The organism is Salinivibrio sp. ML198 (assembly GCF_001996015.1).
In the GTDB taxonomy this organism is placed as follows: Bacteria; Pseudomonadota; Gammaproteobacteria; order Enterobacterales; family Vibrionaceae; genus Salinivibrio; species Salinivibrio siamensis.
In genome coordinates this window covers 57467-115137 of the sequence record NZ_MUEZ01000008.1, presented here as the reverse complement: position 1 = coordinate 115137, position 57671 = coordinate 57467, and the positions used below count along the sequence as shown (strand labels likewise).

Annotated in this window: 53 protein-coding genes, 1 tRNA gene and 2 pseudogenes (1 of these 56 cut by a window edge); 45 read left to right on the top strand and 11 right to left on the bottom strand. The window is 51.0% G+C overall.

Translation table 11 applies throughout. The annotated features are described in order from the left end of the window. Nucleotides 1-64 precede the first annotated feature (64 nt). Nucleotides 65-1570 carry a ribosome biogenesis GTPase Der gene (der, locus tag BZG25_RS07490; protein ID WP_046074995.1) on the top strand — a complete coding sequence of 502 codons (1506 nt, stop codon included), beginning with the start codon at nt 65-67 and terminating at the stop codon, nt 1568-1570. Nucleotides 1571-1972: 402 nt separating this feature from the next. Here der and xseA read toward each other — a convergent pair whose 3' ends face one another. Continuing rightward, entirely contained in the window at nt 1973-3361 is a 1389-nt protein-coding gene (gene xseA / locus BZG25_RS07485) for an exodeoxyribonuclease VII large subunit (RefSeq protein WP_108744015.1), read from the bottom strand. 214 nt (nt 3362-3575) lie between these two features. Here xseA and guaB point away from each other — a divergent pair, with 214 nt between their 5' ends. From guaB to BZG25_RS07465, 4 genes are all read left to right on the top strand, one after another. Next, the gene (gene guaB / locus BZG25_RS07480) at nt 3576-5039 is read left to right on the top strand and encodes an IMP dehydrogenase (protein ID WP_046074993.1); all 1464 of its coding nucleotides are present in this window, start codon (nt 3576-3578) and stop codon (nt 5037-5039) included. A gap of 75 nt (nt 5040-5114) precedes the next feature. Then, nucleotides 5115-6692, top strand: a complete 1578-nt coding sequence (guaA, locus tag BZG25_RS07475; RefSeq protein WP_046074992.1) for a glutamine-hydrolyzing GMP synthase — start codon at nt 5115-5117, stop codon at nt 6690-6692. A gap of 316 nt (nt 6693-7008) precedes the next feature. Further along, complete coding sequence (locus tag BZG25_RS07470) at nt 7009-8007, top strand: type IV toxin-antitoxin system AbiEi family antitoxin (protein WP_077638776.1); 999 nt, start codon at nt 7009-7011, stop codon at nt 8005-8007. Next, a complete protein-coding gene (locus tag BZG25_RS07465; RefSeq protein WP_077638762.1) occupies nt 7961-8794 on the top strand; it encodes a hypothetical protein in 834 nt (277 codons plus the stop codon). The genes BZG25_RS07470 and BZG25_RS07465 overlap by 47 nt, the downstream gene beginning before the upstream one ends. Nucleotides 8795-8875: 81 nt before the next feature. Here BZG25_RS07465 and BZG25_RS07460 read toward each other — a convergent pair whose 3' ends face one another. After that, nucleotides 8876-9736, bottom strand: coding sequence for a pirin family protein (locus BZG25_RS07460; protein ID WP_077638761.1), 861 nt, complete (start codon nt 9734-9736; stop codon nt 8876-8878). A gap of 349 nt (nt 9737-10085) precedes the next feature. Here BZG25_RS07460 and BZG25_RS07455 point away from each other — a divergent pair, with 349 nt between their 5' ends. After that, nucleotides 10086-11600 carry an AbgT family transporter gene (locus BZG25_RS07455; RefSeq protein ID WP_046075047.1) on the top strand — a complete coding sequence of 505 codons (1515 nt, stop codon included), beginning with the start codon at nt 10086-10088 and terminating at the stop codon, nt 11598-11600. Between the two features lie 98 nt (nt 11601-11698). Beyond that, complete coding sequence (gene tadA / locus BZG25_RS07450) at nt 11699-12241, top strand: tRNA adenosine(34) deaminase TadA (RefSeq protein ID WP_077638760.1); 543 nt, start codon at nt 11699-11701, stop codon at nt 12239-12241. Here tadA and BZG25_RS16050 read toward each other — a convergent pair. Together BZG25_RS16050 and mltF are read right to left on the bottom strand one after the other, a co-directional pair. Continuing rightward, nucleotides 12238-12399: a hypothetical protein gene (locus BZG25_RS16050; protein WP_167369481.1), complete on the bottom strand. Its 162-nt coding sequence runs from the start codon at nt 12397-12399 to the stop codon at nt 12238-12240. The two genes, tadA and BZG25_RS16050, sit on opposite strands and share 4 nt — an antisense overlap. A 7-nt stretch (nt 12400-12406) precedes the next feature. Beyond that, nucleotides 12407-13927 carry a membrane-bound lytic murein transglycosylase MltF gene (gene mltF / locus BZG25_RS07445; protein WP_241828670.1) on the bottom strand — a complete coding sequence of 507 codons (1521 nt, stop codon included), beginning with the start codon at nt 13925-13927 and terminating at the stop codon, nt 12407-12409. A gap of 402 nt (nt 13928-14329) precedes the next feature. Here mltF and purL point away from each other — a divergent pair, with 402 nt between their 5' ends. Continuing rightward, nucleotides 14330-18220, top strand: a complete 3891-nt coding sequence (gene purL, locus BZG25_RS07440; protein ID WP_077638758.1) for a phosphoribosylformylglycinamidine synthase — start codon at nt 14330-14332, stop codon at nt 18218-18220. Nucleotides 18221-18368: 148 nt separating this feature from the next. Further along, nucleotides 18369-18707 carry a nitrogen regulatory protein P-II gene (gene glnB / locus BZG25_RS07435; protein WP_046074987.1) on the top strand — a complete coding sequence of 113 codons (339 nt, stop codon included), beginning with the start codon at nt 18369-18371 and terminating at the stop codon, nt 18705-18707. Between the two features lie 83 nt (nt 18708-18790). Here the strand turns inward: glnB and BZG25_RS07430 are convergent, their stop codons facing one another. Continuing rightward, nucleotides 18791-19408: a YitT family protein gene (locus BZG25_RS07430; protein ID WP_077638757.1), complete on the bottom strand. Its 618-nt coding sequence runs from the start codon at nt 19406-19408 to the stop codon at nt 18791-18793. 522 nt (nt 19409-19930) lie between these two features. Here BZG25_RS07430 and glyA point away from each other — a divergent pair. The 9 genes from glyA to pgpA all read left to right on the top strand — a co-directional run bounded on the left by glyA (nt 19931) and on the right by pgpA (nt 27327). Next, nucleotides 19931-21181: a serine hydroxymethyltransferase gene (gene glyA, locus BZG25_RS07425; RefSeq protein WP_077638756.1), complete on the top strand. Its 1251-nt coding sequence runs from the start codon at nt 19931-19933 to the stop codon at nt 21179-21181. A gap of 182 nt (nt 21182-21363) precedes the next feature. After that, the gene (gene nrdR / locus BZG25_RS07420; protein WP_046074984.1) at nt 21364-21813 is read left to right on the top strand and encodes a transcriptional regulator NrdR; all 450 of its coding nucleotides are present in this window, start codon (nt 21364-21366) and stop codon (nt 21811-21813) included. Further along, nucleotides 21810-22940: a bifunctional diaminohydroxyphosphoribosylaminopyrimidine deaminase/5-amino-6-(5-phosphoribosylamino)uracil reductase RibD gene (gene ribD / locus BZG25_RS07415; protein ID WP_077577993.1), complete on the top strand. Its 1131-nt coding sequence runs from the start codon at nt 21810-21812 to the stop codon at nt 22938-22940. The genes nrdR and ribD overlap by 4 nt, the downstream gene beginning before the upstream one ends. Before the next feature lie 5 nt (nt 22941-22945). Beyond that, nucleotides 22946-23608, top strand: a complete 663-nt coding sequence (locus BZG25_RS07410; RefSeq protein ID WP_077638755.1) for a riboflavin synthase — start codon at nt 22946-22948, stop codon at nt 23606-23608. 10 nt (nt 23609-23618) lie between these two features. Beyond that, entirely contained in the window at nt 23619-24728 is a 1110-nt protein-coding gene (gene ribBA, locus BZG25_RS07405; protein ID WP_046074981.1) for a bifunctional 3,4-dihydroxy-2-butanone-4-phosphate synthase/GTP cyclohydrolase II, read from the top strand. Nucleotides 24729-24851: 123 nt separating this feature from the next. Continuing rightward, nucleotides 24852-25322, top strand: coding sequence for a 6,7-dimethyl-8-ribityllumazine synthase (gene ribE, locus BZG25_RS07400; protein ID WP_046074980.1), 471 nt, complete (start codon nt 24852-24854; stop codon nt 25320-25322). Then, a complete protein-coding gene (gene nusB / locus BZG25_RS07395) occupies nt 25323-25787 on the top strand; it encodes a transcription antitermination factor NusB (RefSeq protein ID WP_046074979.1) in 465 nt (154 codons plus the stop codon). It abuts the gene before it with no gap. A 63-nt stretch (nt 25788-25850) separates the two neighbouring features. Beyond that, nucleotides 25851-26840, top strand: a complete 990-nt coding sequence (gene thiL / locus BZG25_RS07390; RefSeq protein WP_046074978.1) for a thiamine-phosphate kinase — start codon at nt 25851-25853, stop codon at nt 26838-26840. Further along, nucleotides 26827-27327, top strand: a complete 501-nt coding sequence (gene pgpA, locus BZG25_RS07385; RefSeq protein ID WP_046074977.1) for a phosphatidylglycerophosphatase A — start codon at nt 26827-26829, stop codon at nt 27325-27327. Before thiL ends, pgpA begins: the two co-directional genes overlap by 14 nt. Before the next feature lie 15 nt (nt 27328-27342). On the opposite strand, the gene BZG25_RS07380 is transcribed toward pgpA, so the two are convergent. Next, nucleotides 27343-27418: transfer RNA gene (locus tag BZG25_RS07380), tRNA-Arg, on the bottom strand. Between the two features lie 50 nt (nt 27419-27468). Further along, entirely contained in the window at nt 27469-28602 is a 1134-nt protein-coding gene (locus tag BZG25_RS07375; RefSeq protein WP_077577996.1) for a flagella assembly protein FlgT, read from the bottom strand. Nucleotides 28603-28812: 210 nt separating this feature from the next. Between BZG25_RS07375 and BZG25_RS07370 the strand changes: the two genes are divergently transcribed. Together BZG25_RS07370 and BZG25_RS07365 are read left to right on the top strand one after the other, a co-directional pair. Then, nucleotides 28813-29448: a FlgO family outer membrane protein gene (locus BZG25_RS07370; protein ID WP_046074975.1), complete on the top strand. Its 636-nt coding sequence runs from the start codon at nt 28813-28815 to the stop codon at nt 29446-29448. Nucleotides 29449-29472: 24 nt separating this feature from the next. After that, the gene (locus tag BZG25_RS07365) at nt 29473-29907 is read left to right on the top strand and encodes an LPP20 family lipoprotein (protein ID WP_046074974.1); all 435 of its coding nucleotides are present in this window, start codon (nt 29473-29475) and stop codon (nt 29905-29907) included. Nucleotides 29908-30208: 301 nt separating this feature from the next. On the opposite strand, the gene BZG25_RS07360 is transcribed toward BZG25_RS07365, so the two are convergent. The 3 genes from BZG25_RS07360 to flgA all read right to left on the bottom strand — a co-directional run bounded on the left by BZG25_RS07360 (nt 30209) and on the right by flgA (nt 31765). Next, nucleotides 30209-30643 (bottom strand): flagella synthesis protein FlgN, encoded by a 435-nt coding sequence (locus BZG25_RS07360; protein WP_046074973.1) that lies wholly within the window; start codon nt 30641-30643, stop codon nt 30209-30211. 16 nt (nt 30644-30659) lie between these two features. After that, complete coding sequence (flgM, locus tag BZG25_RS07355) at nt 30660-30983, bottom strand: flagellar biosynthesis anti-sigma factor FlgM (protein WP_046074972.1); 324 nt, start codon at nt 30981-30983, stop codon at nt 30660-30662. A gap of 89 nt (nt 30984-31072) precedes the next feature. Next, entirely contained in the window at nt 31073-31765 is a 693-nt protein-coding gene (flgA, locus tag BZG25_RS07350; RefSeq protein WP_077577997.1) for a flagellar basal body P-ring formation chaperone FlgA, read from the bottom strand. A 125-nt stretch (nt 31766-31890) separates the two neighbouring features. Between flgA and BZG25_RS07345 the strand changes: the two genes are divergently transcribed. The 13 genes from BZG25_RS07345 (at nt 31891) to flgL (ending at nt 44636) form a co-directional block, all read left to right on the top strand. Then, nucleotides 31891-32814 carry a chemotaxis protein CheV gene (locus BZG25_RS07345; protein WP_046074970.1) on the top strand — a complete coding sequence of 308 codons (924 nt, stop codon included), beginning with the start codon at nt 31891-31893 and terminating at the stop codon, nt 32812-32814. 26 nt (nt 32815-32840) lie between these two features. After that, nucleotides 32841-33668 carry a protein-glutamate O-methyltransferase gene (locus BZG25_RS07340; protein ID WP_046074969.1) on the top strand — a complete coding sequence of 276 codons (828 nt, stop codon included), beginning with the start codon at nt 32841-32843 and terminating at the stop codon, nt 33666-33668. A gap of 186 nt (nt 33669-33854) precedes the next feature. Continuing rightward, the gene (gene flgB, locus BZG25_RS07335; protein WP_046074968.1) at nt 33855-34250 is read left to right on the top strand and encodes a flagellar basal body rod protein FlgB; all 396 of its coding nucleotides are present in this window, start codon (nt 33855-33857) and stop codon (nt 34248-34250) included. A 3-nt stretch (nt 34251-34253) separates the two neighbouring features. Further along, entirely contained in the window at nt 34254-34667 is a 414-nt protein-coding gene (gene flgC, locus BZG25_RS07330) for a flagellar basal body rod protein FlgC (protein ID WP_046074967.1), read from the top strand. 14 nt (nt 34668-34681) lie between these two features. Next, on the top strand, nt 34682-35425 hold the full coding sequence (gene flgD, locus BZG25_RS07325) for a flagellar hook assembly protein FlgD (protein ID WP_046074966.1): 744 nt from the start codon (nt 34682-34684) through the stop codon (nt 35423-35425). A gap of 24 nt (nt 35426-35449) precedes the next feature. Continuing rightward, entirely contained in the window at nt 35450-36763 is a 1314-nt protein-coding gene (gene flgE, locus BZG25_RS07320) for a flagellar hook protein FlgE (protein ID WP_046074965.1), read from the top strand. Between the two features lie 172 nt (nt 36764-36935). Continuing rightward, nucleotides 36936-37685, top strand: coding sequence for a flagellar basal-body rod protein FlgF (gene flgF / locus BZG25_RS07315; protein WP_077638754.1), 750 nt, complete (start codon nt 36936-36938; stop codon nt 37683-37685). A 22-nt stretch (nt 37686-37707) separates the two neighbouring features. Further along, nucleotides 37708-38496 (top strand): flagellar basal-body rod protein FlgG, encoded by a 789-nt coding sequence (flgG, locus tag BZG25_RS07310; RefSeq protein ID WP_046074963.1) that lies wholly within the window; start codon nt 37708-37710, stop codon nt 38494-38496. Between the two features lie 26 nt (nt 38497-38522). Next, nucleotides 38523-39311 (top strand): flagellar basal body L-ring protein FlgH, encoded by a 789-nt coding sequence (locus tag BZG25_RS07305; protein WP_046075045.1) that lies wholly within the window; start codon nt 38523-38525, stop codon nt 39309-39311. Nucleotides 39312-39369: 58 nt separating this feature from the next. Continuing rightward, nucleotides 39370-40425 (top strand): flagellar basal body P-ring protein FlgI, encoded by a 1056-nt coding sequence (locus BZG25_RS07300; protein WP_369795706.1) that lies wholly within the window; start codon nt 39370-39372, stop codon nt 40423-40425. 8 nt (nt 40426-40433) lie between these two features. Continuing rightward, nucleotides 40434-41384, top strand: coding sequence for a flagellar assembly peptidoglycan hydrolase FlgJ (flgJ, locus tag BZG25_RS07295; RefSeq protein WP_077638753.1), 951 nt, complete (start codon nt 40434-40436; stop codon nt 41382-41384). Between the two features lie 169 nt (nt 41385-41553). Then, nucleotides 41554-43431 carry a flagellar hook-associated protein FlgK gene (gene flgK, locus BZG25_RS07290; RefSeq protein WP_046074960.1) on the top strand — a complete coding sequence of 626 codons (1878 nt, stop codon included), beginning with the start codon at nt 41554-41556 and terminating at the stop codon, nt 43429-43431. Between the two features lie 11 nt (nt 43432-43442). Continuing rightward, nucleotides 43443-44636 carry a flagellar hook-associated protein FlgL gene (gene flgL / locus BZG25_RS07285; protein WP_077638752.1) on the top strand — a complete coding sequence of 398 codons (1194 nt, stop codon included), beginning with the start codon at nt 43443-43445 and terminating at the stop codon, nt 44634-44636. A gap of 106 nt (nt 44637-44742) precedes the next feature. Here flgL and BZG25_RS07280 read toward each other — a convergent pair whose 3' ends face one another. Beyond that, entirely contained in the window at nt 44743-46845 is a 2103-nt protein-coding gene (locus BZG25_RS07280) for a tetratricopeptide repeat protein (protein ID WP_077638751.1), read from the bottom strand. Between the two features lie 445 nt (nt 46846-47290). On the opposite strand from BZG25_RS07280, the gene BZG25_RS07275 reads away from it, so the two are divergent. The 12 genes and pseudogenes from BZG25_RS07275 to fliF all read left to right on the top strand — a co-directional run. Next, a complete protein-coding gene (locus BZG25_RS07275) occupies nt 47291-48433 on the top strand; it encodes a flagellin (RefSeq protein WP_046074957.1) in 1143 nt (380 codons plus the stop codon). Nucleotides 48434-48701: 268 nt separating this feature from the next. After that, nucleotides 48702-49826, top strand: coding sequence for a flagellin (locus tag BZG25_RS07270; protein ID WP_077578001.1), 1125 nt, complete (start codon nt 48702-48704; stop codon nt 49824-49826). 56 nt (nt 49827-49882) lie between these two features. Then, complete coding sequence (locus BZG25_RS07265; protein WP_046074955.1) at nt 49883-50311, top strand: flagellar protein FlaG; 429 nt, start codon at nt 49883-49885, stop codon at nt 50309-50311. A gap of 18 nt (nt 50312-50329) precedes the next feature. Beyond that, nucleotides 50330-51688 (top strand): flagellar filament capping protein FliD, encoded by a 1359-nt coding sequence (gene fliD / locus BZG25_RS07260; protein WP_046074954.1) that lies wholly within the window; start codon nt 50330-50332, stop codon nt 51686-51688. Further along, the gene (locus BZG25_RS07255; RefSeq protein WP_052708064.1) at nt 51688-51993 is read left to right on the top strand and encodes a hypothetical protein; all 306 of its coding nucleotides are present in this window, start codon (nt 51688-51690) and stop codon (nt 51991-51993) included. Before fliD ends, BZG25_RS07255 begins: the two co-directional genes overlap by 1 nt. A gap of 12 nt (nt 51994-52005) precedes the next feature. Beyond that, nucleotides 52006-52410 (top strand): flagellar export chaperone FliS, encoded by a 405-nt coding sequence (gene fliS, locus BZG25_RS07250; RefSeq protein ID WP_046074953.1) that lies wholly within the window; start codon nt 52006-52008, stop codon nt 52408-52410. Between the two features lie 163 nt (nt 52411-52573). Beyond that, the gene (locus BZG25_RS07245) at nt 52574-54058 is read left to right on the top strand and encodes a sigma-54 dependent transcriptional regulator (protein WP_077638750.1); all 1485 of its coding nucleotides are present in this window, start codon (nt 52574-52576) and stop codon (nt 54056-54058) included. A 138-nt stretch (nt 54059-54196) separates the two neighbouring features. After that, nucleotides 54197-55246, top strand: coding sequence for a PAS domain-containing sensor histidine kinase (locus BZG25_RS07240; protein ID WP_046074951.1), 1050 nt, complete (start codon nt 54197-54199; stop codon nt 55244-55246). Next, nucleotides 55243-56400 (top strand): annotated as a pseudogene (locus BZG25_RS07235) (sigma-54-dependent transcriptional regulator); the annotation flags it as partial. The gene BZG25_RS07240 and the pseudogene BZG25_RS07235, both read left to right, overlap by 4 nt. A gap of 78 nt (nt 56401-56478) precedes the next feature. Next, nucleotides 56479-56652, top strand: a pseudogene (locus BZG25_RS16235) (helix-turn-helix domain-containing protein); the annotation flags it as partial. A 110-nt stretch (nt 56653-56762) separates the two neighbouring features. Continuing rightward, nucleotides 56763-57074: a flagellar hook-basal body complex protein FliE gene (fliE, locus tag BZG25_RS07230; protein ID WP_046074949.1), complete on the top strand. Its 312-nt coding sequence runs from the start codon at nt 56763-56765 to the stop codon at nt 57072-57074. Between the two features lie 15 nt (nt 57075-57089). Continuing rightward, a protein-coding gene (gene fliF, locus BZG25_RS07225; protein WP_077578003.1) for a flagellar basal-body MS-ring/collar protein FliF crosses the window boundary here: on the top strand, nt 57090-57671 show its beginning. 1194 nt of this gene lie beyond the right edge of the window; only the first 582 of its 1776 coding nucleotides appear in the window; it begins with the start codon at nt 57090-57092; its stop codon lies off the right edge, out of view.

Genomic DNA, 57671 nt, shown 5'->3' with positions numbered 1-57671 from the left:
CCTGGCTGCAAAGACAGTCGGGAGCCTTGTTTATTAATAAAGCGAATGAAAAGAAGAGGTCTACATGATTCCTGTTATAGCCCTAGTGGGGCGCCCGAATGTGGGGAAATCGACGCTCTTTAACCGTCTTACCCGCACACGCGATGCATTAGTAGCGGATTTTCCGGGACTGACCAGGGATCGAAAATACGGCAAAGCATTGCTGGATGATCACGAGTTTATCGTGATCGACACCGGCGGCATTGACGGCACCGAAGAAGGTGTAGAAACCAAGATGGCGGAGCAGTCGCTAGCGGCGATTGAAGAAGCCGATGTCGTGCTGTTTATGGTGGATGGTCGAGCCGGTCTTACGCCAGCGGACAAAGACATTGCTCAGCATATTCGTACCCGTGAAAAAACCACCTTCTTGGTGGTGAACAAAGTGGATGGTATTGACCCAGACACGGCAACCGCGGACTTTTGGCAGCTGGGCATGGACAACATGTTCCAAATTGCCGCCGCGCATGGTCGAGGTGTTAGCGGCCTGATTAATCGTGCGTTGACGCCTTTGGTTGAGCAAGTGTCCGCGGACGAGGACGACGAGCAAGCAGGCTTGGTCGATTTGACCGATGAAGCGGATACGCTCGACAGTGGCGAAGACGCGGTTAAAACCGAAGAGCAGGCTGAAAGCGAGTATGAATACTTACAGTCGCTGCCGATTAAAATCGGTATTATCGGCCGTCCCAATGTGGGTAAATCAACCCTGACTAACCGTATGCTGGGCGAAGAGCGCGTGGTGGTTTATGACATGCCAGGCACTACCCGCGACTCGATTTACATTCCCATGGAGCGTGATGGTCGCGAATACGTGATGATTGATACCGCCGGGGTTCGACGTCGTAAACGGGTGACCGATAAAGTGGAAAAATTTTCGGTGATCCAAACCCTCAAGGCGATTGAAGATGCCAACGTCGTATTGTTGGTGATCGACGCACGAGAGAACATCTCGGACCAAGACTTAAGCTTACTTGGTTTTGCGCTGAATGCGGGCCGCTCGATTGTTTTGGCGGTCAACAAGTGGGATGGCTTAGATAGCGAAGTGAAAGAGCGCGTGAAGTCTGAGCTTGATCGCCGCTTAGGGTTTGTCGACTTTGCCCGTGTGCATTTTATTTCTGCTTTGCACGGCACCGGGGTAGGCCACTTGTTCGAGTCGATTCAAGAGGCGTATCAGTCAGCGACAAAACGCGTCGGAACCGCGATGCTCACCCGTATTCTGAAAATGGCGCAAGATGACCATCAACCACCGATGATCCGGGGACGTCGGGTGAAGCTCAAATATGCGCACGCAGGCGGTTACAATCCACCGATTGTGGTAGTTCACGGCAGCCTTGTTAAAGAGTTACCTGATTCGTACAAACGTTATTTGATGAATTACTACCGTCGAACCCTGGATATTATGGGCACGCCGATCAAGATCCAGTTCCAAAACAGCGAAAACCCCTATGAGGGGAAAAAAGAAAAGCTGACATTATCTCAATCCCGTCAGCGTAAACGCTTAATGGATATGGTGAAAAATCGTAATAAGAAGTAATACAAAGCCCAGCAGCGATGCTGGGCTTTTTTTTGATCGCGATGTGGTGGGTTCGATCTCTCTTAGGATCGGTTACTGAATAAAGTGATCTGACTCACATTAATGAGCGCGATTATCTGTTGTCTTAGATCCTAGTGTGTCACGCTGCCGCTCAGGTTTTGAGCGGTGATAAAATCGACACCCCTTCCCTCGTCACACTTTTAGATTGTTCTGGATCCAGGCTTTAATAAAATACGGTTCAGATTTTTATCCTTTTAAAAATCCAAATGCAGAATATGTAACTTATGCTTTCGGGAAGTGTATTGATAAATATTCTTTTCAGGGTAGGAAGCTGATCAAGGGGAATAAACCCCAAGATCGCGCGATCGCTTACTGATCGGTCAGATGTGTGTTGTGCAGAGTTTAATCAGAAGATTGATGCGGGTGTCGCTGCCGAACCACGCTGGTGACATCGCCGTTGCTGAGCTGAGTATGTAAGGTATCGCCCTCTTTTAGCTGGTTGATGTTAGTGACGATGTGCCCATCACTATCACGGCTAATTGAATAGCCGCGAGAAAGGGTGGCAAGTGGGCTGACCGCATCTAAGGTGGCGACCAAGGTGGCGAGTCGCTGTTGCGCATGTGACAGGTGTGAGTCCATCGCGTGGGTGAGGCGTTGATGGTATTGCGCCAATTGAGCCTGATGTTGCTGAATACGACGGTCAGGCGTCATGCGCTGCAATCGATTATCTAGCGTGCTCAGTTGGCTGCTGTACCGTGAAAACTGCTTAGTGAGTGCCTGGTGCATCCGTCTTTGCAGCTCATCAATATGCTGACTCTGCTGTTGTAGACGACGGCGAGGGTGCTGATGAGATAAACGGTGTTCGTGCTGCGTCAGTGCCCGTTGCTGGCGATACAGGAGGGTGCCAATCGCGTTTTTGAGCGCTTGCTCGCGCTGCTGATATTGCTGCAAGCGATAACTGAGGTCACGGCTCACTAATTCTGCGGCGGCTGATGGCGTCGGCGCGCGCACGTCGGCAACAAAGTCAGCAATGGTAACATCCACTTCATGGCCCACGGCACTGACGATAGGGATCTGACTGGCGGCGATAGTACGGGCGACGATTTCTTCATTAAAGCACCATAAATCTTCGAGTGAGCCTCCGCCACGGCCAACAATCAGCACATCACATTCGTTGCGACTGTTGGCACGTCCAATGGCTTGGGCAATAGAGACCGCTGCCTCTTGTCCTTGTACCAGCGTTGGATAGATAACCACGGGCAGGCTCGGATCGCGCCGTTTCAACACATTTAGAATATCGTGCAAGGCAGCGCCTGTTTTGGAGGTGATTATGCCAACGCGTTTGGGTTGGTCGGGCAAGGCCTGTTTGGCGCTTTGTGCGAATAAGCCTTCAGCGGCTAACGCTTGTTTGCGTTGCTCAAACGCCTGTTGCAGTCGTCCATCGCCTTCGGGCTGCATGCTTTCTAAGATCAGTTGATAGTCGCCGCGAGGCTCGTACATAGAGACACGCGCACGCACCAACACTTGATCGCCGTTTTTAGGTTTGAACATCACGCGGCGATTGTTACCACGGAACATCGCACATTTAACTTGGCTTTGGTTATCTTTCAACGATAAATACCAGTGACCGGATGTCGCAGCGGTAAAATTAGAGATTTCACCCGTGAGCCAGACGATACCGATGTTTTTCTCCAAGCAAAGACGCACTTCGGCATTTAAGCGAGAGACGGAAAGAATGTTTCGGTTGTTAGCGGTCACGATCACGGATCCTTTCAATAAGCCTGAGGGCATACTACCTGCCGCACCCCAGTATGCCAAATAGACCTTGAGCAATCGGTTGCGAAAAAGTCGCGTTGATATCTGGTGATAAATCAACCGACTAAAAATCCGTTGCCCACCAAACAGCGATTCTTAATAAAAATCGATAGCCAAACGTTTGCGCTGCCCGTATAATGCTGCGGCAATATTTTGTTCCCCTTCACAAATTTTGGTGTGAGATATTGCAATGCTGAGAATCGCGAAAGAAGCGCTAACCTTTGACGATGTACTCCTCGTCCCTGCCCACTCAAATGTTCTTCCTAACCATGCCGATCTGCGTACAAAACTGACACGCTCGATCAGCTTAAACATTCCTGTTCTATCCGCCGCGATGGACACGGTGACCGAAGCCCGTTTGGCGATTGCCTTGGCGCAAGAAGGTGGTCTTGGCTTTATCCATAAGAACATGACTATCGAGCAACAAGCCGAACAAGTACGCTTGGTCAAAATCTATGAAGCAGGCATGGTCACCAATCCAGTGACTGTAACCCCAGAAATGACCATTGCTGACGTGAAGGCACTGACTGAGCGTAACGGCTTTGCCGGTTACCCTGTTGTCAATGCACAAAAAGAGCTGGTGGGGATCATCACAGGCCGTGACGTGCGTTTTGTGTCTGACTTAAGCAAGCGCGTCGAAGACGTGATGACACCAAAATCTCGCCTCGCCACTGTGCAAGAAGGCGCAGAACGTGAGCAGGTACAACAGCTCATGCAACAGCACCGCGTCGAGAAGATTTTGGTGGTCAACCCAAGTCATCATCTCACCGGTATGATCACCGCCAAAGATTTCCAAAAAGCGGAAAGCAAGCCCAATGCCTGTAAAGACGAGCAAGGCCGCTTGCGTGTCGGTGGCGCGGTTGGTGCCGGTGCGGGCAACGAGGAGCGCATTGCCGCCTTGGTTGAAGCGGGCGTGGATGTGCTGCTGATTGACTCATCACATGGCCACTCTGAAGGGGTTCTGCAACGTATTCGTGATGCACGTGCCGCGTATCCGAACCTGCAGATTGTGGGCGGCAATGTCGCCACCGCTGAAGGCGCACGCGCCCTGATTGAAGCCGGTGTGGATGCCGTCAAGGTTGGAATTGGCCCAGGCTCGATTTGTACCACGCGTATCGTTACCGGCGTGGGTGTCCCGCAGATCACTGCGATCAGTGATGCAGCCGCTGTAGCGCAAGAGTACGGCATTCCCGTGATTGCCGATGGCGGTATCCGCTTCTCAGGGGATTTGTGTAAAGCGATTGCCGCGGGCGCGTCGTGCGTGATGGTGGGCTCAATGCTCGCTGGTACCGAAGAGTCTCCGGGTGAAGTCGAACTTTACCAAGGCCGTGCATATAAATCATATCGCGGTATGGGCTCGGTGGGCGCGATGTCAAAAGGCTCGTCTGACCGTTACTTCCAAAGCGACAACGCCGCAGACAAGCTGGTACCTGAAGGGATTGAAGGGCGTGTCGATTACAAAGGCATGATGAAAGAGATCATTCATCAGCAAATGGGTGGCCTGCGCTCCAGCATGGGCCTCACCGGCTCTGCCACCATTGAAGAGATGCGTACCCAAGCGCAGTTTGTTCGCGTCACTGGCGCGGGCATGAAAGAGTCACACGCGCATGATGTCACCATTACTAAAGAAGCGCCGAACTACCGTCTCGGCTAAAGACATCACCACCGCGATGCATTTGAGAGGGGAGCGCGGCTCCCCTTTGTTCCACTTAATTGAGAAAGCCAGATAATGACCCAGAACATTCATGCTCAACGTATTTTGATCCTTGATTTTGGCTCCCAGTACACCCAACTGATTGCGCGCCGTGTCCGTGAAATCGGTGTGTATTGTGAGCTTTGGAGCTGGGATGTGGATGAGCAAGACATTCGTGATTTTGCGCCCAACGGCATCATCCTATCCGGTGGCCCAGAGAGCGTGGCAGAGGAGAACTCGCCGCGTGCACCGCAGTATGTCTTTAATGCCGGCGTACCTGTGTTAGGGGTTTGTTATGGTATGCAGACCATGGCCGAGCAGCTTGGTGGTAAGGTGGCTGGCTCTGAGCACCGTGAGTTTGGCTATGCGCAAGTAAAACGCGTTGGGCAAAGTGCACTGTTTGATGGCATTGAAGATGCCATCGCCGATGACGGGCATGCGCTCCTCGATGTATGGATGAGCCATGGTGATAAAGTGGTCGCCATTCCAGAAGATTTTGTCAAAGTGGCCGAGACGGACACTTGCCCCTTCGCGGCCATGGCCAATGAAGACAAACGTTTTTATGGCGTGCAATTCCATCCAGAAGTCACTCACACGCGCCAAGGCCAACGTATGTTGGAGCAGTTTGTGATGCAAATCTGCCAATGCGAGCGCTTGTGGACACCTGCCACCATTATCGACGATGCGATTGAGCGTATTCGTGAGCAAGTCGGGGATGATGAAGTGATCCTTGGCCTGTCTGGCGGCGTCGACTCTTCTGTGGTCGCCATGCTGGTTCACCGTGCAATTGGCGATAAGCTCACGTGTGTATTCGTCGATAACGGCCTATTGCGTCTTAATGAAGGTGAGCAAGTACTGGAAATGTTCGGTGACCACTTTGGTTTGAACATCGTCCATGTCAACGCCGAAGACCGTTTCCTCGATGCCCTTAAAGGCGAAGCGGATCCGGAAGCCAAGCGTAAAATCATTGGCCGCGTGTTTGTCGAGGTATTCGATGAGCAAGCGAGCAAAATGAAAAATGCCAAGTGGCTGGCACAAGGCACTATCTACCCGGATGTAATTGAGTCAGCAGCCTCGAAAACCGGTAAAGCGCATGTGATCAAATCACACCACAACGTCGGTGGTTTGCCGGAAGAGATGGAAATGGGTCTGGTTGAGCCACTCAAAGAGTTGTTCAAAGACGAAGTGCGAAAAATTGGCCTTGAGCTAGGCTTACCGTACCACATGCTTTATCGCCACCCCTTCCCAGGGCCAGGCCTCGGCGTGCGCGTGCTGGGCGAGATTCAAAAAGAATATTGCGATCTGCTTCGTCGCGCCGATGCGATCTTTATCGAAGAGTTACGCAACGCCGATCTCTACGAGAAAGTCTCGCAAGCCTTTGCGGTATTCCTACCTGTTCGTTCGGTAGGCGTGATGGGCGATGGCCGTAAATACGACTGGATCATTGCCCTGCGTGCCGTCGAGACCATCGACTTTATGACCGCACATTGGGCACACCTGCCATACGATTTCCTTGGCAAAGTGTCGAACCGCATCATCAACGAAGTCGACGGCATCTCCCGCGTCGTTTACGACGTCTCCGGCAAACCGCCAGCGACGATTGAGTGGGAGTAAGGCTAGCCGTAAACAGCTAATAAGCCTTCAGTAAATCAATGAAATGCCAGTCAGTTTTCTGACTGGCATTTTTTGTCGCACAATACCATAACGTTTATTACTCAAGTAACGCTGTTACTCGTATCTAACTCAGCGATAACGTCTTTACGCAGCATTCACTGGGGGCTGAATATGTATCATCGTGGTTTTTATCTATGGCGATATGTTACACAGTCTATGTTAACCGGTGCCTGCTTAATTCAAGCTCGCCGCCTATCTTGCGGAATGCACTGTTCACGGCTATTATTTGTTCATGATTCATGAACGGTATTTGGGTGTGAACGAGAACGCGATACTACTAAAGCTAGCTTTGGATAATCTGCCTGCGCAGATTCAAGGGGAGTATACTTTCGCTCCAGAGCCGGATGGTGAGCCTTACACCGATGCTGAGGTGACTCTGACAGTGCACGGCGAACGCTATTTGTTTAGCACTGAAATAAAGCGTATTCATCGTAAAGATAGCCTATCAGCATTGCTAGGCGCTGCTCGCTCAGACAATCTGTTGGTGTGTAACAGACTGACGACTCATCTCGCCGATTTTTGCACCAAGAACGCGATCAATTTTATTGATGAGGCCGGTAATGCTCGCGTGAGCTTTAACGGGCTAAACCTATGGGTTGAGGGCAAAAATCTTACTGAAAACCACCTTGCAATTCCACAGCCGGCAAAGCCTGGGTTAGGTTTTATGAAGCTGTTGTTTGCTTTGTTGGCTCAAGAAGATGTGTTACATCTGCCGTTTCGAACCATAGCCGAGATGGCGAATATCTCATTAGGTATGGTGAGTAAGGGGTTTAAATATTTAGAAGCCGAGAAGCTTGTCAGTCTTGGTCGTACCCGTCGCATTCTGGATAAAGAGGCCCTTTATCAGCTCTGGATTGAACACTATCGTACCGTGCTTAGACCAAAGCTCGGAGGGCTAAAATTAGTTGCGCCGGATGATTGGCGAGACATTCCTTTAGCATCCAAGGATTGTTGGGGAGGAGAAGTCGCTGCCGATGAACTAACACGCTATTTGCAGCCTTATGAGTTACAGCTCTTTACCTTTGAGCCACTGCAAAAAAAGCTTGCGCTGCTCAAAGCAAAGCCAGACGCTTCTGGCAGGCTCTGGTTGGTGCCTGCATTCTGGGGAAAGGCGCTGGATATTAATATCAATGCCAAGGCATTGCTGGCTGTCGCTGAGCTACTTGCAAGCAGAGATAGCCGAAACAAGGAGGTTGCCGAACTTATCAATGAGCAATATCTACACCTTAAAACACTCCCTGAACCCCGGGTTTGAGCCTGTACTGACACTGATCACCCGCACAACTCAGCAAACTGGCGTACCATTTTTTGTTGCTGGGGCAACGGCAAGAGATCTCGTTTTGTATCATGTGTTTGGCCGTGATCCCGGCCGTCAGACTCGGGATATTGATACTGGCATTCTGATACCGGATTGGGACGCGTTCGCCAGTGTAAAGCAGGCTTTGCTGGATGCCGGATTAACCGCAACCAATAAAGCGCATCGGCTTAAAGATCCTGACAGTGGTTTGCCAATTGATATTATTCCCTTTGGTGCCATCGCCGATGAAGCAGGTGAAATACAATGGCCACCGGAGCATGCTGTCACTATGACGGTAGCTGGATTTCAGGAAGCTTACGATGCCGCTCTATCAATAGAACTAGGGCAGGGCGATATTATCAAAGTTGCGTCACTGGCCGGGCTGACTTTGCTAAAACTGATTGCCTGGCAGGAGCGGGGTAACGAGAGCAGTAAAGACGCATCTGACTTTCTAACTATTCTTCTTGAATATCAGCATGTTCAGGCGGATCGTTTGTGGGAGCCTTATATCCCGGCAGAGCACTTAGAGTATGATACCGAGCGGCAAGGGGCCTTCTTGCTTGGATATGATTTGAAAATGATTTTGTCTGAGCCTGCTACCAATCCGGAGACTATCAGCCGTATTACCACATTGGCAGCTGATATTGATGGACTGGTCAGGGCTCAGTTCAGAAGTCAGAACTTTTGTAGTTATGAGAGGATAGAGCAGCTGCAAAATGACTTTTGGGCAGGGCTAGCGTTGTAAGAACAGTTTCAAAAAACAAAGCCCGCCAAATGTCGGACTTTTTTATTGGTATTCGCGGATGACAGCGTCTTGGCTCAGTCCTTATAACTGTCCGAACTTGCCTGCTTGCAGATCGTTGAACGCTTGCAAAACCTCTTGCTTAGTATTCATCACAAAAGGGCCATGACCGACGATGGGATCGGTGATGGGCTCGCCACTGAGTAGCAAAATTACGCTATCTTGTGAGGCGTGCAATGCGACCTCGCGGCCTTGGCGGCTAAGCAGTGCCATATCGGCGTCGCCAATTGGGTCGGCGCCGTTGATACTGACATTGCCCTCCAATACTACCACCGCGGTGGTCCAGTCTTGGGGGAGCGTAAGCTGCGTTTTTCCGTCAGCGTTTAGCCGTATATCCCAAACCTGCATAGGGCTGAAGGTTTTGGCCGGCCCTTGATGCCCCTCAAACTCACCGGCTATGAGCCGTAATGTGCCCGCCTTATCGGCCAAGGGAACATCGGGAATATCGGCTTTGCGAATGCCTTGATAGTTCGGGTCGGTCATTTTGTCTTTTTTGGAGAGGTTAACCCACAGTTGCACCATTTGCAGCTCGCCGCCAGTGTGGCTGAACGCACTGGAATGAAACTCCTCGTGCATAATGCCGCTACCTGCGGTCATCCACTGTACATCCCCGGGGCCAATCACGCCGCCTTTACCGGTGGAGTCACGATGCGCCACCTCACCTTGATACACAATGGTCACGGTTTCAAAGCCGCGATGGGGATGCTCACCCACGCCTCGCTTCACGCCATCCGCCGGAAAGTGCATTGGGCCAGCATAGTCCAGCAGTAAAAAGGGGCTCATCTCCGCCGCTTGATTGTGATAGGAAAACAGCGAGCGGGCGGGGAAACCATTACCGACCCAGTGCGGTGCAGGGGCTTTTATGACACGCGAAATGGATTTCATGGTGCTCTCCTCGAGTGGGTTTACCTCCATCATATATTTGATGACATAGATTGCTAGGGGTTAAAACACGACTTCCACGCCATATAGGTTTTTTGTTTCTAAATGTTTCAGTGTCCTCAGTAAGCATCCGTTTTTTGTGCTGCTTTTCTAACTACAAATCAATTTAACATTTGGTTAACTGGCTTGCTTATGGCTAACTATGCTGTTTTTTGCTTTACTGGCGATGGATTGTCATTTTAATGTCGCTAAAGCCTGGTGGATCAGGTAAGCAAAGACACAACATCGAAAAATGGAGTAAACAGTGAGCCAACACATAAGCGACTCAACCGATGCTGGCCAGCCGCGCGGCATGGATCGGTTTTTGAACATGATAGAGCGGGCAGGGAACCGAATTCCGGATCCCGCGCTCTTGTTTTTTTGGGGGCTGATCACCGTGTGGGTATTATCAGCCATTCTCTCTCAGGTTTCTTTTGATTCAGTCCACCCTTTGACCGGTGACGCTGTCCAAGTTAAAAACCTGCTCACCGGTAGTGCGCTCGCCCACTTTTTAGCCAATATGGTTGACACCTTTACTGGATTTGCGCCGCTGGGGATTGTTTTGGTGGCGATGCTCGGTGTGGGGGTGGCTGACCAGTCCGGCTTTATTACCACTGGCCTTAAGAAAATGCTGAGTGTGACGCCAAAGCAAGCGCTTACGCCGATGCTGATTCTGGTGGCGATCGTTTCCCATACCGCCGCAGATGCAGGCTATGTGCTGGTGATCCCGCTGGGTGGGATTATCTTCCACGCCGCGGGTCGTCATCCGTTGGCAGGTATTGCTGCCGCCTTTGCCGGGGTATCCGGCGGCTTCTCCGCGAACTTTATTCCGTCAGGGATTGATCCTTTGCTGGCCGGTTTTACTGAATCTGCCGCGCATGTGTTGGACGATAGCTATCAGGTAAACCCGCTTGCGAACCTCTATTTCACTGGTCTGTCATCGATTTTGATTGTGGCGCTGGGCTGGTTTGTGACTGAGAAAATAGTCGAGCCACGTCTAAATCGCACGCCGATTGATGAGGACGCAGAAGACGCACCAGATTTAGGCTCCTTTACGGCAATTGAAGGGAAGGCGTTTAATCGAGCTGGGCTGGCGATGCTGCTAGGAATTGCCGCGCTGGTGGCGGCCTCATGGCCGGAAACGTCACCGCTCCGCTCACCGGCGGGCGAGCTGACCGCCTTTGATGCACCGATTATGCAATCGATCGTGCCACTGATTTTTGTGCTGTTTATTATTCCAGGTATTGTTTATGGCAAAACCGCGGGTACCTTTAAAACTAGCCAAGACGTGATCAAATCCATGTCTGACACCATGGCGACCATGGGCGCTTATATGGTGATGGCGTTTTTCTGCGCGCAATTCTTGGCCGCATTTACCCAATCAAACATTGGTACTTTGTTGGCGCTCAACGGCGCGGAGCTGTTGCAGTCAATGAACCTGCCAGGTGAGATGACGATTGTGGGGATGATTTTGCTGACGGCAATGGTGAACTTATTGATTGGTTCCGCATCGGCGAAATGGGGGCTGATTGGGCCGATTCTCGTGCCGATGTTAATGGTCGTGGGCATTTCCCCTGAATTGTCGCAAGCGGCTTATCGTGTGGGTGATTCTGTGTCGAACATTATCTCGCCATTGATGGTGTTCTTCCCGTTGGTGGTGGTGTACTGCCAGCGTTATGTAAAAACCACGGGGATTGGTACCGTGGCTTCAATGATGATCCCTTATTCTCTGACCATGCTGGTGGGCTGGACCTTATTCTTACTCGCCTACTGGGCGCTAGGATTGCCTCTGGGCATTCAAGCCAGCTACCAATACTTGGTGCAGTAATACGCTGTTGTACGTTGAGTGTCTTAAGCCGGCCTTCGAGCCGGCTTATTTGTATCGTATACTGAGGGCGTATTAGGTTGTTAATCACAGAGGTTGGGATGAAAGATCCACACGCGTCGGATAGCGAGCACGACGTTTATATGCGCCACGCGATCCAGCTAGCAGACAAAGCGGAGCAAGAGGGTGAAGTGCCTGTTGGCGCTGTCGTGGTGTATCAAGGTGAGGTTGTGGGCACGGGGTGGAACCGAACCATTACCCAGCATGATGCGACGGCCCATGCCGAAGTGATGGCATTACGCCAAGCCGGCCAAGTGCTGGGTAATTATCGTTTATTAGACGCGGACCTTTATGTGACATTAGAGCCTTGTCCCATGTGTGCGGCGGCGATGGTGCATGGCCGTGTCAGAAAGGTTTTCTTTGGCGCGCCAGATCCCAAAACCGGGGCCGCTGGCTCGGTAATGAACTTACTCAGCTATGACGGTGTTAATCATCATGTGCAAAGTGAGGGAGGGGTGTTAGAAGCGGAATGCCGTGCGCAACTGCAAGCCTTTTTCCGCCGTCGTCGTGCCGAAAAAAAGGCCGCTAAAAAAGCAGCCTGTCAATCTCAATCTTGCTTACCTGACTCAGGCAAGGTGTCCTAAAACGCGTCATCAAAGGCCGCAAATTCACGAATCGCAAAGGCACGTTGTCGCCAAAGTACCTTCTTGTGCATATTTTGGCGCATACGCTTACGCCGGTTAGCGGATGAAATGTTGTTTTTGCGAAAGCTTTGTTTCACCAGCCGTTTTCTTGGAACCATGCTGTCCTCATTGCGGTTGCGTGCCTGATTGCGGTGTCGAGTTATCCTCTGACTGTGATAACGCCGGGTCAGGCGCTTGCTCGGTTGTTTGCTCGGGGGCATTTTCCGACGGCTCGTCAGGGGCGACGATCGTCTGCAGACCACCGAGATCTTCAACTTGTTGGCTGTCGAGTGACTCTACGTGCGCTTTCTCATAGCCTAGAATACTTTGGTAATAGCGGCGAATATTTTCGACGTAGCTAAGCGCTTCGTAGCCACGCGCGTAACCGTAGCGTGTTTGGGTGTAATACTGGCGCTTGGCTAACAATGGCAGACGCTGTTTTACATCACTCCAAGAGTTAGGATCGGCGCCTTGCGCCTCCGTCAGTCGGCGCGCATCCATCATATGGCCAAAACCAATATTGTAAGACGCGAGAGCAAACCAAATGCGCTCGTGTGGATTAACACTGTCTGGTACACGGTCAAGTACACGTTGCAGGTAGAGCGAACCGCCTTTAATGCTTTGTTCTGGGTCGAGGCGATTGCGCACGCCCACGGATTTGGCCGTCGGCAGGGTAAGCATCATCATGCCGCGCACCCCAGTGGGGGAGATCGCCCGTGGGTTCCAATGTGACTCTTGATACGATAGGGCCGCTAGTAAGCGCCAATCAAAATCGTTCGCGTGCTTTTTGAAAAGCGGCTCCCACTTAGGCAACTTGCTCTCCAATGCCCGTAAAAAGGCGCGGGTATCGACGTAATCGAATTGGTCGACGTGACCAAAATACTTCTCTTCTAAAATAGCTAATTCGCCAGTTTGGTTTATCTCACCAAAGAAGTTGACCATTAAGGCATAGGCGCTGCTGTCGCCTTGTTTTTTCATAAACCAGGCCACGGGTTCGTCCTCACTGAGGGCCATGGCGACGGCAATATCTGGGTGGGTGCGTTGCATCAAGGCAATATCGACGGAGTCGGCAATGGTAAAGTCAATCTCACCGTCTGCGACTTGTTTAAGCAGCTCATCATCGTCGGCGTCCTGCACGACTTTCCAGCTGAGATCAGGGTGGTCTTGTTTTAACGCTTGCAAGGTGAGGTCGTGGCTAGAGTCTTCCACCACCGCCATGATGGCATCTTCACGATTAAAATCATCAACATCCCGCGGGCGCCAATGCCCTTTTTTATAGACCACTTGTTGGCTGACAAAGTAGTAGGCAGGGCCTGGGCGAAACTGAGCTAAACGTTGGTCGGTAATGGTAAGGCCTGCCGCAATCAGATCCACGTCGCCGCGTTCAAGGGCAGGAAAGAGGCCGGAAAGCGTATAAGTGGGCACCATTTCTAGCTTGACCCCGAGCTTGTCAGCAAACCGAGCGGCGAGCTCGTAATCTAGTCCGGTAGGGCCGTCGGGGCCGATGTAGTATGAGAGTTCGTTGTTGAGTGTCCCGACTCTTAAGACACCACGGTCTCGAATTTTTTCTAGAACGGTACGATCGTCGAACGTCCAATCACAGCCTGTGACGGTGAGGCTAAGCACAAGCACCGTTAGGCTAATCATCCATGATCGCAAAGAAAAGTCACGCTGTGTCAAAGGCTGTCGCTCACTGTTGCATGCCAGCATCAAACGGCTAGCGATGATCGATAGACGCGCCATTCTACGTGAATAGACGTCAGACCGATAGAGGGAAAATTTTTTGCGCAAACGGTTGCGTCAGGTGTGTTGTCGGTGACAGTTTTCCCCTATAATGGCGGCCGCTTAGGCAAAAGGCCAGTCTTAAAGCGCGTGTGGCGTGGCGACACCTCCGAGCAACGTGGGAGGACTGCCCTGGGAGTCAGCGTTAACGATAACGGAGAGAGCAACCATTGCGGCAATGCCGGTGGTGATACCCAAGTTATGGTGCCAAGATGCGATAACTTGGGTATACCCCTTTCATTTACCGCTAACGAGAGACGTACGCACATGGATATTTTGCGTGGTTCCCCCGCACTGTCTGAGTTTCGTGTCAACAAATTACTGGCGAGCTGCCAAGCACACCAGTTACCTGTCACGGCACTGTATGCTGAGTTTATTCATTTCGCCGACTTGTATCATCCTTTGGATAGCGCGAGTCGCGAAAAGCTCGAAAAGCTGCTGACTTACGGACCAACCTTATCGCCGCACGCGCCGGAAGGCATATTGTTTCTCGTGACGCCTCGCCCCGGCACCTTGTCGCCGTGGTCCTCCAAGGCAACCGATATTGCCCATAACTGCGGCTTGGATGCGGTCAAACGCTTGGAGCGCGGGACGGCGTACTATATTCAGTTATCTGCACCTTTGACCAATGAGCAACACGCGACCTTAGTCGGATTGTTGCACGATCGGATGATGGAAACGGTGTTCAGTGAGCTTGAGGCCGCCGCGGTGCTGTTTGAGCAAGCGGAACCTGCGCCGATGCATAGCGTAGACATTCTCTCCGGTGGCCGAGCCGCCTTAGTCGAGGCCAACCAAGCCTTAGGGTTGGCACTGGCAGAAGACGAAATTGATTATCTGGTCGAGAACTTCACCCAGCTGGGGCGTAACCCAAACGACATCGAACTGATGATGTTTGCGCAAGCTAACTCAGAGCATTGCCGACACAAAATCTTTAACGCCGACTGGACCATCGATGGTGAGAAGCAGCCTAAATCGCTGTTTAAGATGATCAAAAACACCTATGAGCAAACCCCAGATAACGTGCTGTCGGCGTATAAAGACAACGCAGCCGTGATGACTGGCTCAAACGTTGGACGCTTTTTTCCCACTCCAGAGCGCCACACTTATCAATATCATCATGAGCCGGCTCATATTTTGATGAAGGTGGAAACCCACAACCACCCCACCGCAATTTCACCGTGGCCAGGCGCAGCGACCGGCTCAGGCGGTGAAATTCGTGACGAGGGGGCGACCGGTGTCGGGGGCAAACCCAAAGCAGGATTGGTCGGTTTTTCTGTCTCTAACCTCAAAATTCCCGGCTTTATTCAGCCGTGGGAGCGCGATTATGGCAAGCCTGAGCGCATTGCCACTGCGCTCGATATTATGCTGGAAGGCCCTTTGGGCGGCGCGGCGTTTAACAACGAATTCGGTCGCCCCAACTTGCTGGGCTACTTCCGTACCTATGAGCAATGGGTGACCTCACATGCGGGGGAAGAAGTCCGTGGCTACCACAAACCGATCATGATCGCCGGTGGAATGGGTAACATCCGCGATGGCCATGTGCAAAAAGGCGAGATAGATGTGGGCGCCAAACTGATTGTGTTAGGTGGCCCAGCGATGAACATCGGCCTGGGTGGCGGGGCGGCATCGTCGATGGCATCAGGCCAGTCGGCGGAAGACTTGGACTTTGCCTCGGTACAGCGTGAGAACCCAGAAATGGAACGTCGCTGCCAAGAGGTGATTGATCGTTGCTGGCAGCTTGGCGACGATAACCCGATTGCCTTTATCCACGATGTGGGTGCGGGTGGCCTGTCCAATGCCATGCCAGAGTTGGTCGATGATGGTGGCCGTGGTGGACGCTTTGATTTGCGTGATATTCCTAATGACGAGCCGGGAATGAGTCCGCTTGCCATTTGGTGTAACGAGTCACAAGAGCGCTACGTTTTGGCAGTCAAACCCGAAAATATGGCGCGTTTTGAAGCCTTGTGCGAGCGTGAACGGGCGCCGTACGCGGTGATTGGTGAGGCCTCCGATGCGCGTCATTTGTCGCTTGAAGATAGCCACTTCGACAATACCCCCATCGACATGCCGATGGACATCTTGCTGGGTAAAGCGCCCAAAATGCACCGGGATGTGACGCGTCAGCAAGTGACAGGTGCCGCGCTTAACACCCAAGGCATTGAGCTGGAGGAAGCCTGTGAGCGTGTTTTACGCTTGCCGGCGGTGGCGGAGAAAACCTTCTTGATCACCATCGGTGACCGTTCGGTGACCGGGTTGGTTGCGCGTGACCAAATGGTCGGCCCGTGGCAGGTACCGGTCGCCAACTGTGCGGTGACGGCGGCCAGTTATGACAGTTACCACGGCGAAGCGATGGCGATGGGTGAGCGTACCCCAGCCGCTTTACTCGATTTTGCTGCCTCTGCCCGTATGGCGGTGGGGGAAGCACTCACTAATATCGCCTGTGCTGATATTGGCAGCCTAACCAACATTAAACTGTCTGCGAACTGGATGTCTGCGGCGGGGCACCCAGGCGAGGACGCCGGCTTGTACGAAGCGGTCAAGGCCGTGGGTGAGGAGCTGTGTCCTGAGCTGTCACTGACCATTCCGGTGGGTAAAGACTCAATGTCGATGAAAACCCAGTGGCAGCAAGACGGTGAAAACAAAACCGTGACCGCGCCGATGTCGCTGATCATCACCGCCTTTGGCCGCGTGGAAGATGTGCGTCGTACCGTGACCCCACAATTGCGGACCGATAAAGGTGATAGCCACCTGATCGCGATTGACCTCGGAGAAGGGGCGCAGCGTCTGGGCGCAACCGCGTTGGCTCAGGTTTATCATCAATTGGGCGATAAGCCTGCCGATGTCACCAGCAGCGCTCGCCTAAAAGGCTTTTTCCATGCGATGCAAACCTTGGTGGCAGAGCAAAAGCTACTGGCGTATCACGACCGTGCCGATGGCGGACTGTTCGTCACCTTGGCGGAAATGGCGTTTGCCGGTCACACCGGTATTGACGTGGATATCGCCCGTTTAGGCGACGATGCCTTGCCAGTGCTGTTTAACGAAGAGCTGGGCGCGGTGATCCAAGTAGCGGCGCAAGATCTTGAGCGTGTTTATGCGGTGTTGGCCGAACATCAATTGACCGCATGCAGCCATCTGATTGGCGGCCTAAGTGATAGCGATGAGATTATCTTACGTCACGGTGAGGCGCCTATCTATCAAGCCAGTCGTCAGCACTTACGTCAGATTTGGGCTGAAACCACGTATCAGATGCAAGCGCGTCGCGATAATCCGGACTGTGCTCGCCAAGAATTTGACGCTAAGCAGGCGGTCGATCCCGGTTTACACGCTAGCCTGAGCTTTGATGTGCACGAAGACATCGCTGCGCCATATATCGCCACCGGTCAACAACCGACCATGGCTATTTTGCGTGAGCAAGGCGTGAACTCGCATGTGGAAATGGCAGCTGCCTTCGATCGCGCTGGATTTAACGCCGTGGACGTTCACATGAGCGACATTCTCTCAGGACGCGTCAGTTTGGACGGTTTCCAAGGGCTGGTGGCCTGTGGTGGTTTCTCTTACGGTGACGTGTTGGGCGCCGGTGAAGGTTGGGCGAAATCGATTTTGTTTAACAGCCGCGCGCGCGATCAATTTAGTGACTTCTTTACGCGTGAAGACACTTTAGCACTTGGTGTGTGCAATGGCTGTCAGATGCTATCGAACCTGCATGAATTGATCCCAGGGGCCGCACACTGGCCACGATTTGTTCGTAACGAGTCGGAGCGCTTTGAAGCGCGCTTTAGCATGGTGGAAGTGCAATCAAGCCCCTCCGCCTTCTTTGCTGGGATGGCAGGGTCACGGATGCCCATTGCGGTATCGCATGGTGAGGGACGCGTTGAGGTGCGTGATGCAGAGCATCTGGCGGCCATTGAGGCGTCAGGCACGGTGGCGCTGCGTTACACCGATAATCACGGCCAGCCAACACAAGCGTATCCGGCTAACCCGAATGGCTCACCAAATGGCATTACTGCGCTGACCACTGAGTCGGGCCGTGTAACCATTATGATGCCTCACCCTGAGCGGGTATTCCGTACGGTCGCTAACTCTTGGCACCCCGATGATTGGGGCGAAGACAGTGCATGGATGCGTATGTTCCGCAACGCGCGGGTCACACTGGGATAAGCCCTATACCAATCAAAGCCGCCAATCTATGGCGGCTTTTTGGTGATAAGCGTGAATCGATGGATGATTTTTTATCCTGCTGCGATACAATTTCAGCTAAACAACTGATCCATCAGGACCGGCTGCGGCCAACGAGAAGGATAACGGAATGAAAAAAATTGAAGCCATCATCAAGCCATTTAAACTCGATGACGTACGTGAAGCACTTGCCGACGTGGGGATTACGGGGATGACTGTCTCAGAAGTAAAAGGTTTTGGTCGTCAAAAAGGTCATACTGAGCTTTATCGTGGCGCCGAATATATGGTCGATTTTTTACCCAAAGTGAAGCTTGAAGTGATCGTCAGTAACGATGTGGCTGAGCAATGTGTGGATACCATTATTGATACCGCACAAACCGGTAAAATCGGTGATGGCAAAATCTTTGTCTTTGATGTTGAGCGCGTGGTGCGCATCCGTACTGGTGAAGAAGACGAAGAAGCGATTTAGTATCGCGATTTGGGCCAATACGGTAAGCAACAAAAAGCCAAGCGTGAGGCTTGGCTTTGTTGTTTGTGTGGCGTGGTGATTGACTACGCGCTAGGGTTGGCCGGATGCGCTTGATAACGACCCGGCTTATGATTCATCGCCAAGACTAAGTTGAGCACAATCGCGCCAACTACCGACCACATCAAGAGATTGAGGTCGATGAGGAAGAAAGATAACGCGAGGATGGTGCAGTCGATGCCCATTTGTAGCTTTCCTGCCGAGATCCCAAACTTGTCCTGACAATAGAGCACCAAGACGTTAAAGCCGCCCAAGCTGGCGTTGTGACGGAAGATCATCAACATGCCGACGCCCATTAGCAACCCACCAATGACGGCACAGTACGCAGGTGCCAGCCAGGTAATTTCAAAGAAATAGGCAATATGGTCAGCCATCACCGATACCGCGCCCCCCGCAAGTAAGCTGCGCAGTGCGAAGCGTGGGCTCATGCGAAACCATGCCATCAAATAAAACGGACAATTACACAGAAAGTACAGGGTGCCGAAGGACAAGTCTGTAAATTGGCTGACCAACAGAGCCAGCCCTGTGGTCCCGCCCGTTAAAAGTCCGGCTTGTTGCAAGAAAAACACCCCTTGGGCGACTAAAAACGCGCCAGAGGCAATAGCAATAATGTCTTCTTTAAAGCTGTGTTGATACTGACTCACACGGCTTCTCCCTACTTATTAGCGTGACAACAACAAAAACGTGATAACAACAAAAAGCCCGCCAAAACCCAAAGGGCTGGCGGTAAAAAGTTAATGGGATAATCGGGCGCGGATTTTATCGCCAATTAGGACGAAGAGAAAGGCGGGGAGGTAAATCACTTGAATGTAGAATGTCAGCATTATGATACTCAGCTGTAAAACCTTTACACCGACTATGTTCGTTGACGCCCGACCATTACGATTGCCATGCGCAATAAAAAATTGTGACGCAGGCTACCTGATAGGTTGGATTTTTTGTAGAATGGCAAACGCAGTCATAGCGGTAACGAAAACGTTTGCGTAGTGCTGGTGTGGCGAACGATTTTCCTTGGCTTAATCGCTTTGATTTGTCATCTTAAGGCGACTAAGCCAAGGCGTGATCTAAGCCATCGCCCCTGCGCCGGTTTTTGCTAGGTGAGCTGAAAAAGCCCTAGCGTTTGCTTTATGGGTAATTGCCCGCCAATGTTAAGTCAGGAGAGACAAATGCTAAAGCGTGACATGAAGATTGCGGATTACGATCCCGCCCTGTTCGCCGCCATTGAAGAAGAAACGGCACGTCAGGAAGAACACATTGAGCTGATCGCATCAGAAAACTACACCAGCCCACGCGTCATGGAAGCGCAAGGCTCTCAACTGACCAACAAGTACGCGGAAGGCTATCCCGGCAAGCGCTATTACGGTGGGTGTGAGTATGTCGACAAAGCCGAAGCGCTGGCGATTGAGCGCGCGTGTGAACTGTTTGGTTGTGAGTATGCGAATGTGCAGCCTCACTCAGGTTCACAAGCAAATAGCGCGGTATATATGGCCCTGCTCAACCCTGGAGATACGGTTCTGGGAATGAGCTTGGCGCATGGTGGTCACCTGACTCATGGCTCGCCGGTCAACTTTTCTGGTAAGCATTACCATGTCATCCCTTACGGTATCGATGAAGCGGGTAAAATTGACTATGAGCAAATGGAACAGCTTGCGCTGGAGCACAAGCCCAAAATGCTCATCGGTGGCTTTTCTGCTTATTCACAAGTGGTGGATTGGAAGCGCATGCGTGAAATCGCCGATAAAGTGGGCGCATGGCTGTTGGTCGATATGGCGCACGTCGCGGGTTTAATTGCGGCAGGCGTATATCCAGATCCATTGCCACACGCGCATGTGGTGACGACCACTACCCACAAAACGCTTGCGGGCCCTCGCGGTGGTTTGATCCTGTCGAATGCGGGTGAAGACCTTTATAAAAAGCTCAACTCCGCCGTGTTCCCAGGTGGCCAGGGTGGCCCTTTGATGCATGTGATTGCGGGTAAAGCGGTGGCGTTTAAAGAGGCGATGGAGCCTGAGTTTAAGGCTTACCAAGCGCGTGTGATTGATAATGCTCGCGCGATGGTCAAAGGCTTCCAAGCGCGTGGCTACAAAATAGTATCAGGCTCAACCGATAATCATTTGTTGCTGGTTGATCTTATCGATAAAGACATTACCGGAAAAGAAGCAGACGCAGCACTGGGCGTGGCTAATATCACTGTGAACAAAAACAGTGTGCCGAACGATCCACGCAGCCCGTTTGTCACCTCTGGTATTCGTGTGGGCACCCCAGCCATTACACGTCGTGGCTTTACTGAGCAAGATGCTGAGCAGCTTGCGCATTGGATGTGTGATGTCTTGGATAATATCGATAATGAGCAAGTGATTGCCGAGACCAAAGAAAAAGTCCAAGCGATTTGCCGTCGCCTGCCTGTGTATGCCTAATTAATGACACGGAAATGAATAGGTTATAAGGCGCCTTCGGGCGTCTTTTTTGTTTTTATCGACACGATGTGCCTCACTGGCTTTGTTTAGCACACAAAACCACCATAAAGTCCTCTTCGATAGGCTTTTTCATCGCTACAAATCGGTTACACTAGCAAGACGATATTGAGGAGGCGACACTCATGCACTGTCCATTCTGTGGTGCTACCGACACCAAAGTGATCGATTCTCGTCTTGTGGCTGATGGTCACCAAGTTCGCCGTCGCCGCCAGTGTTTGGCGTGCGCAGAGCGTTATACCACGTTCGAAACGGCGGAATTAGTGATGCCACGGGTGATTAAGACCAACGGTAACCGAGAGCCGTTTGACGAAGAGAAACTGCGTGGCGGCATTCAACGCGCATTAGAAAAGCGTCCAGTGAGCGCGGATGATATTGAAAAAGCGATCAACAGTATAAAGTCACGTTTGCGTGCCACCGGAGAGCGCGAAATTGGCTCTGCCATGGTAGGGAACTTGGTCATGGAAGCGCTCAAGGAGCTCGATAAAGTGGCTTATATTCGCTTTGCCTCTGTGTATCACAGTTTTGAAGACATTCGTGAATTTGGCGAAGAAATCGCACGGTTGCAAAAATGAGTCAAAGCGATCGGGATACAACCATGATGATGCGCGCGTTAGCGCTCGCGGCCCAAGGCTGTTATACCACCACGCCTAATCCTAATGTCGGTTGTGTGATTGCACAGGGCGACGAAGTGGTCGGTGAAGGGTTTCATATTGCCCCCGGCGGCCCGCACGCTGAAGTACATGCATTAAAGGCTGCGGGAGCACGCGCACAAGGGGCGACAGCTTACGTCACCTTAGAGCCTTGCTCTCACTATGGTCGCACGCCGCCGTGTTGCGATGCGTTGATTGCTGCCAACGTTAGCCGCGTTGTGTGCGCGATGCAAGACCCAAACCCGCAAGTAGCTGGACGTGGTATCGCACGGTTACAAGAAGCCGGCATTGAGGTGGTTGTGGGCGTGATGGCCGAGCGCGCCAACGCGCTGAACCCCGGTTTTATCAAACGTATGCAAACTAAAATGCCCTATGTGCAGCTCAAACTGGCAGGGAGCCTCGATGGGCGCACCGCCTTGGCGAATGGACACAGTAAATGGATCACTGGGGAACCCGCGCGCGCTGATGTGCAAGCATTTCGCGCGCAAGCGAGTGCGATTCTATCGACCAGTGCCACGGTGATTGCGGATAACCCGAGCCTCAATATCCGTGACAACCAACTTCCTCGTGCTGTCCTCGACCATTATCCTCAATCGACGCGACGCCAACCGACACGTGTGATCTTGGATAAACACAACCAAACCGTGCCGGAAGCGAGTGTCTATCAACTTGCGGGCAACGTGATCCGTATTGTTGATACGCCGAGTAATAAAGCGTGGCCAGATAACGTGCAAGAATGGGTGATGCCCGATGCATCGCTCACCACTATCCTTCGCGCATTGGCGGAACATGATATTGACAAAGTATGGGTGGAAGCAGGCGCGAGGCTGGCAAGCCAACTGCTGAGTGAATCCTTGGTGGATGAGCTGATTGTCTACCAAGCGCCGGTATTATTAGGGGCCGATAGCCGTCCTTTGGTCGCATTAGGCGGATTAGAGTCGATGGATGACGCGCCACGTTTCCACTTTAACCAGGTAAAGACTGTCGGTGACGATGTCCGCTTACGGGCGAGCCTCTCTGAGCATGCCGTGATTACGCAAGAGTATTAAGAACAATGTTTACTGGAATTATTGAAGCGATAGGGCGCGTACAAACCCTGAGTCGTCGGGGACAAGACGTTACGCTGACGATCGACAGCGGTGCGCTTGATCTCTCGGACGTCAAACTGGGTGACAGCATTGCCACCAACGGGGTGTGCTTGACTGTCGTCGCATTGACCGCAACGGGCTATAGCGCGGATGTCTCCTCTGAGACTTTGGCGCGTTCATCGCTGGGCGCCTTGTCGGTAGGAGATAGCGTTAACCTTGAAAAAGCCATGCTACCTACCACCCGTTTTGGCGGTCATATGGTTTCGGGGCATGTTGATGGCTTGGGAGAAGTAACGTCCGTTAGCCAAACTGGCCGCGCCTGGGAGTACTGGATTGCATTACCGCCTGAACTCGCCAAGTATGTGGCATTGAAAGGCTCTATCACGGTGGATGGGATCAGTTTGACGGTGAACGAGGTGAACGGCAGTGCGTTTAAACTCACCATCGTGCCGCACACGGCTGAGCAAACCACTATTCAGCACTTTGCGCCTGGACGCAAGGTAAACATCGAAGTCGATGTCATTGCCCGTTACCTTGAGCGATTGATGCTCGGTGACAAGGCCGCTGAACCGATACAATCAACGGGTGTCAGTCTAGACACATTGGCCCGTTCCGGCTTTTTGAAATAAGGATCCCAAGATGGCAATTAGTAGCGCTCAAGAAATCATTGACGATATCCGCCAAGGCAAAATGGTGGTGTTGATGGATGACGAAGATCGCGAGAATGAAGGTGATTTGATCATCGCGGCAGAAGCTGTGACCCCAGAAGCGATCAACTTTATGGCCACGCATGGCCGAGGGTTGATTTGTTTGACGCTGACCCAGCAGCGCTGCCAGCAACTTGGGTTGCCTTTGATGGTGTCGGACAATAATGCGCAATTTTCCACCGCGTTTACCGTGTCGATTGAAGCGGCAGAGGGTGTTACCACCGGGATATCGGCGGCTGACCGCGCACGCACCGTGCAAGCCGCGGTTACCCCCGACGCTAAAGCGGCTGACTTGGTGCAGCCGGGCCACGTCTTCCCCTTGATGGCGCAAGAAGGAGGGGTGCTCACCCGTGCTGGCCACACCGAAGCGGGGTGCGATCTGGCCCGTTTAGGTGGCTATAGTCCTGCCTCCGTGATCGTTGAGATCTTAAATGAAGACGGCACCATGGCGCGTCGCCCAGACTTGGAAGTATTCTGTGACAAACACGGCATCAAGCTGGGCACCATTGCCGATTTGATTGAATACCGTAATCTCAACGAGACGACCATTGAACGGGTGGCGTCTTGTAAATTGCCGACGGAATTTGGTGAGTTTGATTTAGTCACCTACCGCGACACCATTGATAACCAAATCCATTATGCGATGTGTAAAGGCGAGGTGACCGCCGATCCCACCCTAGTGCGTGTGCATCTGCAAGACACTTTTACCGATGTGCTCCAATCTGATCGGACGGCTGAGCGCAGCTGGAGTCTGACCCGCGCGATGCAAAGGGTTAGCGATGAAGGCGGGGTGTTGGTGATTCTGGGTAAAGAAGAAACCAGCGATGCCATTATCAACAAAGTGAAAGCGTTTGAAGCGCAAGATAAAGGTGAAAAACCCGCCGGCGCTAAATGGCAGGGGACCTCTCGCCGAGTAGGGATTGGGTCGCAAATATTGGCAGATCTTGGCGTCAAGCAAATGCGCCTGCTGTCGTCGTCGACCAAGCGTTATCATGCCTTGTCAGGCTTTGGCCTGAACGTGGTGGAATACGTCACCGAATAAGATAGATAAACGGGGCGCGCGATTTGCACCATCATCGACTGGCACGGAACATGGTGCCATCGGATAAAAATGTGGTAGAATCGCGCGGTTTCTCATTCCGGAAAGCAAGTCACAGGAAGGCTCATGAACGTAATCGAAGGGGCATTTGCCGCGCCCAACGCGCAGGTTGCTATTGTTATCTCTCGCTTTAATAGCTTTATCAACGAGAGTTTGCTGGATGGTGCGGTTGACGCACTGAAGCGCCAAGGCCAAGTCAACGACGATAATATCACCGTGGTGCGTTGCCCAGGTGCCTACGAGTTGCCTGTGGTGACCCAAAAGCTCGCCAAGAGCGGTCGCTATGACGCGATTGTGGCACTCGGATCGGTGATCCGTGGTGGCACACCGCATTTTGACTATGTCGCCGGAGAATGTAATAAAGGGTTAGCACAAGTTGCACTGGAGTTTGAAACCCCAGTCGCCTTTGGTGTGCTGACGGTAGACACCATTGAGCAAGCGATCGAACGCGCAGGTACCAAGGCTGGTAACAAAGGGGCAGAGGCTGCACTGAGCGCGCTTGAAATGGTGAATGTTCTGTCCCAAATTGAATCCTAAATGGGGGTTAAAGTGAAACCAGCCGCACGACGTAATGCACGTCAGTTTGCATTGCAAGCCATCTATTCATGGCAGCTAGCGCAAGGCAATGTCGCTGATATTGAAGCCGCGTTTCTTGCCGCAGATAAATACGAAGAAGAAGACGAGCATCAGAAAACAGAGCCGCTTCTACGTGAACCAGAAACGGATGTTGCGTATTTTCGTAATCTGTTTAGCGGTGTAGCGCTTAGCCATCAAGAGCTTGATAGTAAGATGCGCCCGTACCTATCCCGTCCTTTGCAGGATTTAGATGATATGGAGCACGCCTTACTACGCCTTGCAATGTATGAGCTGATGAAGTGCGACGATGTCCCCTACAAAGTGGTTATCAATGAGGCCGTGGAACTGGCCAAACGCTTTGGCGCAGAAGACAGCCATAAGTTTGTTAATGGCGTCTTGGATAAAGCGTACCCTCGGCTGCGCTAATCCCTTCCTGACTAGGCCAGCACTGCTGGCCTTTTTATTATTCTTATCCAACACATACGAGTTATGACACGCAACGAATTTGATTTGATTCGCGACTACTTCGCTCGTCAGCCGGTCAAGCGTCGTGATGTCGCTTTAGGTATTGGTGATGACTGTGCGTTGGTCGAGGTCCCTGAAGGCTGTCAGTTAGTGGTGACCACAGATACGCTGGTGGAGGGCACCCACTTTCTTCCGACTGCGAGTGCCTCTGATGTGGCGCATAAAGCGTTAGCCTCTAACTTAAGCGATTTGGCTGCAATGGGCGCAATGCCAGCGTGGTGTTCTCTGGCGCTCACATTACCAGAGCCCGATGATGCTTGGGTGGCAGGGTTTTGCCAAGGCTTTACCGCCCTTGCCGAGCATTTTCAAGTCCAACTCATTGGCGGCGATACCACACGTGGGCCCAAAAGTATCACCATTACCTTACACGGTCATGTTCCTAAAGGGCAGGCGCTGACTCGTGCGGGTGCGAAACCGGGAGACTGGCTTTTCGTGACCGGCACACTGGGTGAGAGCCAAGCCGGGCTCGATTATATTCTCGGCAAGCCAGTGGTTGATAAGGCCCGCGCAACCACATTGATCAATCGTCATTATCGGGCTCAGCCACGAGTGACCGCTGGACAGGCATTGCGAGGTATCGCGTCAGCGGCGATTGATATTTCTGATGGTTTACACGCAGACTTAACCCACATCCTCACCGCTAGTGGTGTCGGTGCAAAAGTTGATGTGACGCAACTGCCGCTTTCTGAGTCTTTGTTAGCGGAGGTCGGCGATACTGAGCAGGCACAAAAACTCGCCCTCACCAGTGGCGAGGAGTACGAGCTTTGTTTTACGGTACCGGAAATGTATCGGGGGATGCTAGATACAACGCTTAAGCACAGCGGAGTCAATGTGCAATGCATCGGGCAAATAACCGGCAACCACCGCCTTGAACTTGTGGCAGACAGTCAGCCTCTCGATTGGGTGCTGTCTGGATGGGATCATTTTAAGGAGCCACGTCGTGACAGATCCTAAGCATCGTTTATCCTTGACCAATCCATATCATTTATTGGCACTTGGCTTTGGCAGTGGCTTGTCACCGATAGTGCCGGGGACCGTCGGTACCTTGTTTGCGGTGCCATTCTACCTGGTGCTGGTGAACGTTGGGGGAACGCTTGCACTGTGGTTGGCGATTATTGTCGGTAGCTTAGCGGGCATTGCTATCTGTGGTCGAGCATCGAAAGACATGCAAGTGCATGATCATGGAGCGATTGTTTGGGATGAGTTTGTTGGTTTTTGGCTGACAATGGCGTTGGTGCCTACCACTGATTGGCAAACCGTTTTAGCAGGCTTTGTGTTATTCCGCCTCTTCGATATGGTTAAGCCATGGCCGATAAGCTGGCTGGATAAACATGTTCACGGTGGCTTAGGGATCATGCTGGATGATATTGTCGCTGGTGTGATGGCGATGGCCAGCCTCTGGCTACTGGCAACCTATACACAGGCCTTGACTTGGTTTTAGCCATACAGAAAGGAATGGCGCTCCCACAGGGACTCGAACCCCGATCGATCGCTTAGGAGGCGACTGCTCTATCCTGTTGAGCTATGAGAGCGTGTCGACATTATACGTAAAAACAGGCGCGATTTAAGCGCCTGTTTTCATTTAATTTACCCCTTTGGTCACTATGTCGCCGATTTGTATGCTGCCGCTGAGGTTATTGGGCTGAACCACGGCTTCCGCGCTGCTTTCATAAACGCGTGCAACGGTCAGTGTGATGCCGCTTTTTCGACGTTGAGTACGTACGATACCTAAATCATCGGTGAACGAGGCAATGTGCCACAGGTTCAGTTGATCGCCTTGTTTAACCCCATTGATACGCCCGACATTTATTTGTGCAATATTGTCTTTGAGGGCGACGATTTCTGGCTTACTGGCGCGACAAGACAGTGATGACTCCAAGTCTAACAATATATTTCGACTCATTCGGCGTGCCATTTGCCCATAAGGAGATTGCCAAAAGCGCGCGGTCTGGGTATCGACTTGGCTATGGCGTTCAAACGGCCATTGGGCAACATCGCGATAGCGGCGTTGAAATATGACTTCACCACTCTCACTGTCCATTGCCTGGACATTGACGGCCAATTGGCGGTTATTTTGTGCCTCACCAAAGCCACTGGCGTCCGTCGTGGCAGACAGATCAGTGATTGCGCCGGTGATCACAAACTGCGCGTCTTTGTCTTCAGCTAACATGGCCACCGTGCGGGGCGCATTAGGAGAGACATCAACATTGGCGATACCACGCCCGACAAAGCTCTGTGCGTGTTGTTTTATCTCACGGTTGAGGAGTACCGAAAAGTCATCGCCAAATTGATAAATGCCCCCTAACGCGGCTTGTTGGGGTGAAACAATCGGAAAACGTGTTAATACCATGCCTTTTCTATACTGGGTTTTGTGGCAAGCGTTTGCCGATGGATAGATATCTAAGCGCAGATTGACAACATAATTGCCGCCTTGAGTGCCTTCTTCTAACACTTGTACCTCGCGTACCGCATTGCCGCTAAACTGATAACCAGGTTTAGCTTGCGAGTAAAAACGCTTGAGTTGCTGCAAGCTGCCTACATCGGCACCGGCAAAGCGCATAGCATCAAAGGTCGCGGCTTCAAGTGCCCGAACACGGGCGGCTTGCTGGCTTTCGAGTATGGGGGAACTGGCCGATACTTCATACCACGCCGCGTGTGTCCAAGGAGCGACACTCAGGCTGACAATGAGCGTTAACCGCGCCAAAAGGGTTTTCATAGTCAAGATCTCACTTAGTGGGTATGGAAATTGCTTTCAATCTATTAGTGCGTAGGGTTAAGCCCTACCAAAAAGATGACGCAAAGACGCTGATGCAAGTTGTGTACCTAAATAGAGCCAGCAATCAAAGGTAAAGGTTTCATCAAATCAACCGATACCCTTAATGACACACTTGTCTCACATCGATGACTGAGCGCGGAGCATGATACGATGAAAAAGTGGATAGTGGCGATAGTAGCGCTATTGGTAACAGGCTGTGCTTACACGCCAATTTATAACGGCAAAGAGCCGTATTCGGGCAGTGAGTTTTTCCTTAAGCAGCGGCCACGTCACACGCTTGATTACTTTCTAAACAGTATGGCCGATGAGCTGTTAGCCACCAATGCGTATTTGACAGCGCGAACGCCCTTGGCGGTCACCTCGTTTGTTGATTTGCAAAAAATGGATGAGACCAACTGGTTAGGTAATACCGTCACCGAGGGACTGATTTATCAAATGCAGCGCCGCGGCTTTACGGTGATTGACTTTAAATCGACGGGCGCGATTCGGGTGACGGAAGATGGTGATTTTACCATTAGCCGAGACTGGAAAGAACTTAACCCTGAACAACAAATCGATTATGTATTGACGGGGACTATGTTGCGTCAAGGCGGCGGGGTATTAGTTAATGCCCGGGTAATCGGTATGGAATCTCGCGTGGTGGTTGCTTCGGCGCAAGGCTTCTTGCCGGCCGATCGTATTGGGCGTGATATTGATAGTTTATACAAGGTTCGCAAACGCGATGGCGTGATTATTCGAGACGATCAAAACCGCGTGAAGCGAGAGACAGTGGTGCTAAAACCTTAGTACAGGAAAGAGTAAGGTAGATAAATGTTTACGAAACACGGATTTGTCATCGCAATCTTGCTGATGCTGTCAGCCTGTCAGCCATTAACTAAGATGAAAGAAGAAAACATCATCTCGGCGGTGGGAATGGCGTCAATTAGTGCACAACAAGGCGCAACCCAAGAAGAAAAAGAAACCCGGGCCATGCGTGCCTCTAAAGTGGATGCGTACAAAGAATTGAGTGAACAAGTATATGGCTTGCGGGTTAGCAGCCGTGCACGCGTTGATGATCAAAGTTTAGGCCGCGACACGACCCAGGGCGCGGTGGATGGTATTATTCGCGGCGCAGAAGTGGTGGCCAGTTATAAAGTGGGTGACAGTTACGTCACTGAACTCGAACTCGATCTCGATACCATGCAGAAAATGAAACGCTATGGCGAATCGCAGCCTGTACCGAATAACAATAATATTATTTTCTAGCCACTAGGGCGTCTTGCTTTGATCAAATGAGAAGAATGACGCCAACATCTTGGCACTTAAGCAGGCAGGGTGTAAAAACGACGTATGCCTTTAGACGGAGAGCGAGCACTATGCTCGCTTTTTTTGTGCTTGAGTCAGGCACCATCGTGGCGCGATAGCGCGTTAGGCCATCTTAGGGAGCAAGCCAGAGTCGACAAAAAACAGGCAGACGATTGTGCGCCGATAAGATAGGCAAGAAAAGCGAGCAAATAGGTGGCCGGTGTGGTGGATTGGAGCGTGGTCGTTGTTCGTAGGAAAGACGTTATGCTTTAACGTTAGTGCCTAGGGTTTTTCTCCCCGACGCATTGCCGTCTTGATTATAGGTCAATTCTGACTTACCACCGCTTTCTTGGAACAGGTTGCGCAGGCGATGAATACTCAGACTCGCGCGCTGAAGCGCGATGCCATTGGTTTCATTTTGCTGTTTGCAGGCTGAGAGGGTGGCTTGAATGGCATTCACGTGTTCACTTAACGTTTCATCATGGTTAAGTAAATCGCGTTCTGGGTGACGGCTAATTTGCGCATCATTACGTTGAATTTCGTTGATAAGCGACTGTTTTTGCTTGGCTATTGCTTCGATATCTTCGGAGGAGCGGCTGGCAATGACACCGGCTTCTTGCTCGAGCACGCTTTGTAGCGCTTGGACTCGCTCGAGTTGCTGTTCAACCAAGGTTGTTAAAGGCGCAGTAGGGGTCATAACCACTCCAATCAGCTTAGCTGTCGTTGAGATCGTTCTCGAAACGCATCATGTTTGCGGCGAGCTTATCAGGATCTACTTTGTAAGAGCCGTTTGATATCGCTTGCTTGATTTGATCAACCTTGGCGCTATCAAAGTAGGGCTCAGATGCCATTTTCTGATTCATTTTATCGATCACTTGGCTTTGTTGGCTGAGTGAAACAGCGTCGTCTTGGGGTTTTACCCCTTGCTGTTCACGGACTGAGCCGCTTTGCGTTTCTTGTGTTTTGGTCTGGTTACTCGTATTACGAGTTGTGGTCAGGGGTTGCTGATTACCACGTAGTTGGTCAATACTCGCCATAACATCGCCTTACTGTCAGTCGCTTTTTGAGTCCGTTGCTCAGCATATCGGCACACCTTGCTGTTACTTTAGCATTGTGACGTAAAAAGTTAGAAATTAACCGTTACTTCGCCGACCGCTGAGATTGTAGCATCGACAATCCGGTTAGATTTATTGTTCTTCACTTTTATTTGCTCACCTAGAGCGCCATCACTTAATGCCGTGCCTTTTGCAACAATGTTCAGTCCGTTTCCTTGCGCAGTGATCAAAACGTCATCATTTCGACACACGGCGCAGACATCGTTACTGCTGATCGGTTCACCTATTCCCACGGTTCGTTTGACTTTAGAGCCAATTAAACGCGCGGGTTGCGTATAGGTATGCCCGCGTTGAAACCGACTATTTACCATTTGAACGGCTAGATCATTCGAAGCAATAGTCATGCCACGATTGAGTGGTCGCTTTGCGACAACCGAGGGGGTCATCAACTCGATTTTAACCGGAATATACACTTGCCAGTTGTCTCGATCACAAGACACCATTACGGTGACCGAGGTATTAATCTGTTGACGGCCTGGCACTTTGGTGTCGAGTGGCACGGGGCAATCGGTTAGGCGCATGCGCGAATCAAGGTTCCCCGCCGCGATGTTGAGTTCGCCATTTTCAGGCAGCGAAATAATACCGGCGACATGCGCCTCCGCGGCTTCTTGCACCGCTTCAATTTGACTTACTGTCGCAGCAGCTATACTTAGGCTAAAGCTTGTAAGCCAAACGACGATAAATAAACGTAATATCTTGGACATAGTTCAATCCATCAGTAGCGGACGTTAAGAAAAAAAATCCCTTCTTTTCTCGAGAGTCATGTGATTACCCACTATGATTACCATGCTACTCTACAAAAAAAACGGGGCAATATGGAGTTTATCTTATGACAGGTGGTGTTCTTGATTCGGTCAACCAGCGTACACAGCTGGTAGGACAAAACCGGTTAGAGCTGTTGACTTTCCGCCTGATGAGAAAACAGCGCTTTGGCATTAATGTTTTTAAAGTCAAAGAAGTGTTGCAGTGCCCACGGCTCACCGCAATGGCAAATTTGCATCCTTTGGTGAAAGGAGTGGCCCACATCCGCGGTCAAACCGTCTCTGTCATCGACATGAGCCTAGCAACTGGCGGGCCAGCTATTCCCGATCCAGAGAACCGCTTTGTGATTATTGCCGAGTTTAACCGTTCCATGCAGGGCTTTTTAGTCGGCTCGGTCGAGCGTATCGTCAATATGAACTGGGAAAAAATTCTTCCTCCCCCGCAAGGGACAGGGCGATCGCACTACCTCACCGCGGTCACCGAAATTGATAACGAGTTGGTGGAAGTGCTCGACGTTGAAAAAATTCTCAATGAAATCGCGCCCGTGAATGAAGATGTGAGTGAGGAAGTACTCTCGAAACGGCAAGAGCGGGAAGAAAGTGCGCCTAGCCAGGTGTTAGTGGCCGATGACTCCAGCGTCGCACGCCGTCAGGTGAAGCGCGCGGTTGAAAGCGTCGGGTATGACGTTATCTTGGTACAAGATGGCAAAGAAGCGTTAGAAAAACTGAAAGAAATGGCCGCCGAGGGAAGCATCTACAGTCAACTTGCCTTGGTGATATCCGATATCGAAATGCCTGAAATGGATGGGTATACCCTCACAACCGAGATTAGAAAAGATTCGAGTCTCAAGGATCTTCATGTAGTATTGCATTCATCATTGAGTGGGGTATTTAACGAGGCCATGGTTCAGCGTGTCGGGGCTAACTCGTTTATTGCGAAGTTCGACCCTGATGAATTGGGCTCTGCCGTACTCGAGGCGGTTAAGTCGTAACCCAACCAGAGCGATTGAGTTAATTAATGACAAATGTAGCAATCAGTGACCAAGAATATCGAGACTTTTGCAAACATCTCGAAGCCAAGTGTGGGATCGTACTGGGAGATAGCAAGCAGTATCTGGTACGTAGCCGCTTGAGCCCGCTGGTGAATAAATTTGGCTTGGGGTCGCTGTCAGAGTTGATAAAGTCAGTCACCACTGGACGTAATCGCGAGCTGGCAGTCGCTGCGATAGATGCGATGACCACCAATGAAACCTTATGGTTTCGCGATACTTATCCGTATGAAGTGTTGGCACATCGTTTGTTACCCGAGCTAGCCAAATCTCGTAAGCCGATAAAAATCTGGTCTTCAGCAAGCTCCTCAGGGCAGGAGCCCTACTCCATTGCCATGACAGTGGCGGAAACCCAGCAACGCAAACCTGGCATGCTTGGAAGCGTGAGTATCACCGCGACTGATATATCGACATCCATGCTGGAGGCGTGTCGCCAGGGGATATATGACAACTTGGCACTGGGACGCGGACTGTCGCCGGAACGTCGACGTACCTTTTTCGAGGACGTGGGAGATGGCAAAATGCGGGTGAAAGAAAATATCAAGCGCATGGTGACGTTCCGCCCGCAAAACTTGATGGAAAGCTATAGTCTGTTAGGCAAATTCGACATCATTTTTTGTCGTAATGTACTGATCTACTTTTCACCTGATATGAAAGCCAAAGTGTTGAATCAGATGGCGGGGGCATTGAATCCTGGCGGTTACTTGATCTTGGGCGCGTCGGAGTCACTCACGGGGTTAACCGACAAGTTTGAAATGATCCGCTGTAACCCCGGCATTATCTATAAGCTTAAATAGCAGGCGGCAAAGCGGCACATGGTTTGCCGCTTTTTACATCTCTCTGCCGCTCTCTCACTTTTTATCGATAGACATTCCTGTCTCTCACCCCGCGTCCCACCTGAGCTGAAGACAAAAACAAGGCCTTGTTGAAAACTTGGCACCCTGTTTGCTTTATTACATGCAGTAAGAACTCGGAGGTTGTCCATGGCGATCACATTTGACAATGCACTTGGTGTGCACCAGCACACAGTTGGCGTTAGAGGCAAGCGGGCAGAAACCCTGTCTAGCAACATTGCGAATGCCAACACGCCAGGTTACAAGGCGCAAGACATCGACTTTCAACGCGCCTTAAAAGCGGCAACATCCGAGGCAAGTATTGGCCTAAGCCGCACCAATGAGCGGCACATTGCTGCCTCTAGCCAGGTGATGGGGGAAAAGAAATACCGTATCCCCACGCAACCAGACACTGGCGATGGCAACACGGTTGATGCGCAATTAGAAAAGAATTTGTTCATGCAGAACGCACTAGAATACCAAGCCTCACTGGACTTTCTTGGCTCTAAGTTCAAGAACATGAAGAAGGCATTGAATGGGAAATAATCGATGAGTTTGTTTAATATTTTTAACGTGTCGGGATCGGCGATGAGTGCCGAGTCAGTACGATTGAACACCACATCAAGCAACCTGGCCAATGCCAACTCGGTGAGCAGTTCTGCGGAAGAAACGTATCGAGCTCGGCATCCGATTTTCTCTGCGGAGCTTAACCGCTTCAAACAGCAAGGGGAAAGTGTGCCGGTCAACATTGACGGTATTGTGGAAAGCCAAAAGCCATTACGGGCGGAATATAACCCTGATCATCCAATGTCGAATGAAGAAGGGTATATCTTCAAACCGAACGTCAATGTCATGGAAGAAATGGCGAACATGATTTCGGCATCGCGGGCCTACCAGACCAACGTGCAGGTTGCCGATGCCAGTAAACAAATGCTGATGCGTACGCTTCAGATGGGGCAGTAATGTAGGAGGCGAAGATGGCCGGAATCGACGGTACAGGTTCGAGTAACGGACTGTCCTACATTGACCAGCTAAAGGCGCAGCAAGAGAAAAAACTGCAAGAGAGCCAAGATAGTACAACAGGCAAACAGGCACTCAAGCAAGAAGACTTTCTTTCTCTGCTCACCAAACAGCTGTCACAACAGGATCCGTTCAAACCTGTCGATAATGACAAGATGATCTCGCAGATGGCGTCTTTTGCGACGGTAGAAGGCATCGGCAAAATGAACAATCAGTTTGATACGTTCAACGAGTCGATTACTTCCAACCAAGCATTGCAAGCGTCATCCTTGGTCGGACGTGATGTCCTTGTGCCTGGATCGACAGGTGTTAAAGGAGAGACTGGCGGTGTGGCTGGTATGGTGAAGTTGCCGCGTGCGCTCGATAACGTCAGTGTCCGAGTTGAAAACGAACAAGGACAGCTATTACGAACGTTCAGTATGGGTGCCAAACCGCCGGGCGATCACCGTGTGGAATGGGATGGGCTCGACGATAACGGCAATCCTATGCCGGAAGGGACCTATAAGCTCAAAGTTAGCGGCTTGGTTGATGGCCAAACTCAAGAGTTTGATGTGTCGACCTATGCCAATGTAAACAGTGTCTTGCTGGGGAATGGCGATGGCAACGTGATGCTAAATCTTGCCGGCTTCTCCTCACCGTTTAAGCTTGCTGAAGTGCTAGAGGTCGGTAATGCCGACGTCGGAAATGTGACGAAAGGCTAACCGATTTATTAGGAGTGAAAAGCAATGGGTTTTAATATTGCGTTAAGTGGCCTTGGTGCGGCCCAGAAAGACATGAACACCACCAGTAACAACATCTCGAATGCCAATACGTATGGCTTTAAGGAGTCACGTGCTGAGTTTGGTGATGTCTACTCAACCTCCATCTTCTCTAATTCGAAGACCACGAACGGGACCGGTGTACAAACGTCGACCGTGGCACAACAGTTCCACGAAGGCTCGAGTATCTACACCAACAACCCGCTTGATTTGCGGATTAGCGGTAATGGTTTTTTCGGCGTGTCAAATGACAAGCTGCAAAACAACGATTACCACTTAACGCGCAACGGTGCCTTCCACCTTGATAAAAATAACGACATTATCAACTCTGAAGGCCAGTATCTGCTCGGTTATAATGTCGACCCTGATACTCAGCAGGTTTCGTCGTATGAGCCGCAGTCGCTCAACGTCCCGGATCAGTTTGGCCAGCCTCGTGCGTCACAAAATGTTGATATTGGCTTGAACTTGCCTGCCGGCGGGGAAGAGAAAGATCCCGCGCAGTTCAATTTTGAAGATCCAGAAACTTACAATAAGCAAACCTCTGCCACAGTCTATGACTCCCTCGGTCAGCCATATAAGTTGTCGACGTACTATGTAAAAGGCAACGATCCGGCGAACCCGAACAGCTGGTCAGTGTACTACACCATGACAGATCCTGAAGGCGAGAAGCCGGTGAATATCCAAGGGGGTAATTCAACCAATGCCGCTGGACAGGTTGGCCACACCATCGACTTTAACTCTGATGGCTCAGTGAACAATATCAATGGTGGTAACCCGATCGTGACCGATGCCCTAGGGCCTGCGGGGGCGGGATTGGAAATGAACGGCGCGAATGGTGATCAGCAGCTTACGCTCAACTTCGATAATCCGACCCAGTATGCGGCACCGTTTGAGATGCGAAAATTCACCGATGATGGCGCAACCACGGGGTATCTCACCAAAGTCGACATTGATCCTAAAGGCACTATCATGGCGACATACAGTAACGGTGAAAATGTCGCGCTAGGACGAGTGGCGATGGTGCGTGTTGCCAACCAGCAAGGCTTGGCACAAGTGGGCAATACGCAATGGGATGTGACGCAAGACTCGGGTGACCCCATTTTTGGTGAAGCCATGCAAGGCGCCTTCGGGCAGGTAAAAAGTGGCACGATCGAACAGTCCAATATCGATATGACCCAAGAGTTGGTTGATTTGATCACCGCGCAGCGAAATTTCCAAGCGAACTCGCGTGCCTTGGAAGTGAGCAACCAGATGCAACAAAATATCCTACAGATCCGCTAGCGATGATACGCCTTGCCGCTTAGTCATAGGGCGGCAAGGCTTTTCCATTCTCCCCCTTTTTTCTTTCTTTTTAACCACACTACCCCCGTTAACGTACTGATACTAAACGATTAAAATTACTGGCACGCTCTTTGCTTTCTTCTCTGTAGAACGATTGTGGAGGCAACCAATTATGGATCGCTCGTTATACTTAGCCATGAGTGGCGCAAAGCAAGATATGCAGGCCATGCAACTGCGCGCCAATAACCTGGCCAATGTCAGCACCACAGGCTTTCGAGCAGATTTAGAGCAATCTCGCTCCATGCAGGCCTATGGTGAAGGACTACCCAGCCGTGTGTTTAACATGACTGAGCGACCTGGATATAGCTTTGAACAAGGCTCGACGATCACCACTGGCCGAAACCTCGATGTGGCGGTGCAAGGTGAAGGCTGGATGTCAGTTCTAGACAGCCAAGGGCAAGAAGGCTATACCCGTGCGGGCCATCTCAAAGTCGATCAAACCGGCTTACTCCAAAACAGTAATGGTAACCTCATTGTCGGAGAGAGTGGGGGCCCGATATTTATTCCCCTCCCTGCAGCCAAAATTGAAGTGGGCAAAGACGGCGGTGTCTCTGTACTCCCCCAAGGTGCGCCAGCTGATGCGATGGAAGTGGTGGATAGAATCAAACTGGTTCGCCCAGATAATCAAGATCTCTTTAAAGACAAAGACGGCGTGTTCAAACCCAAAGAGCCCGGCACTATGTTTCCGGCCGATGCGGGTGTGACGTTGCAAACGGGCGCGTTAGAAGGCAGTAATGTCAACGCTGTGGGTGAGATGACTGGGTTAATCGACTTGCAACGTCATTTTGAAATGCAAGTGAAGTTAATGAAAACCGCGGAAAAAATGGACGAGTCGTCTTCATCGTTATTACGGCTTGGCTAAGGTTTATTAAGAGGAAGTAATTATGCATCCAGCATTATGGGTCAGTAAAACCGGACTTGATGCGCAGCAGACCAATATCTCGACGATTTCGAATAACCTAGCCAACGCATCCACGGTCGGGTTTAAAAAATCACGCGCGGTGTTTGAAGATCTCTTCTACCAGAACATCAACCAACCAGGTGGGCAATCCTCACAGAACACTGAGTTGCCAAGTGGATTGATGCTCGGTGCTGGTTCAAAAGTGGTGGCCACTCAGCGCGTGCACACCAATGGTAATGTGCAAACCACAGACAATGCCCTTGATATGATGATTGAAGGGGATGGCTTTTTCCAAGTATTACTGCCTGATGGCAACATTGGCTATCAGCGTAACGGCCAATTTACCCTGAATGACGAAGGCACGATAGTGACATCAGGTGCGGGCTATACGCTAGAGCCAGAAATTACTGTTCCTGAAGACGCGGTACAAATTACGGTCGGAACGGATGGTGAAGTGTCTGTGCGATTACGTGGTCAACAAGAGAACCAAGTACTCGGGCAAATAACCACGGTTGATTTTATTAACCCAGGTGGGTTGGAGCCTATCGGCCAGAATATTTACCTGCCCACTGGTGCGAGTGGTGATCCTCAAGAGGGGGTGCCTGGACTCGATGGGTTCGGTGAAGTGAAGCAATCGATGCTGGAAACCTCTAACGTGAATGTCACCGAAGAGCTGGTGAATATGATTGAGGCTCAGCGCGTCTACGAAATGAACTCCAAAGTGATCTCGTCGGTCGACCAGATGCTCAGCTACGTCAATCAGCAGCTGTAATAAGGGTTAAGGAGGCAATGATGACGGTGCAACGTATATTAATCCCAGGCCTTTTCCTTGCCACCTTGTTGGGGCTAGGTGGCTGTTCATTGCCGGGGCAACAAGACACAGGCAGTGATCTTGACCAAGCGACCTCGACCACCGACGCGGTCGAAGGGGACACCACACCGGACAGCGAAGGCTTGATTGGCTTATTGCGTCAACGTGAAGACCCCAAAGCGGATGATCCAGCGTGGTCGCCAATCCGGCCGCAACAAGCGCCCGAGCATTACGCCACGGCGACAGGATCCTTATTCAACGTGAATGACCAGCGTGACCTGTACGATGGTTCAAAACCACGTAGTCTGGGTGACATTGTGACCGTGATGCTGGAAGAAAACACCCAAGCGCAAAAAAGTGCCAGTTCTGACTTGGCTAAATCCAATGATCTCAGTATGGATCCCTTATCACTAGGCGGTGAGGAGATCACCATTGGCGAGCGAACACTGTCGTACGAGGTCAGTAACGACAACTCGGTAACCGGCTCCACCTCGGCGGATCAGAGCAACAGCCTGCAAGGCTCTATCTCTGTACAGGTGGTGGATGTACTCGCGAATGGGAATTTGATGGTACGCGGTGAAAAGTGGCTTACTTTGAACTCCGGGGATGAATATATCCGCCTCAGCGGTACAATTCGCCCGGCCGATATTGGCCCTGACAACACCATTGCTTCGACCCGTATTTCCAACGCTAGAATTCAGTATTCAGGGACAGGTGAGCGACAAGATACCCAAGAGCAAGGCTGGTTGGCACGATTCTTTAATGTCACCTTGTAGCCCTACAATGTGTCGGAGAGTTGACGTGAAAAAGTGGTTGTTATCGATAGTCTTGCTGATGGTGGCGATGCCAAGCCTCGCCGCGCGCATCAAAGATGTGGCGGAGGTCGCAGGGGTACGCAGTAACACCCTAACCGGCTATGGCTTGGTGGTGGGGTTACCCGGTACAGGTGAAAGCACGCCCTTTACCGATCAAAGCTTTAAGTCGATGCTGGAAAACTTTGGCATCCAATTGCCGCCAGATATCAATCCTCAATCAGCTAACATTGCCGCCGTTGCCGTCACCGCTGACTTGCCCGCGTTTGCAAAACAAGGTCAAAAACTTGACGTTACCGTGTCGTCGATTGGTTCGGCAGAGAGCTTACGTGGTGGCACCTTGTTACAAACTTTTCTCAAAGGCTTGGATGGTAATGTCTATGCGACCGCACAAGGAAACTTGATTGTAGGCGGTTTTAGCGCCACCGGTGCTGATGGCTCTCAGTTGGTGGGCAACACCCCAACCGTTGGACGGATCACTAATGGCGCGTCCGTTGAGCGGGAAGTTCCTAATCCTTTTGGTCGTGGTGATTACCTGACTTTCAACTTATTCCAATCCGACTTTACTACCGCACAGCGTATGGCGGATGCGGTTAATCGCTTTCTTGGTCCGTCAACCGCATCAGCTATGGATGCAACCTCAGTGAGAGTCAGAGCGCCGCGTGATGTTAGCCAGCGTGTGGCTTTCTTATCAACGGTTGAAAATATTGAGTTTCAGCCGGGTGATGCGGCAGCGAAAATAATCGTTAATTCTCGCACTGGCACGATTGTGGTCGGGCAAAATGTGCGCCTTCGCCCTGCGGCGATCACCCATGGCGGCATGACGGTCTCGATCCAAGAAGACTTCAATGTTGATCAGCCTAATCCATTAGGTGGCGGTGAAGCTGTGGTCACGCCTGATACCGAGATCAATGTTGAGGAAGAGCAAGGGCGGATGTTCCACTTTAAACCTGGCGTGACATTAGACGACTTAGTCCGCGCCGTGAATGGCGTTGGTGCTGCACCCTCCGATCTCATGGCGATTCTGCAAGCGCTGAAACAAGCTGGGGCCATTGATGGCCAATTGATAGTGATATAGGGCAACGCATGAAATCTCCTGTTGATAGTCAATTTGTACACGATATAAGCCAGCTCGACTCACTACGTCGCCAAGCCGTGAAAGGGGAAGAAGGGGATGAGCAAGCGGCGTTGCGTTCAGCCGCCGAGCAGTTCGAGTCCTTATTTACCCAGATGCTGTTCAAGTCAATGCGTGATGCCAATGAGGCGTTTGAGTCTGACTTAATCGACGATCGTACCTCGAAGTTTTATGAGCAGATGGCCGATGAACAAATGGCCAGTGAACTAAGCCGAGAGGGCTCACTGGGCCTCGCGGATATGATTGTTGAACAATTAGGCAAAGCGCAAGGCGACAGCCAGCCAGATATGAATGAAGCGGCTCGCGCGTCGGCGCAATCTTTGCCGTTGGATCAAAACCGTAGTCGAGAGGCAGCAGAAAAAGCGATTGCGGCGCTCGATAGTCAGTCTATCGCGCCGCCAGTCGCTAGCACCCCTGCGCCCCAACGTTCAGAAGGCTTCGATTCGCCTGATACCTTTGTGAACACGCTGGCACCGCATGCTCGTCGCGCGGCTCGCGCGTTAGGTACGGATCCGGCGATTATTCTTGCTCAAGCAGCACTAGAAACCGGTTGGGGGAAAAAGGTTATCGCCAATGCCCGCGATAACAGTCATAACTTGTTTAATATAAAAGCGGATCAACGTTGGGGAGGCGATAAAGTCGCCACACAAACCCTGGAAGTGTATGACGGGATCCCGGTCAAAGAAACGGCAAGCTTTCGGTCGTACCCCTCCTATCAAGAGAGTTTTGACGATTTCGTCTCATTTTTGCGTGACAACCCGCGCTATGAGCAAGCTTTATCGCAATCTGCGCAACCTGAACAGTTTATTCGGGCGCTTCATCAAGCCGGATATGCCACCGATCCGGAATATGCCGATAAAGTCATTCGTGTGCTCGACCAAGTGCGTGGCATGATGGACTAAGGCGGCGGCAGGCAAGAGCTTGCCGTTTTTACTTCATCTTGCTTCAATTGTACTCTTGAACTCCTTAATGTATTGTTTTAATTAGACAATAACTCAAATTCACTCCTTGGCTCAATTTTTGCTTAACCCCTAGTATCTCGTTTTAATTGCCGGGTTATTTGGAGGCACAATGGGCTTGGACCTGCTTTCCCTTGGGTCGCAAGGCGTACTGACTGCGCAGCGACAGCTGAATACAACAGGTCACAATATCTCTAACGTGAATACGGAGGGATATAGTCGTCAGTCGGTTGAGCAAAAAACCAATGATGTCCAGTTTTGGGGCGGCAATAACTACGGCACCGGTGTCCATGCCGCGGCAATACGCCGCAACTATGACAAGTTTGCGGTCAACGAGTTAAATGTCTCGACGTCAAACCTTTCTCATGCTGCTGCCCGCAATGAACAGCTTGGGCGGCTTGACGATATGATGGCGCATTCGGCCAAAAAAATACCCGAGAATATGAACGAATTTTATGGGGCGGTCAAAGGGCTGGCAGATAGCCCCAGCGACATGGGCGCTCGTAAAGTCGTGCTTGAGAAAGCGCGTATGGTCGCTTCTGGTATGAACGATGTTTATGGTGTGTTGCAGCAGCAATCGATTGATACGTCCTCGCAAATTGATGCCACCGTCAAACGAATGAATGACATTGGTCAAGAGTTGGTGGATGTGCATAAAGCCATACTGAAAACGCCCGCCGAAGCCAATGACTTGTTAGACCGGCATGACAAGCTGATCCGAGAGCTCTCTGAATATACCCAAGTGAGCGTAAACGCGCGAGAAGATGGGCTATTCAACGTGATTATCGGCAGTGGCCATATGTTGGTGTCTGGCATGAATAGCAGTGAATTGACCACCTTGCCGGGTAAGCCTGACCATCAAGAGCGTCGTTTGGCGTTGGTGGAAGGGAAGACAGTGAAAGCGATTTCTAATCAAGACATCCGCGGCAAACTCGGGGCATTGTTTGAATATCGTGATGATACCTTAGGACAAGCGCGAGACGAATTAGGTCGGATGGCCATTGGCTTCTCTCAATCTCTCAATGACTTACAGAGTCAGGGTTTTGATCTGAATGGGGAAGTGGGAAAGAATATTTTCACTGACTTTAACAATGACCGTATTGCCAGCGCCCGAGTGATCCAAAACGGCGACTCTACCGCTGACTTAAAAGTCTATATCGATGATCTTCAGCAGCTCAAGCGGGGCGATTATCAACTGAAATTTGATGGCACCCAATATACCCTGACATCACCGGATGGAAAGCAATCGACGGTGACACCGAGTGGCACCCCGCCTAGTTTTAATGTTGACGGAATGCGAGTGCAAGTGGATGCCGGCTTGGCGGCCAATGAACGCGTATTGATTCGTCCCGCTCGCTCAGCGGCAGGGCAAATGCGTGTGACCATGGAAGATCCGGCAGATATCGCGGCGCAAAGTTATGTCAGTGCAAGCTCGGTGAGCCATGGCGACGGTGATGTGCGAATTCTACAAGCCGGTGGACAAAAAGAGTTTCAAGTGCGGATCTCCCCCGATGGTAGCCAATTTGCGGTGACCGACCCTAAGGGGCAAGTCTTGGTCGCGCCACAGGCCTACCCACCGGGTGGGCCGGTTGATGTCAATGGCACCATCATTGAGGTCAACGATAAAGCGGCACCGGATGATGTGCTGGCTATCAGCCTTATCCCGGCTGATGGTGACAATAGTAATCTTATCCGTATGCAGGAGCTGCAAACGGAAAAACTAATGGATAACGGTCGCTCGACGGTGCTCGATGTCTATGAGGGACTAAGTACCGATCTTGGGGTACAAAAAGCCTCTTATGAGCGTCTGCAAGATGTGAGTATGGTTGAACACGATGCCGCAGAAAGTCGTGTGGCGGAAGTGTCTGGGGTGAACCTGGATGAAGAAGCGGCCAATATGATGAAGTTTCAGCGCGCGTACATGGCGGCGTCACGGATTATGACCGCCGCTAACGAAACATTTGACTCTCTGCTCAATGCAACGCGATAAGGTAGGACAGTATGATTAGTCGTATTGCCAGCTTTCACAATTACCAGTCGGTCTCCAACGACATTATGCGTCAGAATGTGAAGGTGCAGGATAACCAAGAGCAGATGGCGACGGGGAAACGTGTTATTACATCCGGTGATGATCCGGTGTCGTCTATCTACATTCAAAACTTTCGCCAGCAAGATGAGCAGATTGACCAATTTATCGACTCGATAACGTTAGCGCGAAATCGACAAACTCGCGAAGAAATCGCGATTGATGAGTCCGAACAGCTCATGGACGGCGCGAAACGCAAAGTGATGGCGATGATCAACGGCTCGTTATCGGTGGAAGACCGCACCGCGCATCGGCAAGATTTGCAAGGGATGTTTGATAACTTTATGGACTTGGTGAACACCAAGGATGAGTCAGGCAATTTCTTGTTTTCTGGTACCCAAACCAGTACGCAGCCTTTTTATCGTGATAGCCAAGGCAACGTGCGTTATGCGGGGGATAGTTACTTTCGTACGGCCCAAGTAGCCCCAGCGGTAGAAGTGCCGACGTCTGATCCAGGCGATAAACTGTTTATGGAAATTGATAACCCTTTTGGTGATTATCAGCCTGAATACGATCTTGAAGACGGGTCTTTACTGCTGATGGCAAAAGCGGAAAACACCAATGATGCGGATACCTCTAACTATTCGATGTCTTTTGACGTTAATGCAAGTGGGGACACCACCTATTCTTTGATGCAAGATGGTACTGAGGTCAGTGCCGGGCTCTATGATCCTCAAAACGGCGTTGAGTGGAACACGCTGAAAATGACTTTCGAGGGTGAGATGAAGCCAGGTGATACCATTAATCTTGAAAGGCAAGACAGTTTTAACGTTTTTGATTCGTTTAAAAATGGTGCCGCGCTGTCTTATGCCGATATTGACGATGCGTCTGCCACAGCAGAACTCCACCAAGTGACCGAACAGTTTGCAGCAGCCTTCAAGCATTTGAACAAGGCTCGTTCAGAAGTGGGAACACGACTGACCACCTTAGATCGGCAAGAAAGTATGCACAAAGACTTCAAGTTGGTACTCAACCGCTCACTGGGCACCATGGAAGACTTGGACTATACCCAGGCGGCCATCGATATGAACGAGGACATGCTCGCGCTGCAAGCGTCCCAACAGGCCTTTGCCAAAACGAAAGATCTCTCGCTGTTTAATTATATCTAACCCAAAGCGTAAGCCTTTGGTGGCCACAAGGTGCCGAGAATAAGAGAAAAACGGGGTCGCATCAGCGGCCCCGTTTTGTATTCGTTTAGACTTGCAGTCTCATCCTTTAGGGGCAGAGGTCACTCACCATACGGTGTGCCATGGCATCGAGCAGGGGTTGCTTATCTCTGAGCATGGGCGGATAACTGAACGCGTACTCATGGTTCCCCGGCATCGCGTCAGGGGTTTGCATATCACTGTGCTGATGGCCGGCAAAAAACACATAACATGGGGTGCCAACGGCGACGGTCAGCCTGTGTACCGCTGTCCCTGCGGTAAACACACCAGACAATTGTTTGATTGTGTGCGCCGTCCCCATAAAGTCATTTTTAAGATCCAGTCCCGGCAAGGAGACGATCTCGACCCCCGTTTGTTTCTTAATTTTACTGAGTTCTTTATCACACTCGCCATATTGCAAATTGACAAATTGGGCATTGGGGCAAAGCTGGCGCATGGTTTTTATCCAGCCAGACAATTCATCCGCGACCAAATAGTGAATATTACGGGTGGCGGCGGCGAGGCCACTTCGCCAACACACGCCAAACACGGGCCCGTGTTGATGTAGCTCGGCTAACGGGGCGATCCAAGGCGCATCGGCGGCGACATCTGGGACAATGTAGGTTTGGTGATACAAATGGCGCCCAAAGTGTTGGTAGCACAGGCCCGCCAACGAGCCACCGGCAATCCAACTATCAATATCGGCTAGGACATGCTCTGGCACAAAAATGTCTTTCCCGTCAGTACGAGAAATGGGCACAATTTCCGTGCTGGGGAAAGCTTGGCGTAGTAGGGGCTCTAAGCGGGGATCACAGCCGACATACACTTTCCGAGCGCGTTCAACCACCATGGCAACATTGTGAAAATAAGCCAGTTCATCTCCAACCCCTTGCTCGGGCATGATAAGCACGGCATCGGTTTTTGGCCGAGATAAATCCCAACGGGGTAAGTTGCCGTGATATTTGAGGCGGCGACCGCATTCAATCCCAGCTTCATTGGCTTGGTAGAATTTCTCCCAGGCCATTTGCGTACGATAGACAAACGCCAGGTTAAATCGCAGTGCCTGATCATCCGGCTGCGCCGATAGCAATGCTTCTAGACGATGCTGTGCTTGCTCAATATCGCCCATATACCAATCAAGCTCGCCCAGTTGTGCTTGTAACGTATTGGCTTGCTTATCCTTGACATGATTGAGCGCCTTGAGGTGGATCTGGTAGCAATCGGTTAATTTATTTTGGGTAAATTGGTGGTGCTGCTTGAGTAGTTCGAAGGTCGCACGGGCATAGGCATAATGTAACTCACCGCGCTCAGGTTCATCACGCAAACATTGTTTGGCCAGTTTACTTGCTTCTAGCCAGTTAGCTTCATTGAGATAAACCACCAGGAGTTGACGCAAAAATGCCGTGTCTTGCGTTTGCTTATAGGTCGTTAAACAGCGCTGGCGCGCGCTGGCATACTCCCCCAGTCCGGCTTCTGCGCGGATGAGTAGCAGTTGCCAAACTGGATGAGCCTGTGCTTTTTCACTGCCACGTAGTAGCAATTGTTGTGCTTTGCCGAACGCTTTCTGATCCAATGCTTGTTGCGCCAATGCCATCAGCGCCGGTGGGTAATCCGGCTCCAGCGTGAGTATGGTTTGGTAAAGCTGCTCAGCTTGGTCACTATGCCCATCAGCGACCAAATCAGCCGCCACTGACAAGGTTTTGTTAATTTCATCGGCCAGCCCTTGGTTTTTTAGCTGGTGGAGCTCGTCACGCAAAGCATGCGTTCGACGACTCTCTCCCTGTAGGCCGAGTTTGGCCGTCAACTGCTCACGCAAATTAAGGATGTCTTGGTTCGTCGGAGCGGCGGCAAACAATGTCTCAACAAGTTCCATGGCCGCGTGATTATGCCCTTGTTGCGTCAATAACTGTGCCTTATCGAACAACAAAGACAGATCGTCAGGGGCATGCTCAAGCGCGTGGTCAAGGTGAGCCATTGCTTGCGTGTGTTGCCCCGCTTCCGCATCCAATACGGCCAGCACTTGCCGCACTTGCACGGTATCGGGTGCGTGGCTCAGTATTTGCTCGAACACTTGCCGCGCGTCGGTTTTCTTCCCTTCTTGGTAAAGACGAATCCCGAGCTGGAAGGCGTCATCCAGCGTCAAATTAGTGTGGCCGTCATTGTCTTGCGTCATCGGTTACATCGTCCTGTTATCCGTGAGAGCCTCGCGTATTACCGCAAGAGGCTGGCGAGCATCGATAAGCCAATAATTTAGCAAAAAATATGCCTCGCGTCCGGCTGTTGAGCGAAGTTGGCCGCTAACTTGCAGGCTAACGCTCACATAGACGGCAAAAAGCTAGGCGAGGCATTGCCGCACCTTGCCGCCAAGCACAGAAAAGCGGCAGCGTTTTTTGAATCAATTTTGGCTATCAGGACAACGAAAAGCATTTAACATTATGATTTTTAATGATTTATAAAAGTTGGCACACATATTGTATTTATTCGAACAAGCGGCCAGTTTTTGAACGGGCTGATTTTGAAACTGATTAACAAGCTGTTCCCGCAGCACCGCCAAACACAGTGCAACACGTCGCGGGTAGGCTGTTTCGCAAAGCAAGCGAAAGTCAAAGGAGAGCAAAATGGGTGTAACAGTTAACACCAACGTGTCTGCGATGACTGCGCAGCGTTACCTGAATAAAGCGACCGATGAGTTGAATAATTCAATGGAACGTCTGTCGTCAGGTAGCCGAATTAACAGTGCTAAAGACGACGCGGCGGGTTTGCAGATCTCTAACCGTTTGGTTGCCCAAACACGAGGCCTTGATGTGGCAATGCGAAACGCCAATGATGGTATTTCGATTGCGCAGACTGCCGAAGGGGCAATGCAGGAATCGACCAACATTTTGCAGCGTATGCGGGATCTTTCCCTCCAGTCTGCAAACGGTGCCAATGGTAAATCTGAGCGTGTCGCTATCCAAGAAGAGGTAGAAGCACTGAAAGATGAGCTTAACCGGATTGCTGAAACCACGGCGTTTGGTGGCCGTCGATTGCTTAATGGCTCGTTTGGTGAAGCCTCGTTCCAAATTGGTGCGGATGCCGGTGAGGCGATCATCATGGGACTATCGAGTATTCGCGCTGATGATTTCCGCATGGGTGGGGTCGAGTTCACGGGTACTCAGCCAAAATCGGCAGGGTGGGAAGTCGATCCTGCGGCGGCAACGTTGCAGCTGCAGTTTACTACTAAAGATGGCCAAAACGTGAGCATGGCCATCGCCGCGAAAGCGGGTGATGATGTCGAGGAGCTGGCCAGTTACATTAATGGTCAGTCTGGCGAAATGTTAACCGCCTCAGTCGATGAAGAGGGTCAACTTCAAGTCTTTATCGAAGAGCACAAAGTTGAAGGTGCGGTGACCTTTGGTGGCGGACTGGCGACCTCGTTGGGGATGGTGTCTGGCAATGGTGATTTGGTCACCGCCGCCGACCTCGATGTGTCGGATGTTGGTGGCGCGCAAATGGCCGTTGGGGTGATTGATTCGGCTATGCGCTATATTGACAGCCAACGTGCGGACTTGGGTGCCAAGCAAAACCGACTCAGCCACACCATTAGCAACTTGTCGAATATTCAGGAAAACGTGGCGGCATCGAATAGCCGGATCCGCGATACCGACTTTGCCCGAGAGACCACGGCAATGACCAAAGGGCAGATCTTGCAGCAGGCGGGCACCTCCATGCTGGCGCAAGCGAAACAGATGCCACAAGCGGCACTGAACCTTCTGCAATAATTCTCTTCATATCAACACACTAAAAGCGGCAATGGGTTGCCGCTTTTTTTTGTGCCATTTTTTCGCAAAATCTTGCTAAAGATATTTCTCCTTTGGGCGTTAACCTTCATAGCGCCTTACGGCAGTGGTGTAAATGCACCGCCAAGCACCGACAAAAAAAGCTAAAGCTTTCTCAACGTGCGCCGCTAAATGGGTTGTGAACAATTTTGATACTGGTTTTCCCTGGTCAGCTGGGCGAAGCCGGACCTAGAACCAAAGGAGAATAGTTATGGCTATTACTGTTAACACTAACGTCCCTGCGATGACTGCTCAGCGTTATTTGAATAACTCAACGGATGCGCTGAACAACTCGATGGAGCGTTTGTCATCCGGTTCTCGCATTAACAGTGCTAAAGACGACGCGGCAGGCCTTCAGATTTCTAACCGTTTGATGGCACAAAGCAGTGGTTTGGGCGTGGCTGTACGAAATGCGAATGACGGCATCTCAATGGCGCAAACCGCTGAAGGTGCGATGGAAGAGTCAAGCAACATCTTGCAACGGATGCGTGACTTGTCACTGCAATCAGCTAACGGTGCCAACGGTGACTCTGAACGTGCTGCAATCCAAGAAGAGGTTGTTGCGCTGAAAGACGAACTGAACCGTATCGCAGAAACGACCTCGTTCGGTGGTGCTAAACTGCTTAACGGTACCTTCGGTACGCGCTCTTTCCAAGTGGGTGCAGACGCCGGTGAAGCTGTGATGATGGAGTTTAAAAACATCCGTGCAGACCACAGTGAAATGGGTGGGGCAAGCTTTACGGCGGCTAACGCAAAATCAGCAGGTTGGACGGCGACTGCCGGTGCCACCATGGCAATCAATATCACTAACGCTGACGGCACGTCTACGTCTATCAACGTGACGGCCAAAGGCGGAGATGATATTGAAGAGATCGCTACTTACATCAATGGTCAATCTCAAGACAAGCTGAGCGCGTCTGTGACTGAAGATGGCGAGCTGCAAATCGTAACCGGTGCTGGATCAGATGCGACCTTCACCGGCGCCTTGGCAACATCTCTAGCCATGGGTACCAAAGTAGATGAAACCATTAAAGATGTTGATGTTTCGTCTATGGGTGGTGCGCAAAAAGCCGTGGGTATGATTGATAATGCAATGCAGTTTATCGACTCTCACCGTGCGGAATTGGGTGCGAAGCAAAACCGCTTGAGCCACACCATTGCCAACTTGGATAACGTTAATGAAAACGTCTCGGCCTCTAACAGCCGTATCCGTGATGTGGACTTTGCCAAAGAAACAACCAACTTGACCAAGTCACAAATCTTGCAGCAATCTGGTACCTCTATTTTGGCGCAAGCCAAGCAGGCACCACAAGCCGCACTGAGCTTGCTCGGTTAAACCATTCACGAGTGGCGGCCTAATCGCCGCCGCTACGTTTTGGGAGGTGAATAGCGATGGACATTTCATCCGTTACAAATTCATCCCTGCCGCACTCAGTACACTCTGATGGCACAAAGGTTGCTAGAGATGTAAGAGTTGGAAAAGTACGCCCAGATCCGGTCAGCCAGCACCAGCAGGCAGAGCGTCGTGAGGCGAGAGAGTCAATGCAACAACGCCGTGTAGAGCAGTCACAGCGCATTGAGGAAAATCGTCAGCTACAACGCAAACAACTGGAGAAGTTGGTAGAGCGGCTCGATGAGTTTATGTCCGACTTTAACAAGGGGCTCGCATTCCGTTTGGATGAAGACACAGGACGCAGTGTGATCACCGTTTATGAAATGAACAGTGGTGACATCATCCGTCAGATCCCAGAGCAGGAAATGTTAGAGCTTGCTAAGCAATTGTCGCAACACGCGCGAGGGCTTGTCACAGAAAAGGTATAACGAGGTGAGAGAGTCGTTATGAGTGTTAAGGCAGCAGGCATGGGCGGTGGCATGGATATCAACTCCATGGTCACTAAAATCGTGGATGCTGAGCGTGCACCTAAACAAGAGCGTATCGTCAAACGCATGAATGATGTCGAAACCGACATCAGTGCGTTTGGCCGCTTAAAAGAATCTCTCGATAAACTCAAAACCCAAATGTACGATTTTCGTCGCAATGAAGGTTTTGCGGCGAGAACCACATCAGTTAGCAATCCAGACGCACTTGGCGCCAGCGCGACGCCAGATGCCATCCCCGGTCGTTATCAAATCGATGTTCAGCAACTCGCGGGTGCACACAAGCTTGTGTCACCGGGCGTTGATGCTGATGCGTCTTTAGGTAGTGGCAAGCTCACTATTACCATGGGTAATCGCACCAGTGTGATTGATGTTCCCCAAGGCAAAGACAGCTTGGCAGACATCGTGCGTGCGATTAATAGCGATCCGAAAAATCCCGGTGTACAAGCGTCGCTTATCCAAGATGATAGCGGCGCACGCATGGTGTTGAATGGCAATAAAACGGGGGCGGATAATCAGGTGGAAGTCAGTGTTGATGCGCAAGTGGGGAGTGCGCTTCATCAGTTAGGCTTCAAAGCGGGACAAGCCAATAACGGCATGGCACAAATGCAAGCTGCACAAGATGCCAAGATACTGATTGATGGTATCGCGTCAGTCTCCAGTGCCACGAACACCTTTGATAATGCCATCGAAGGCGTATCACTGGAAGTCGCGCAAACCAGTGATAAGCCGTTGGCACTCGCCGTTGAACATGACCGAGAGTCTGTACGTTCGACCATTACGTCGTTCGTCGATAATTACAATGCGTTTTTCCGTGTCTCGCAAGCGGTCAGTAAGTATGACCCTGAGACCCAGCAAGGTGGCCCTTTGGTGGGGGAAAGTGTCATTCGAACGGCAACCAGTCGATTGCGCAATCTTTTCTCGTCACCGATTGAGCAAGCCCCGGAGGGAATGAAAACCCTGAGCGAGCTTGGTGTCACTACCACTATGGACGGTCGTCTAGAAGTCGACAACAAGGTGCTTGATCGACAACTGCGTCAAAACTTTAACGCATTGGAAGGTTTTTTTGGTGGTAATGATGGCTTTGCGCGTCAGCTTGAACAAGTCGTCGGCGGCTTTACCGGCGCGGGTGGTGCGATCAGTAATCGTGAAAGCACATTGTCAGAGCAAAAACTTCGCCTTCGTGATGATCAACGAGAGTTAGACCGCCGCATGGAAAACTTAGAGTCGCGCACCATGCAGCGCTTTTCTGCGATGGAAGAAGCCACCTCGCAAATGCGTTCACAGTTACAAGCTATGCAAAACATTATGCCGGGTTAATGATGACCCAGGTATCCGAATGGCTCGACGCACTCGAGCAGATTGATGAAGCAATTGCGCAGCAATTGAGCATGAGTGACATTGATTCAGAAAAACTGGCTCAGCAATTGCATGACAGACAAGCGTTGCTTGAGCAGATTGCAGCGTCGCCACAAGCGCCGAATCAACAGCAATGGTCTCAGGCGTTAGCGAGAACAGAAACGCTCATTGATGCACTCGAGGGGCAGAAAGCCGATGCTGCCAAGCGCTTGTTACAGCAGCGCAAGGGGAAGCAGTCTGTGCAGCTGTATAAGAAATTTCAATAAGTGAGGAAGACTATGAGAGGCTCACTACAGGCCTACAAGAAGGTCTCGGTTGACAGTCAATTAAGCGCTGCGTCGCCTCATAAGGTTATCCAAATGCTGATGGCCGGCGCGATTGAGCGCTTAATTCAAGGCAAAGCTGCCATGGCACAAGGCGACTTATCCGTCAAAGGTGAGCGGTTAGGTAAAGCGTTAGATATCATTATTAATCTACGTGCATGTCTATCAATGGATGATGGCGGCGATATTGCTGATAACTTAGACGCCATCTATGACTTTATGATTCGTCAGGTGAGTACCGCGAATTTGGAAAACAAACCGGAACCCATCGACGATGTGATTGAGCTGTTAAGAGAGATAAAATCCGCTTGGGACCAGATCCCTTCCGAATACCATAATATGACTCAAGCGACCAGTTAAACTGCCTATCAAACCACTGACATGGCACTGGAGTCACAGGTTTACTGTGTCTCCGGTTGCCTTATGCGCGTTCTCTATTACAATGTCTTGATTAAAATTGAGATTGTTGTTGCTTAAAAGCGACACAATTATAAAAAGTTATCAGGGCAGACGTATCTCACACATGCAAGATTTAGCAAAGATCCTCGTTATCGATGACGATGACCAGTTTCGTCACGATCTCGGCGTGATACTCGACTTTATCGGCGAGCGTTACGCGCTTCACTCGACGACAGATGTCAGTGATGCACTTTGGGAGCAAAACTGGGGCGCATGTTTTCTTGGCCACGTCCGCTCGACACCGTTACTTGAAAAAGTACTTGAGCAGCTTGCTACCTATCATCACGTGCCTGTGATTGCGATTCGACGCCACGATCGTGAGCTTTCAGGGTTACCTAACTATGTGGGTGAACTTGGGCTACCTTTGAACTACCCGCAATTATTCGATGCACTCCATCATTGCCGCGAGTTTGCCGGTAAACAGGCTTTCAGTATTCCACAGTTGTCTGGCGATAATACCGCCTTTCATAATATGGTGGGCAAAAGCGATGCCATCGAACAGGTCCGTCATCTTATTGAACAGGTCGCTTTTACCGAAGCCAGTGTTTTGATCCTCGGTGAATCCGGTACCGGAAAAGAAGTGGTGGCGCGTCATATTCACCATGCCTCATCGCGCGCGTCTGGCCCCTTTGTGCCCGTCAATTGTGGGGCGATTCCAGGAGAGCTGTTAGAAAGCGAACTCTTCGGTCACGAGAAAGGTGCCTTTACGGGCGCGATTTCAGCGCGTAAAGGGCGCTTCGAACTGGCGGAAGGCGGAACGCTGTTTTTGGATGAAATCGGCGACATGCCGATGCCAATGCAAGTCAAATTGTTACGTGTGTTGCAAGAACGCACGTTTGAGCGAGTGGGAGGCAACAAAAGCATTCGCGCCAATGTTCGCGTCGTTGCCGCGACCCACCGTACGCTAGAAACCATGATCAAAGACGGTGAGTTTCGAGAAGATTTGTATTATCGACTCAATGTCTTTCCTATCGAAATGCCAGCGCTGCGCGAGCGAATTGATGATATTCCGCTATTGATCCATGAGCTCATGTCTCGTCTCGATGTGGAAGGTAATGGTCGGATCCATATTTCACCTCGCGCGATTCATTCGCTGATGGAGCATGAGTGGCCAGGCAATGTACGCGAGCTGGCTAATCTCATTGAACGTTTGGTTATCTTGTATCCTGGGCAAATGGTCGATGTGAACCATTTGCCAGCTAAATATCGCTACAGTGATATCCCTGAATTCCAGCCTGAGGCCTATTCGGTCGAAGATACTGAAATGGCGGAGCGTGATGCGCTAACGGCGATGTTTCATGAGCCGGACGAACCTGCTTTCGAAGAGGATATGCCAGGCTTTGCAGATAGCCCAGGGCTCACAAGCTTGCCGCCTGAGGGGGTTAACTTGAAAGAAACCCTCGCCGAGGTTGAGATTGATTTGATTAAGCAGGCGCTAGAGGCGCAGTCTGGTGTGGTTGCTAGGGCGGCTGACATGCTGAGTATGCGGCGAACGACACTGGTAGAAAAGATGCGAAAGTACGGATTGAATAAGGAAGAATTAATCTAGAACGACGAGGCGTCAAAAAGCGGAGTCAAAAAAATGACTTCGCTTTTTTGTCTTCAACTATCTGATAATATTATTTATTTTTATGGCATAATCTCTGCTTAAGTGAGTAAAACCTTGATCGAAATGTGTGTTGCCTAAATGGAAACCCAATCTTCGCCACTGGGATCAGTGGATCAACAAGTCACTCGGTATAAGCAAGTTCTCGATGTGATGCCAGCAGGCGTTATTTTGCTTGATGCGAATGGCCGTGTCGCTGAAGCCAATCCAGAGGCACATCGCCTTCTTGGGGAACCGCTTACTCAGCAGCGATGGTTTGATGTGATTCAACGCGCATTCTCGCCGCGAGATGATGATGGACACGAAGTCTCTCTCAAAGATGGTCGTCGGGTGAAGCTTGCCATTTCTGCGTCCGATTCAGGGCAACTTATCTTGATCACCGACATGACAGAAACCCGTTTATTGCAGTCGCGCGTCAGTGATCTGCAACGGCTATCGTCGTTGGGGAAAATGGTAGCGTCGCTGGCACATCAAGTGCGTACGCCGCTATCTAGCGCGATTTTATATGCGTCGAATCTTGGCGCGCCCAACCTCAACGATGCGACACGGCAGCGGTTTCAATTCAAACTGTTAGACCGGCTACATGACTTGGAAAAGCAAGTGAATGATATGTTGTTGTTTGCGAAGGGTGGCGACAACAAAGTGGTTAAAGTGTTTACCGTTGAGCAGTTGTTTAACGAGTTCGAGCCGATGGTGGATGCGGTGATTCAAGGTCACGATGTTGACTTTGCCATCAACAGTGATGATGAGAGTCTTGCGTTGCTCGGTAACCCCAATGCATTGGCCAGCGCGCTGAGTAACTTGGTCGTCAATGCCGTTCAAGTGGCAGGCAAGGGCTGCCAAGTTGTGGTTGATTCGCGCCAACAAGGCGATAATTTATTGCTGTCTGTTGCGGACAATGGTCCTGGGATTGCGCCTGAACTGCAAGCGAAAGTTTTAGAGCCTTTTTTTACTACACGACAGCAAGGTACAGGTCTTGGCCTCGCCGTTGTGCAAATGGTGTGTCATGCCCATGATGGCAAGCTCACCTTACAATCGGAGCCTGAAAAAGGGGCCTGTTTTACATTGTGTTTGCCGCTCGCTAAGGGTGTAGCGGCAGAGCAGGGTAAGAGCGTAGGAGAAACACAATGAGCCAAACCACAGTGCTAATCGTTGAAGATGATGAAGGTTTGCGCGAGGCGCTGGTCGATACCCTAGCCTTGGCGGGATACCATTGGCGTGAGGCGGACAGTGCAGAGCAAGCCCTAGTGACACTCAAAGCCGAGCCGATTGATATTGTTGTTTCAGATGTACAGATGGCGGGTATGGATGGCTTGGCGCTTTTGCGCTCAATCAAAACACATATGCCGAATTTACCCGTTTTGCTCATGACGGCTTATGCCAACATTGAGGATGCGGTCGCTGCCATGAAAGAGGGGGCGATCGACTATATGGCCAAACCCTTTGCGCCTGAAGTGCTACTTAATATGGTCAGTCGCTACGCCCCGGTTAAAAGTGACGACTCGGATGCCATTGCAGAGGATCCTAAAAGCGTCGCCTTGTTAGCCTTGGCCGATAAGGTTGCCAACACTGATGCCAACGTGATGATCCTTGGACCCTCAGGGTCGGGTAAAGAAGTGATGGCGCGCTATATCCATGACCATTCTACCCGCGCGAGTGCCCCGTTTGTCGCGATTAACTGTGCCGCGATTCCAGAAAACATGCTGGAAGCAACCCTTTTTGGCTATGAAAAAGGGGCGTTTACCGGTGCTGTGCAAGCTTGTCCGGGAAAATTTGAGCAAGCCCAAGGTGGCACTATCTTATTGGATGAAATCAGTGAGATGGATTTGGGGCTACAAGCCAAACTGCTCCGTGTGTTACAAGAGCGAGAGGTGGAACGCCTCGGGGGTCGCAAAAGCATTCAGCTTGACTTGCGCGTGCTTGCTACTAGCAACCGCGATCTAAAAGACTATGTTGCCCAAGGACACTTTCGTGAAGACTTATATTACCGTCTGAATGTGTTTCCCATCACGTGGCCTGCGTTATATGAACGCCCAGGTGACATCATCCCGTTGGCAAACTATTTATTATCACGGCATTGTCAAAAACAAGGTCTCCCTTGCCCAAGCATACAGCCTGACGCTGAGCAAAAGTTGTTGAATTACACCTGGCCGGGCAATGTCAGGGAGCTTGATAACGTGATGCAGCGTGCCTTGATACTGGCAACCCAATCTCATATTCAAGCGACAGATATTTTACTTGAAGGGCAAGACTGGCAAGATGCCTCGAGTTTACAAAGTAAGGTGATGGATAGCCAATCAACCGTTTCGGCGACAACGTCATCTTCAGTACCGAGTCATGATGCGATGGAAGCGCAGTCTAATGGTGCAGGGTTAGGCAATGAATTACGCGATCAGGAGTTTTCCATCATACTGGAGACCATTCGAGCCTGTGAGGGGCGGCGTAAAGATGTGGCAGAGCGCTTAGGGATCAGCCCCAGGACACTGCGCTATAAGCTCGCCAAAATGCGCGACGCCGGGATTGATATTCCCCAGTAATCACCCAAAGTCGTCAGCCTTTGCGAAAGTGGTCTCAAAGTTGCACATGGTAAGATGACTGATGAAAATCTGACTGAATTGACAAAATATTGACACAGGAAGGATCGACGATGAAAGCGAATGCCTTGACGCAAGAGATGCAAGCCATGGCGGCAGCGGCGAAGAATGTCTCTCAGCCTGCAACCGGTCAACAAGTCAGCCAAGAATTTGGCGATATGCTTGCCAGTGCGATTAACCATGTAAATGGATTGCAAAAGACGTCGGGTGAGCTTGCCACACGGTTCGATGAAGGTGACCGCAATGTAAGCTTATCGGATGTCATGATTGCTCGAAACAAGTCGAGTGTGGCGTTTGATGCCACCGTGCAAACGCGCAACAAGTTAGTTGAGGCGTATAAAGAACTCATGAATATGCCTGTTTAATGTAGGAATTAATCAGTGGCTGAAGAGAACCAAAACACCGATCTGGCGGTTTCAGATGGCGCAGCAGCACTGCCATCAACCGATGCGGCATTAGACGCAGAGCAAAGCACGCAAGATCCGGACGCATCAGAGCAGTCAGCATCGTCAAACTCGATATTTGGCGATCTCGACATGGTGCGCCAGTTGATCTTGGTGTTAGCGGTTGCGATTTGTGTTGCGCTGATCATGATGCTGTTTTTTTGGGTGCAGGAACCCGAAATGCGGCCACTGGGTACGTACGAAACAGAAGAACTGATCCCTGTTTTGGATCACCTTGACCAAAACAAAGTAGAATACCAACTGGATGGTAATACCATCCGCGTCCCCTCAAGCGATTATTCCTCGATTCGTCTCGGTTTAACCCGGGTGGGGCTGAATACCAGCACGGCCGAGGGCGATGAAATTTTGCTCAATGACATGGGTTTTGGCGTCTCGCAAAAACTCGAGCAAGAACGTTTGAAACTTAGCCGTGAGCGACAGCTCGCCGCCGCGATTGAAGAAGTGCGGCAAGTGCGAAAAGCACGTGTCTTGTTAGCGATGCCCAAACAGAGTGTCTTT

Bases quoted from the DNA above. Each gene is read 5' to 3' on its own strand.
- der (WP_046074995.1), top strand. From the start codon at position 65: ATGATTCCTGTTATAGCCCTAGTGGGGCGCCCGAATGTGGGGAAATCG.
- xseA (WP_108744015.1), bottom strand. From the start codon at position 3,361: ATGCCCTCAGGCTTATTGAAAGGATCCGTGATCGTGACCGCTAACAAC.
- guaB (WP_046074993.1), top strand. From the start codon at position 3,576: ATGCTGAGAATCGCGAAAGAAGCGCTAACCTTTGACGATGTACTCCTC.
- guaA (WP_046074992.1), top strand. From the start codon at position 5,115: ATGACCCAGAACATTCATGCTCAACGTATTTTGATCCTTGATTTTGGC.
- BZG25_RS07465 (WP_077638762.1), top strand. From the start codon at position 7,961: ATGAGCAATATCTACACCTTAAAACACTCCCTGAACCCCGGGTTTGAG.
- BZG25_RS07460 (WP_077638761.1), bottom strand. From the start codon at position 9,736: ATGAAATCCATTTCGCGTGTCATAAAAGCCCCTGCACCGCACTGGGTC.
- BZG25_RS07455 (WP_046075047.1), top strand. From the start codon at position 10,086: ATGGATCGGTTTTTGAACATGATAGAGCGGGCAGGGAACCGAATTCCG.
- tadA (WP_077638760.1), top strand. From the start codon at position 11,699: ATGAAAGATCCACACGCGTCGGATAGCGAGCACGACGTTTATATGCGC.
- BZG25_RS16050 (WP_167369481.1), bottom strand. From the start codon at position 12,399: ATGGTTCCAAGAAAACGGCTGGTGAAACAAAGCTTTCGCAAAAACAAC.
- mltF (WP_241828670.1), bottom strand. From the start codon at position 13,927: ATGATTAGCCTAACGGTGCTTGTGCTTAGCCTCACCGTCACAGGCTGT.
- purL (WP_077638758.1), top strand. From the start codon at position 14,330: ATGGATATTTTGCGTGGTTCCCCCGCACTGTCTGAGTTTCGTGTCAAC.
- glnB (WP_046074987.1), top strand. From the start codon at position 18,369: ATGAAAAAAATTGAAGCCATCATCAAGCCATTTAAACTCGATGACGTA.
- glyA (WP_077638756.1), top strand. From the start codon at position 19,931: ATGCTAAAGCGTGACATGAAGATTGCGGATTACGATCCCGCCCTGTTC.
- nrdR (WP_046074984.1), top strand. From the start codon at position 21,364: ATGCACTGTCCATTCTGTGGTGCTACCGACACCAAAGTGATCGATTCT.
- ribD (WP_077577993.1), top strand. From the start codon at position 21,810: ATGAGTCAAAGCGATCGGGATACAACCATGATGATGCGCGCGTTAGCG.
- BZG25_RS07410 (WP_077638755.1), top strand. From the start codon at position 22,946: ATGTTTACTGGAATTATTGAAGCGATAGGGCGCGTACAAACCCTGAGT.
- ribBA (WP_046074981.1), top strand. From the start codon at position 23,619: ATGGCAATTAGTAGCGCTCAAGAAATCATTGACGATATCCGCCAAGGC.
- ribE (WP_046074980.1), top strand. From the start codon at position 24,852: ATGAACGTAATCGAAGGGGCATTTGCCGCGCCCAACGCGCAGGTTGCT.
- nusB (WP_046074979.1), top strand. From the start codon at position 25,323: ATGGGGGTTAAAGTGAAACCAGCCGCACGACGTAATGCACGTCAGTTT.
- thiL (WP_046074978.1), top strand. From the start codon at position 25,851: ATGACACGCAACGAATTTGATTTGATTCGCGACTACTTCGCTCGTCAG.
- BZG25_RS07375 (WP_077577996.1), bottom strand. From the start codon at position 28,602: ATGAAAACCCTTTTGGCGCGGTTAACGCTCATTGTCAGCCTGAGTGTC.
- BZG25_RS07370 (WP_046074975.1), top strand. From the start codon at position 28,813: ATGAAAAAGTGGATAGTGGCGATAGTAGCGCTATTGGTAACAGGCTGT.
- BZG25_RS07365 (WP_046074974.1), top strand. From the start codon at position 29,473: ATGTTTACGAAACACGGATTTGTCATCGCAATCTTGCTGATGCTGTCA.
- BZG25_RS07360 (WP_046074973.1), bottom strand. From the start codon at position 30,643: ATGACCCCTACTGCGCCTTTAACAACCTTGGTTGAACAGCAACTCGAG.
- flgM (WP_046074972.1), bottom strand. From the start codon at position 30,983: ATGGCGAGTATTGACCAACTACGTGGTAATCAGCAACCCCTGACCACA.
- flgA (WP_077577997.1), bottom strand. From the start codon at position 31,765: ATGTCCAAGATATTACGTTTATTTATCGTCGTTTGGCTTACAAGCTTT.
- BZG25_RS07345 (WP_046074970.1), top strand. From the start codon at position 31,891: ATGACAGGTGGTGTTCTTGATTCGGTCAACCAGCGTACACAGCTGGTA.
- BZG25_RS07340 (WP_046074969.1), top strand. From the start codon at position 32,841: ATGACAAATGTAGCAATCAGTGACCAAGAATATCGAGACTTTTGCAAA.
- flgB (WP_046074968.1), top strand. From the start codon at position 33,855: ATGGCGATCACATTTGACAATGCACTTGGTGTGCACCAGCACACAGTT.
- flgC (WP_046074967.1), top strand. From the start codon at position 34,254: ATGAGTTTGTTTAATATTTTTAACGTGTCGGGATCGGCGATGAGTGCC.
- flgD (WP_046074966.1), top strand. From the start codon at position 34,682: ATGGCCGGAATCGACGGTACAGGTTCGAGTAACGGACTGTCCTACATT.
- flgE (WP_046074965.1), top strand. From the start codon at position 35,450: ATGGGTTTTAATATTGCGTTAAGTGGCCTTGGTGCGGCCCAGAAAGAC.
- flgF (WP_077638754.1), top strand. From the start codon at position 36,936: ATGGATCGCTCGTTATACTTAGCCATGAGTGGCGCAAAGCAAGATATG.
- flgG (WP_046074963.1), top strand. From the start codon at position 37,708: ATGCATCCAGCATTATGGGTCAGTAAAACCGGACTTGATGCGCAGCAG.
- BZG25_RS07300 (WP_369795706.1), top strand. From the start codon at position 39,370: ATGGTGGCGATGCCAAGCCTCGCCGCGCGCATCAAAGATGTGGCGGAG.
- flgJ (WP_077638753.1), top strand. From the start codon at position 40,434: ATGAAATCTCCTGTTGATAGTCAATTTGTACACGATATAAGCCAGCTC.
- flgK (WP_046074960.1), top strand. From the start codon at position 41,554: ATGGGCTTGGACCTGCTTTCCCTTGGGTCGCAAGGCGTACTGACTGCG.
- flgL (WP_077638752.1), top strand. From the start codon at position 43,443: ATGATTAGTCGTATTGCCAGCTTTCACAATTACCAGTCGGTCTCCAAC.
- BZG25_RS07280 (WP_077638751.1), bottom strand. From the start codon at position 46,845: ATGACGCAAGACAATGACGGCCACACTAATTTGACGCTGGATGACGCC.
- BZG25_RS07275 (WP_046074957.1), top strand. From the start codon at position 47,291: ATGGGTGTAACAGTTAACACCAACGTGTCTGCGATGACTGCGCAGCGT.
- BZG25_RS07270 (WP_077578001.1), top strand. From the start codon at position 48,702: ATGGCTATTACTGTTAACACTAACGTCCCTGCGATGACTGCTCAGCGT.
- BZG25_RS07265 (WP_046074955.1), top strand. From the start codon at position 49,883: ATGGACATTTCATCCGTTACAAATTCATCCCTGCCGCACTCAGTACAC.
- fliD (WP_046074954.1), top strand. From the start codon at position 50,330: ATGAGTGTTAAGGCAGCAGGCATGGGCGGTGGCATGGATATCAACTCC.
- BZG25_RS07255 (WP_052708064.1), top strand. From the start codon at position 51,688: ATGATGACCCAGGTATCCGAATGGCTCGACGCACTCGAGCAGATTGAT.
- fliS (WP_046074953.1), top strand. From the start codon at position 52,006: ATGAGAGGCTCACTACAGGCCTACAAGAAGGTCTCGGTTGACAGTCAA.
- BZG25_RS07245 (WP_077638750.1), top strand. From the start codon at position 52,574: ATGCAAGATTTAGCAAAGATCCTCGTTATCGATGACGATGACCAGTTT.
- BZG25_RS07240 (WP_046074951.1), top strand. From the start codon at position 54,197: ATGGAAACCCAATCTTCGCCACTGGGATCAGTGGATCAACAAGTCACT.
- fliE (WP_046074949.1), top strand. From the start codon at position 56,763: ATGAAAGCGAATGCCTTGACGCAAGAGATGCAAGCCATGGCGGCAGCG.